A 53,327-nucleotide genomic window follows, 5' to 3' on the forward strand; every position below is an offset into this window, starting at 1 on the left:
TCTTGGCTAAGATACGGAGGGAGTCGGTTCCCCAAGGTGTCTCAAATGTGGTGGCCAATTACACCGCCTTGACAGAGCCTTGAGGGAAGGCTACACTGGCTTTTGGCGTCAAGGCCGACGCCGTGCACACCTTGGGCCGCTAGCTCAACCGGTAGAGCAACCGACTCTTAATCGGTGGGTTACAGGTTCGAGTCCTGTGCGGCCCACCACGGAACCCCGGGGAAGGCCCCGGGGGTTTTCCTTTACCATGGGGCCCATGAGGTTTCCCAAGACCCCCCTGGACCTCCTGGACCTGGACCTGCCCCGGGGTGAACCCTGGGGCTACGCCTTCGCCCAAAGCCTCCTCAAAGCCCCCTGGGCCTGGCGGGCTTTAAGGCCCACCCCGGGGCTTCTTCAGCTGATACGGCAGGACCTCGAGGTCCTCTCCCGGGAACTGGAGGGAAGGCGGAGGGAGTACCCTTTAGCCGACCTGGGGGAACGCCCCCCCCACCCCGCTGAGGAAGGGGCTTTGGCCGCCCTCCTCACCCGTGACCCCGAGGCCCTGGCCCAGGTGCTCCAAGCCCACGGGCCCTATCCCTTTGCCCTCTACCGGGCCTTCCGCTTCGCTGGCGAGGTCCACCCCCTGGAACGCTACCGCCTGCCCCGGGAGGACGAACTTCTGGGCTACGAGGAGCAGCTTAAGGCCCTTAGGGCCAATGCCCTCCGTTTCCTCTCGGGAAAACCCGCCCTCCACACCCTCCTCTACGGGGCCCGAGGCACGGGCAAAAGCACCGCCGCCAAGAGTCTTTTGCACCTTAGAGAAGCCCGCATGGTGGAGGTGGAGCCCAAGGCCCTAGCCCACCTGGAAAACCTACTGGAAAGGCTGGCCCTCCTTCCCCATCGCTTCTTCCTCTTCCTGGACGACCTCTCCCTGGACCCCGAGGAGGAAGCCTTCCACCACCTGAAGGCCCTCCTGGAAGGAAGCCTGGAAGACCCTCCGGAAAACGTTCTCTTGCTGGCCACCTCCAACCGTCGCCACCTGGTGCGTCAGACTGGGGAAAACCCCCTACCCGGGGCCGACCCCACCGCCTGGGATGAGCTTCAGGACACCCTGGCCCTCTCCGAGCGCTTCGGACTGGTCCTCACCTTCCCCCCCTTTGACAAGACCCTTTACCTGAAGGCGGTGGCCCACCACCTGGGCCGCTCCTTGACCCCGGAGGAGGAAAGGGAGGCCCTGCGTTTTGCCCTGCAAAAAGGCTTCTCCGGACGTGTGGCCCGGCAGTTCGCCCGAAGTCTGCTTTAAAGACCTGCGTGCTTTAACGCCGCTTCCACGAAGCCCGCGAAGGGAGGGGAGGGGCGCATGGGCCGGCTCTTGAACTCGGGGTGGCTTTGCAGACCCAGGAAGAAGGGATGGTCCTTAAGCTCTATGGCCTCCACCAACCCCGCCCCCCGGCCCCGCATGCCCGGGGTGGTGGCGGAGATCACCAGCCCAGCCTGCTCCAGCTGGTCCACATAGAGGGGATTCACCTCGTACCGGTGGCGGTGGCGCTCCAGCACCTCCTCCTTCCCGTAAAGGCGGTGTAGGAGGGTACCCGGGCGGATGCGCATGGGCCAGTCCCCCAGGCGCATGGTGCCCCCCAGGCCCTCCACCTCCAGCTGTTCGGGCATGAGGTCGATGACGGGGTGGGGGGTGTAGGGGTCAAACTCCGTGGAGTTGGCCCCCTTGAGCCCGGCCACGTTCCGGGCGAACTCGATCACCGCGATCTGCAGGCCCAGGCAGATGCCGAGGTAGGGGATCTTCCGCTCCCGGGCGTACTGGGCCGCCCGCACCTTGCCCTCGATGCCCCGCACCCCAAAACCCCCGGGCACCAGGATGCCCGCCACGTCGCGGAAGGCCTCGTCCAGGTCCGCGCCCTCCAGGGCCTCGGCGTCCACCCACTTCACCTCCACCCGGGCCCCGTGCCGGATGCCCGCATGCTTCAAGGCCTCCAGAAGGGAGAGATAGGCGTCCGGCATCTTCACGTACTTACCGGCAATGGCGATCCTCACGGTGCGTTCGGGGTGCTTCAAAACCCTCACCGCCTCCTGCCAGAAGGAAAGGTTGGGGAAGACGGCCTCGAGGCCCAGGGCCCTTTCCACCACCTGGCCCAGGCCCTGCTCCTCGAGGAGGAGGGGTATCTCGTAAATGTGCTCCACATTGGGGCTGCTGAACACATGCCCCGGGCGCACGTTGGTGAAGAGGGCCACCTTCTTGCGCACCTCCTCCGGCACCGGTTTCACGGAGCGGAGAACGATGGCATCGGGCTGGATGCCCACGCTCCTAAGGGTGGCCACGGAGTGTTGGGTGGGCTTGGTCTTGAACTCCCCACTGGTTTCCAGGTAGGGGACCAGGGTGAGGTGGATGTAGAAGGTGTTCTCCTCCCCCTCGTCAAAGCGAAACTGGCGGATGGCCTCCAGGAAGGGAAGGCTCTCGATATCCCCCACCGTGCCCCCCACCTCCACCACCACCACCTCGGCCCCCTGCTCCTCCGCCACCTTGCGGATGCGGTCCTTGATCTCGTCGGTGATGTGGGGAATCACCTGCACCGTCTGGGAAAGGTACTCCCCCCGGCGCTCCTTCTGGATGACGGAAAGGTAGACCTGGCCCGTGGTGAGGTTGTTGCCCCGGGAGAGGTCCAGGTCCAGGAAGCGCTCGTAATGGCCGATGTCCAGGTCGGTTTCCGCCCCGTCGGCGGTGACGAAGACCTCCCCGTGCTCATAGGGACGCATGGTCCCCGCATCCACGTTCACGTAGGGGTCGATCTTGATGGCGGTAACCCTATACCCCCGGGCCCGAAAGAGGGCTCCCAGGGAAGAGGTGAGGATGCCCTTGCCCAGGCTGGACACCACACCCCCGGTGACAAACACGTACTTCCTCGGCCTTTGCGTGCTCTCGGAAACCCCGTTCACGGGACTTCAGCCTACCACATCTGGCAAAAGACCCCGGGGTTATGGTACAGTTTCCTTTGGCGTTCTTGCGGGGTCCCCCGATCCCCCGGCAAGAACATGGTGCCTGGCGCACAGAGTTGAAGGAGGGCCCAAACGCATGCAGCCCAAGACGTACATACCCAAGGAGATCGAACCCCGGTGGGTTCTCATAGACGCCGAGGGCAAGACCTTGGGGCGGCTCGCCACCCAGATCGCCACGTTGCTCAGGGGCAAGCACCGCCCCGACTGGACCCCCAACCTCCCCATGGGCGACTTCGTGGTAGTGGTGAACGCCGACAAGGTCCGCCTCACCGGCAAGAAGCTGAAGCAGAAGATCTACACCCGGTATAGCGGCTACCAGGGGGGCCTCAAGGAGATCCCCGCGGAGAAGATGCTGGCCACCCACCCGGAGAGGGTGCTGGAGCACGCGGTGAAGGGCATGCTCCCCAAGGGGCCTCTGGGGCGGAGGCTCTTCAAGCGCCTCAAGGTCTACGCCGGCCCCACCCATCCCCACCAGGCCCAGAAACCCGTTAAGCTGGAGGTCAAGTGATGGAGCAGTACTACGGCACCGGTAGGCGCAAGGAGGCGGTGGCCAGGGTCTTTTTAAGGCCCGGAAGCGGCAAGGTCACCGTGAACGGCCAGGACTTCCAGGACTATTTCCAGGGCTTGGTAAGGGCGGTGGCGGCCCTCGAGCCCCTGAGGGCCGTGGATGCCCTGGGACGTTTTGACGCCTACATCACCGTGAAGGGGGGCGGCAAGAGCGGCCAGATCGACGCCATCAAGCTGGGAGTGGCCCGGGCCCTCCTCCGCTACAACCCCGACTACCGCGCCAAGCTGAAGCCCCTGGGCTTCCTCACCCGGGACGCGCGGGTGGTGGAGCGGAAGAAGTACGGCAAGCACAAGGCCCGCCGGGCACCCCAGTACTCCAAGCGCTAAGGGTCCGGCTCAAGCCCCCGGGAGAGGATCCCGGGGGCTTTTTCCAACTCCAGAAGGGCTTCCTGAAGCTCCTCTGGCGAGAAGACGTGAACCTTTTCGTGCCTTAAATAAACCAAACGGGCCTCGGCCTCCACCCCCCAGGCCCGCCGCACCGCCTCCCAGTAAAGGGCTAACTGCAAGCGGTAATGCCCCGGGGCCATCCTCTGGTCGGTCTTGTAGTCCTCCAGGTACCACCTGTCCCCCACCCGGTAAAGCCGGTCCAGAACCCCGTGCCAGACGGTGCCCGCAAGGGGCAGGACCAGGGGAAGCTCAGCGTGGTCCTCCTCCCGGTTTTCCAAAGCGGGAAGGACTTCCCCCAGCATGCGCCGGTGGTTCCAAAGGAGGAACCGCACCTCCGCAAGGAGGCGCTTTTGCTCCTCCTCGGAGAAGGGGAAGGCCACCTCCTGCAGGAGGAGGGCCCGCATGGCCCCCTCGTTCCCCGGGTGCAGGTTGCGGGCCAAGGCGTAGTGCACCAGGGTGCCTAGGGCCCGGGGGTACTCGGGGAGGGTTTCGGCCTCGAGGGCCTGGGAAAGGACCAGGGGCTCCCCCTCCCCCTTGCGGTAGGCGCTGGGGGAGTAGACCGGGGGAAGGCGCCTAGGGGGAATGCGGCGCTCCGCGTAAGGGGCAGGGGGCGGGGGTGCGGCCGGGGGGGGTGGTGGAGGCAAGGGGGGAAGGTCCGCCCAGGGGTGGCCGTGCACCAGGGGGTCCCGGTCCATGGGCCCCAGGCCCAGGTCCATGAGGGCCTTGGCCCAGGGTCCAGGCCGTTCGGAAAGGCTTCCCGTGAGGAGGAGGGCGTCCCGGGCGCGGGAGAGGGCCACGTAGAGGAGGCGCAGGGACTCCTCCTCCTGGGCCCGGTCCAGGGCCCGCTTCAGGTCTTGGTGGGCGTCCGTACCCTCCAAGGCCACCTCCCCGTCCAAGCCCACCAGGAGTGGCTCCGGCCTTCCCCCCTCCCCCCGGGCCAGGTCAAAGACCGCCACCACCGGCCACTCCAGGCCCTTGGCCGCGTGGACGGTGAGGAGGGCTACCCCTTCTCCCCCCTCGGGGAGCTCGGAGGTTTCCGGGTCCTCGGCCCGCACCTTGAGCCACTCCAGGAGGGCCTCGAGGTCGGGGAAGCGCTGGGAGGCGGCCAGGAGGAGGAGGGTGTCCAGGTTGGCCCGGGCCCTTCGGGAAAGCCGCCTGAGGAAGGCCTCGTCCCGGGCCAGGGCCTTCAAGGCCTCCAAAGGACGCAGGCCCGCAAGCGCCTTGAGCCCATCCAGCCGCGTCTGCACCTCTAAGGGAAGGAGGGGCACAGGGTCTTCCGCCTGCAGGGCCTCCTCCACCTGCCCCAGGTCCAGGCCCAGGAAAGGCCCCCGCAGGAAGGCCAGGAGGGAGAGGCGCTCCTCGGGGCTCGGGGGGCCTTCCAGGAGGGCCAGGCGGAGGGCGTGGTAGACGTCCCGCACCTCGGGGCGGCGGAAAAAGCTTTGCCCCCGCCTTAGGACGTAGGGCACCCCCAGGGCCCGGAAGGCCCTTTCCAGGAAGGGCAGGCTCCTGCGGCTCCGCACCAGGACCGCCATGTCGGAGAAGGCGTAGCCCTGGCCGGAAAGCGCCCGCAGGCGCTCCGCCAGGAGGGCCGCCTCCCCTTCCCGCTTCCGGTCCAAGGGCCCCTCCCCCACCACCCAGTGGACCTCCACCCGGCCCTCCTCCGCCCGCAGGGGCACCACCGGCACCCGCTCGGACTCGGGAAAGAAACGCCCCACAAAGCGGTTCAGGAAGTGGGCCACCGCCTGGGCGTGGCGCCTGGTTTCCTCCAGGCGGCGGACCTCTTCCGCCTCCCCCAGGGCCTGGCGGAAAACCTCCACCCGGGCGTTGCGGAAGAGGTAGATGGACTGCTTGGGGTCCCCCACCGCCACCACCTGGGCGCCCGCGGCCTCCAGGGCCTGGAAGAAGCGGCCCTGCAGGGGGTTCACGTCCTGGAACTCGTCCACCAGGAGGTGGGGAAAGCGCTCCACCACCCGCTCCAGCGCCCGAGGGGCTTCCAGCAGGCGCAGGGCCAGGGCCTCGAGGTCGGAAGGCCCTAGGGCTTCCCGGGTACGGCGGCGGTAGCCCTGAAGGGCCTCCTGGTAGAGGGCAAGGAGCCCTTCCGCCCCGGGCAGGGGCCGGTACGCCTCGGCCAGGGAGCGCTTTTTGTAAAGGGTGCGAAGGGGCTTCTCCAACGCTGGGTCCAAGTCCTTGAGGTAGAGGAGGCTTCGCGCCTCCTCCAAGAAGAGGGCCTCGGCCAAAAACTCGTCGAAAAGGGCGAAGTCCGGGTCCAGGAAGAGAAGGGGGGCGGCGTGGCGGAGCGCCTCCGCCATGAAGCCGTGGATGGTGGTGAAGACCGCCCCGTACGCCTCCCGCCTGGCCTCCTCCGCCCAGGGGCTTGGGGGGAGGTTGGCCACCTCCTCCTGGATGCGCCGCCTGAGCTCCTCCGCCGCCTTGCGGGTGAAGGTGACCGCGGCCATGCGCCTTAGGGGCACCCTCCCGCGCAGGAGGGCCAAAAGCTCCTGCACCAGGGCGTGGGTCTTCCCGGTGCCTGCGGAAGCCACGTAGAGCCTCATGCTTCCTCCTTGCGGCAGATGTCCTCCAGGCCGCAGGCCCAGCAGTGGGAGCCGGGCTTGGGAGAAAACACCCCCTCCCGCCAACGGGTAAGGGCCTTTTCCACCTGCCAGCGCACCTCCTCCAACTGAGGGGGTTTTTCGCCTTTGCGGTAAGGTGTCTTGCGGTAGGGACGGGGCTTCCCCAAAAAAGGCCAGGTCCAAAGGTGGACCTCTTCCACTTCCTTCCTCTGCAAGAAGGCGCCGAGAGCGTACCATTCGGTCCAACGCCGTTGGGGCCCCAGGTCGGGATCCTTCCCGGGAGGAAGGAGGCGGTAGAGGTGGACCACCCTTCCCCCTGCCTCCCGGCGCACCCCGTCCAGGCGCAGGGCAAAACGTCCCCCTGGCCAAAGGGCCCAAAAAACCATGTCTCGCAAGTGCTCCTGGTGGAGGATCAACCAAGGGCCCACCTCCGGGTGCTGGGCAAGCTCGCCCATTCGGTCCGGGAAAAGGTGCCAGCCCAAGGCACTGTCCTCTGCGCGGAGGGGGAAGCGCTCCAGATAGGTACGGAAGGGGCACTCCCCGTGGCGGCGGAGGACCTCCAGATGGGCCGGGGGGGCCTGCGAGGTGGGCAGGGGCGGGACGAAGGGATCCTCCGGCAGGGCCTCGAGGCGGCTTGCAGGGGGCAGGGGTGCGGGCCTCACCCCCCGCTCCAGGGGCTCGTAGGCCCCCGAGGGCCCGGCCTCCGGGTAAAGCAAATACACCTCTTCCCCCCGCGTGGCAAGCTCCTCCAGGAAAAGGGGGTCCAGGCCCCGCAGGCGCCGGGGGAGCCCTTGGAGAAGCCCCCTCTCCCTGAGCTCCTCCAGGAGGAAGTAATCCTCCCCCTCCCCCAGGGTGTAGCGCCCCGCCACCCAGTCCAGCACATAGGCCCGCTCCGCCCGCACCCCCGTGGCCCGCAAAGGGGGAAGGAGGGCCACCCCTCGAGGGGGCTCCGGGGGCAGGGTTTCGTCCAGCAGGAGGCTCCGCCACCAGGCCAGGGGATCCCCCGCATCCGCCCGCAGGGCCAGGCGCAGCCGGGAGAGAAAAGGCTCCTTGGCCGCCACCCCAAGCCGCTCCAGCACCGCCTCCCCCCAGGCCAGGAGGTCGGGCCCCGGGGTGCGCAGGGCCACAAACCCCTCCCACTCTGGAAGAAGCCCCTCCCTCTCTGCCAAAAGCCTCAGGGCCTCCTCCCCTGCAAGCCCCAGCCGCAAGGCCTTTCGCCCCAGGGCGGCAAACCCCAGGGCCAAAAGGTCGCGCCCCGTGGGGAAAGGGTTCAAAAGGGCCAGGACCCTCTCCCCCTCTTCGGTATCGGCCAAGGCCCTTTCCCGGCCGTCGTAGAGGGGCAGGCCGTACTCGTCCCCCAGGAGGAGAAGCCCAGGGATGCGGTCCTCCGGGGCCACCACCATCACCGCAAAGGGGTCCAGGCCCTCGCCACCCAAGGCCTTGGGGGCCAGGGCCCGCTTCAGGGCCCTTAGGAGGTGGCGGGCCTCCTCCACGGGGTTGGCCAGGGCCCAGACCTCCTTCTTCACCGGCCTGGGGGAAAGGGTCTGCCAGGGTTCCAGCCCCTCCGGAAGAAGCTCCAGGGTGAGGAGGACGGGCACCTCCCGGGCCAGGCGCTTAAGGAAGCGGAGGTCCAAAGGACCCACCTCCCTAAAGCCATCCACCACCACCAGGTCCGGCCTTGGGAAAAGACGAAGGGGCACGCGGCCCGCCCGGTGGCGGAAGTCGTCGTAGTCCAAGGCCTTCCCCTTCAGGCGCTCGTAGGCGAAGTAGACCCGCCTGAGCCTTCCCGCTTCCCCCTCCTTGGGCAGGGCGAAGGGGGAGAGGCCAAAGCGCTTGAGTTCCGCTATCGCCCGGGCGAAAAGCCGGGCCTCCCCGGGAGCGATCCCTTCCCCGTAGAAGCTTCTAAGGGCCTTCCCCACCAGGGCCACCCTTCCCGCCCCGGGAAGCAAGGGCCCAAGCCGGCCCACCTCCGCCAGCACCCGGTAGTAAAGGGCCTGGAAGGACATGAACTCCAGGCCCAGCAGCGCCCCTTCAACCCCGAAAAGGCGGTACACATAGGCCCTTTGGTGGGGCAGACCCACCCAGTAGACCCTCCCCCGCCGCTTCAGGACCTCCAGGGCCCATTCCCGGGCCAGGGTGGTCTTCCCCGAAGCGGGAGGGCCCAGGAGGGGATAGAGACCAGGCTTCATATGGGGGCATTTTAAAACCGGAAAGCCCGGGAACCCGTTGTACCCTTTCGTGCCGAACCCTACCCCTTACACCCTCCAAGAAAAAGGCTTGCGGAAGGGATCTCCCGGGGCCTCCAACCCGGCGAAAACCAGGTTGGAGCTATATCAGGGAATAGCTTCCGGGGAAAGGGGCAGGGGAGTGAGATCCAAGCCCAGACGCAACACCCCCACCACCCGCCCCCGGTGGAGGACGAAACAGCGGTACCCCTCCGGCAGGACCAGAACCCGCCGGGCCAGGGAGAGCTCCCGCAGGAAGAAAAAGGGGCGCATCCGCATGGGCTTTCCGCGGATGGGGCCCATGTAGGGCATGGGCCTGCCCCCCTCGAGGGCCAACAGAAGCAGGGGCCTCTCCCCCATTGCCTGGCCCAGGACCAGGACCAGGGTATCCCCTTCCCGGTAGAGGGCCTGGACCTCGAGGGTCCGCACCACCTTAAAGCACTGGGTCAGCACCTCTTCGGGCAAGGGGCCAAAGCCCTTGGGGCCCTCCTCCCCCAGGGCCCAGCCCCCGAGGGCCAGGAGGAGGAAGACCCCAAGCCACCGCATCCTTCCTTAGTTTGGCAGATCCAGCCTTAGAAGCCCCGCTCCGCCGAGATCAGGGCCAAGGCCGCCCGGGCCACCAGGAAGGCCCGGCCAGGCTCCTTGGAAAGCCTATTCTTGGCCTCGGCCACCAGATCCTTCACCAGGTTGTCCTGGGCCCGGTAGTAGGCCAGCTCCTTCTCCGCCCGGTCCACCACACTCGGCACCCGCTGGGTCAAGCGGGCATCCAGGCCCTCCCGCCCCTTACCCCACGGGGCAAAGGCATGAGCCCTGGGTCCAAAGGGATGGTGCATCCCCATCCCCATACGGGGGGCTGGCCTCGGCCCCCGGGCCCGCACCTGGGGTTCCCCTGAGGCTGCCCGGAAGAGGAGAAGGGCGGCCTGGGCCTCCCGCGCCGCCTTAAAGTATGCCTTGGCCTCGTAGCTCTTCTCCGCCCGGGCCTTCACCTCCTTGGCCCAGGCGAGAAGCTTTTCCTCCCCCGTGGCCCCCTGGGCCACCGCCTGGAGCCTGGCCAAGGCCGCCGAGGCTACCGCCGCCTGCCGGTAATCCGTGCCTTGGGCCAAGGAAAGGCCCGCCATCAGGAGAACCAAACCCATGAGCACCTGTTTCATTCCCTATCACCTCCGAACCGGAGGCTATCCCCTCTGGCTAAAGGGCGCATCGGGCGAAACCTTAAGGGAAGCCAAAGGCAGGTAGAGCCCCACCGCCGCCCCGCCCCGGTTCTCCACCCACGCCCTTCCCCCATGGGCCCGGGCCACCGCCGCCACCAAGGCCAGGCCTAGGCCCGTGCCCTTTCCCCCATGGACAAAGGGCTCCAAGGCCCGGGGCAAGAGGTCCTTGGGGAAGCCGGGCCCGGAGTCCACAAGCCAAAGCCAAACCCCCTCCTTGTCCCGCTGGATCCTGGCCTTAAGGGGCAGTTTCCCGTGGCGGCGGGCGTTATCCAACACGTTTTCCACCGCCAGGGCCAAAAGCTCGGGGTCCGCCAGGACCTGGCCTTCCCCTTCCACCTCCACACCCCACCTCTCCAAAAAAGCCCGCAGGTCCAGGGGGGCAAGCTGGGGAGAGGTGGCCTCGAGGCGGGATAGCCTGAGGAGCCCGGAGAGCAAGGCCTCCATCCTTTCCGCCTCCCGTAAGGCCCCGGTGAGGGCCCTGGGCTCGGGCTTGCGCAGGAGCACCTCCAAGTACCCCTTCAAGGCAGCCAGGGGATTGCGAAGTTCGTGGGAGGCATGGCGGGCAAACCGGCGGGCCGCCTCCTCCTTCTCGGAAAGCTCCCTAAGAAGCCCCTCCACCTGGACCAGGCGGCTGTTCAAGGCCCACACCAAGGGCCTCAGTTCCGCCAGGCCCGGGTCGGGAAGGGGGCTTAGGTCCTCAGGCCGCCGGGCCTCCAGGAGCTTGGCCAGTTGCCCTAGGGGGCGAAGGGCCCAGGCGAGCCCCAGGGCGGAGAGCAGAAAGATGGCCAAAAGTACCCCTCCACCCCAGGTGGCGTAAAGGAGGAGGAGCCTCCGCCCCAGGCCGGCGACTCCCTCCAAGGGGACCGCCAGGCCGAACCCTCCCTCCTCCCGGGGCAGGGCCACGTAAAGCACCCCCCGCCACACTCCCTGGTAGGTTCGTCCCTGGGCAAGGGCCTCGAGGAGACCAGGGGGGAGGTTGGGGGAGGGCACCTCGGTGAAGGCCACGCCCTCCTTCCCTATCACGAAGCCCGTGCCGCCCCCATAGACCTGGGCCAGGCGGAAAAGCTCGAGAAGGAGGGCCTCCTCTTCCCCAGGCCCCTCCTCCCCAAGGAGGTAAAGCCGAGTGTAAAGGGCCCGGCGCAGGTCCTCGCTGGCAGCCCTTTCCGCCTCCCTGGCGGAAAGAAAGGCCAGGGGCAGGGCCAGAAGCAAGAGGGCCAGGAAGAGAAGGGCAAAAAGCCTCCCCCTAAGGGAGGAAAAGGCGGTAGCCATAGCCGCGCACCGTCTGGATGGGGTTGGGCTCCCCCAGGGCCTTCCTTAAGAGGGAGAGGTGCACCTCCAAGGTGGCGGGATCCACCCCCTCCCCCCAGACCCTCAGCATCAAAGCCTCCTTGGAAAGCACCTCCTCCGGGGACTCCAGAAAGGCCTTCAGGAGGAGGAACGCCTTGGGGGGAAGGGAAAGCCTCCTCTCCCCCCGGAAGGCCTCCATGCGCCTGGGATAAAGCCTCAGGTCCTTGTAGGCCAAAACCTCCGGGGCCTCCTTCCCCCTATGGGCGCGGCGCCAGAGGGCCTCGAGGCGGGCCAGGAGCTCGGAGAGGCTATAGGGCTTCACCAGGTAGTCGTCCGCCCCCTCCTTGAGGCCCTTTACCCGCCACTCCACCGCATCCAAGGCGGTGAGCATCAGCACGGGCACCTCCGAGCGAGCCCGGATATCCCTAAGCAGGGAAAAGCCATCCCTTTCGGGCAGAAGCACGTCCAAAACCACCACCTCCGCCCAGGGAAGGAGGCTTAGGGCTTCCTGCGGGTTCTCCGTGGCCTTGACCTCGTGCCCCTCGAGGGAAAGCCCAAGCTCCAAGGCCTCCCGCACTCCTGGGTCGTCCTCCACCAGAAGCACCCTCATGCCGGGTTCCGCCAAAGGTCAAGGGCCCGCACGGGAGCGTAGACCTCCAAGGGCGGCAGGGCCTCCCCGGTCTTCAGGTCTATGCGATGGATGCGACTCGCCCCGCGCCTGGCCGCATAGAGGATGCCCCCAAAGGGCAGGAGCTCCACCAGGCTCATGCGGTCCTCCCCCTCCAACAGGGGCAGGGTGTAGGAGGCAAGAAGGGATCCCGCCAGATCCAGCACCCGCACCTTGGCCGCCTCCACATCGTAGAGGTAAAGCCTCTCCCCTTCTACCCCTACCCCTCCCAAAAGCCTTAGCTCCTCGCTTTCCTTGGAGCGGCGGAAGGCATAACGGGAGAGGTAGCGCCCATCCAGGGCCAGGCGCTGCACCTGGCGGTTGCCGTAGTCCAGGACGAAAAGGAACTCCGGCGTGGCCACCAGGGCCTTGGGATCCTGGAAGGTGCCCCGGCCCGGCCCCTGGCCGCCAAAGCGCTCCTGGTACTGCCCCTTCAAATCGAGCCGGCTCACCGTGGCGGTCTCCGAGTCCAAGACGAACAGGCTACCATTAGCCACCGCCAGGGCCGTGGGAAAGAGGAACTCCCCGGGCTTCATGCCGTAAGGTCCGGTGGAAAGGAGGAACTCCCCTTCCGGAGAGAAACGGTGAAGGAGCTTGGCCCCGTGCTCAAAAACCGAGATCCAGATGCCCCCCTCGGGATCGGCGGCCACCGCGAGGGGAGGGGCCGGAAACTGCCCAGGGCCGGAGCCAATGCCGGAAAGGAGCCGGGCAGCGGTACCGGAAAGGTCCAGAAGCCGCACCGTGCCCTTCTTGGCCTCCACCCCCAAGAGCAGGTAGAAGGGGTGGGGCAGGCCCCGCTCCTCCTCCCACGAGGCGGAAAGACCCTGGATCACCTCGTCCAAGGAGAGGCGCTTGGCCGGGTCCTTCTCCAGCATCTTCAAGACCAGGTCGGAAAGAACCTGGGGAATCTGGGGATTGAGCTGCTTAGGGGGGGTGGGCACCTGGAAGATCTGCTGGTGGATCACGGTCTCGTACCCCCCGGTGAAGGGGGGCTGGCCAGTGAGGGCCTCGTAGAGGACGATGCCCAAAGAGTAGATGTCCGATCGGTGGTCCAGCTTCTGCCCCTTGGCCTGTTCCGGGCTCATGTAGACCGGGGTGCCGATGCGGGCCCCGGTGATGGTAAGGCGGGTGAGCACCTTGCCGGCGGCGATGCCAAAGTCCATGAGCCGCACCCCCCTAGGGTCCACGCCATCCTCCTTGAGGGCCCCTTTGAGCACCATGATGTTTCCCGGCTTGATGTCCCGGTGGACGATGCCCTGGGCGTGGATGTGCTTAAGGGCATCGGCCACCCGGGCGAGGATGGCCGCCGCCTGCTTCAGGGAAAGGCGCCTTTCCTCTATGAGCTTGTCCAGGCCCTCCCCCTCCAGGTACTCCATGGCGATGAAGTGCACCCCATCCACCTGCCCATGGTCGTAGACCTTGACGATGTTGGGATGGTCCATCTTGGCCAGGACCTCCGCTTCCCGGTGGAAGCGGCGCACGAAGCGGGGGTCGCCCAGGAAGCGCTCCTGGGGCACCTTGAGGGCCACCAGGCGGCCGGTTTTCTTGTCCTTGGCCTTGTACACGGTGGCCATGCCCCCCACGCCCACCTTCTCCAGGATCTCGTACTGCTTTTCCAGAGCCCGGGCCTCCTCCGTGGTCTTGGAGCCGGAGGAAGCCCGTCCCTGGGTACGGGAGCGCCTTGGGATCCTCCGCCGGGGACCCAGGTAGACCCGGGGTGAGGCCAGCAACCCCAGGCCCATAAGCAGCCAGGGGAAAACCACCTCCGCCCGGGCCCCCGTGGCCCAGGCGGCTCCCGAAAGGAGGAGCAGAAGGAACCATAGGGGCCAAGGGGAAAGGCGAGAGGCCAGGGCTGCGGTGAGGAGAACCAGGAGGAAGGCCAGGAGCCCCTGCATCACTCCACCCTCAAGGCCACGGCAGTGACGTTGTCGTCCCCGCCCCGGCGCAAAGCCTCGGCCAGAAGGCCCTCGAGGCTCGCCTGCAGGTCCTTGCCCAAGACCCACTCCTCCTCGGGCACCAGGCCGTAAAGCCCATCCGTGACCAAAAGCACCCCTTCCCCCGGACTCAAGTGCACCTCCTTGAGGTCAAAGCGAGCTTCCGGCAGGCCCAAGGCCCGGGTGAGGACGTTGCGGTAGGGATGGCGCTCGGCCTCCGTGCGGGTCAGAACCCCTTCCCTCAAGCGCTCCGCCACCCAGGAGTGATCCTCGGTGAGCCGCTTAAGCCCCTTGGGGGTGAGGTGGTAGGCCCGGGAGTCCCCGATATGCCCCACCACCCCCTCCTTGAGCCAGTCCGCATAGAGGAAGGCGGTGAGGGTGGTGCCCATGCCCTTTTTCCCAAGCCTTTCCGCCTCCTTCTCCACCCGCTTGGCCGCCAGGGTGAAGGCCTTCTCCATCACCTTGGATAGGCCCACCGCTGGCCGGCCTCCCTTCAGGTGCTCCGCATAGGCCCGCACCGCCTCGGAAAGAGCCTCTATGGCCACCTTGCTGGCCCACTCCCCTGCTTCCATGCCTCCCATGCCGTCGGCCACCGCCAGGAGGAGGAGGTTGCCCTGGGGAACCTCGAGGCGCATCACCCGGTGGAAGTCTTCGTTGTTCTGGCGGCGGCCCACATGGGAGACCGCGGCCACGCTGTACCGGGGAGCAAGGCGCATCGGACCCATTATAGGATGAAGGGGTGGAGCACCTGGCCGACCTGGTGGACCTCTACGAGTACCGGGTGGAGGACCTGGCCGCAGGCCGCACTCCTAAGGGGGGGAAGAGGGCCCTTTTGCAACTGAGGGCCTTCCTCATCCAAACCCGCCTGCCAGGGTCTTTGGCCAAGCGCTTCCGCCAGGCCGATGCCCGCTTCCGGGCCCTGCGGCAAAGCCTTACCCCTTCCCCGCCCCCAGAGCCCCTTTCCCTGGACCTCCCCACCCCGGCCCTGGAGAACCTGGAGGAACCCACTCCCACCCAAAAGCCTTCCCCCTTGCGGGCCATCGCCTTAAAGGTATGGCGCCTCCTGGCAGAGCGGGAGGCCAAGGCCCGGGCCAAGGACCTCCTCGCCGGAAGGCGGGAGGAACTCAGGCTCATCCACGCCTTCTTGCAGAACTACCTGGAGTACCGGGAAAAGGAAACCTTCAAGCGGGACTTCAACCTCTTTCGCTTCCACCCCACCCACCCCATCCCCTCCCTCTCCGACAGCCTCATGGACCTCGAGGACCCCAAGGTGGCCGAGGCCCTGGTGATGGAGTTTTTGGAAACCGCCCTGCACCTACCTCAGGACCTCCCCCTGCCCCCTGAGGAAACCCGCACCTATATCCGCCGCTTCCTGAACCGCATCCTGGAGTGGGACGACGCCTACGGCCTTCCCCCCAAGCGGGACCTTATGCCCTTGAAAAAAGCCCTGGAGGAAGCCAAGCGTCTGGGGGCGAGCGCCCTGGAGATCGCCAGGCTGGAAGAACGCCTTAGGAAAGAGGCCCAGGAGGAAAGGCGGCGGGAGCTCCTCCTAGCGGAAGAAAGGCGCCGTTTCCACGTGGCCCTGGAAAAGGTACTGGCCCTCCTCCAGCTCCTTCCCACACCCCAGGGGGAAACCCCTTGGCCCAAGGTCCCCGAACCCGGCCAGGGGGGGGAAAGCCTCCTCACCGTCCCCTTGAAGCCCGGCCGCATCACCTTGGGTCCCCTCACCCTCACCCTAAGCCAGGTGGAGGGTAGCTGGCACCTAGGGATGGCAGGCGAGGACCACATCCTGGAGGACACCTTGGTGATCTCCTGGGAGGACCTCGAGGTCCTGGCGGTGCGGGAGGGGGATCTCCTCCACCTGAGGCTCGAGGCCCGAAGCGGGCTCAGGCTCTACGAGCTCCTGGCCGAGGGGCGGATGCTGGCCCTTCTCCTAAGCCCCAACCAGGACTACGTCTACCTGCGCCTCCTCAGGGCCTTCTCCGCCCGCTTGAAAGGCGAGTTCACCCCCCAGGCCTTTGGCCCCGAGCTGGCGGAGAAGTACCGCCAGGCCCCGTGGGAAGCCCTGCAGGACTTCGCCCGCAAGGTTTTGGAGCTCGCCCTGAAGCGCCTGGGTGGGGCGGATCCCACCCCCCTCCTCCAGGAAGTGGGCCAGGCCCTGGGGCAGGAGCAAGAAGCCCGGGTCCTGGCGGAGGCCTTGAGGGAGTATCTGGGCCGCCGCCCCCCCACCCGGGAAACCCTGGGGGGGGAAGTGCACCTGCTTTCCATCGGGGCCGAGCCCCTGGCCCTCAAGGTGGGGCAAACCGTCCTCTCCCTGCGTCCCAGGAACGCCCCTTCCGGAGACCCCCAGGAGGACGTCCTTTACGTGGGCCAGGCGGGCGAGATACCGCGAAGGCTCAAGGACCTCTTGGTCTACCGCCTTCCGGAGGGAACCGTGGTCCTGGCCCGGGGGGGAAGGCGGCTTGCGTACCTGGTGATGGAAAACCCTTGACTTAAAGCCATTCCTGGTATACTCCCGGGCAAGGGGGTAGTATGAAAGTTTTGCGGCACAAAGCCTTTGCCCGGTTGATCCTCTCCTACCTGGTTTCTCAGGCGGGGAGCAAGGTGCACCGGGTGGCCCTTCTGGTTCTGGTCTACCTGCTCACGGAAAAGGCCCTCTGGGTCTCCTTGGTCCTCGGGGTGCAGCTTCTGGGCACGGTTGTCTTCTCCCCCCTGCTTTCCGCCTGGGCCGATACCCAGGACCGCAAGCGCCTTCTCGTATGGTCCGACCTCCTGCGAGCTCCTTTGGTGGCCCTTATCCCCCTCCTTGGGGCCAAAAGCCTTCCCATCCTGCTCCTTCTGGTCTTTCTCATCGAGCTTTTGCGGGACCTTCACGATCCCATCCAAAACGCCGTGGTCCCCGACCTGGTGCCCAAGGAGGAGGTGGATGAGGCCAACAGCCTGGTGCTTCTTGCCGACCGTCTTTCCGAGGTGCTTTTCGTGGGGGTGGCGGGGGTGCTGGTGGCGGCGGTGGGGCCTGCCTTTGCCTTCTATTTGGATGCCGCCACCTACCTGGCCTCAGGGTTCATCCTGATGGGCCTTCCCTCCCTAAGGCCCCAGAGGCTTCCCAAGGCGGCCTTCTTCGCCCGGGTGAAGGAGGGAATCGGCCACCTTGCAGGCCATCCGGCCCTCCGCCGGGCGGTGGGCACCCTCTTCGCGGCCGCTGCCTTCGGTTCCGTGGAGACCGCCTTGGGGGTGGTGCTGGCCATCAAGTGGCTCGGGGTGGGTTCGGCGGGCTTCGGCTTCATGGAGGCGGCCATGGCCTTAGGGGCCATCCTGGGAGGGCTGGCCATCCCCTATCTCCTAAAGCGCCTTCCCCGGGAGAGGCTTTTCCTCTACGGCCTCTTGCTCTTCGGCGCCTTTGAGGCCTCGGTGGGCCTGTTCCCGGTCTACGCCTGGGTGCTGGCCGCCTTCTTCCTGGGGGGCTTCCTCAACATGGCCTTTATCGTCCCCGCCCGCTCCATCCTCCAGCTCAACACCCCCCAGGAGATGCGGGGACGCATCTTTGCCGCCTTCGGCGCGGTCATGAACGCCGCCGTCCTCATCGGCACCATGCTGGGCGGGGCGTTAGAGGGGCTCATGGGCGCCCCCAGGGTCTTCCTCTTGGCGGGGGCCATGGTGAGCCTGGCGGCAGGCTACACCCTCCTCACGGGGGGCATCCCCGCACCCCAGGAAGCCCGCCAAACCCAGGGCGCCTAAGTACCCCGTTGGGGCTTGTGCCCCAACGGGGACCCTAAAGAAGCGATAAGCAAGCCGTCTCGGCCTTTACCGATGGGACAACCACCGTGTACGGGCGCTTAGGCCTCTTTTAGCCAGCGGGCCACCTCCAGGGCGTAGTAGGTAAGGATCCCCTGGGCCCCGGCCCGCCTTAGGGCGTACAGGCTTTCCAGAACCGCCCTCCTTTCGTCCAGCCAGCCCCTTTGGCTTGCCGCCTTCAGCATGGCGTACTCCCCGGATACCTGGTAGGCGAAAAGGGGCTTGGAAAACCGCCCCTTAAGGGCGAAGAGCACGTCCAGGTAAGGGAGGGCAGGCTTGACCATGAGCATGTCGGCCCCCTCGAGGTCATCCAGGCTGGCCTCCCGCAAGGCATCCCAGAGGCCCGCCTTCGGATCCATCTGGTAGCCCGTGCGGTCCCCGAACTGGGGGGCGCTTCCTGCCGCCTCCCGGAAGGGGCCGTAGAAGGCGGAGGCGTACTTCACCGCATAGGAAAGGATGGGCACGTGGGCAAAGCCTCCCTGGTCCAAGGCCTCCCGGATGGCCTTGACCTGCCCGTCCATCATGGCGCTGGGAGCCACCACATCCGCTCCCGCCTGGGCCTGGGAAAGGGCGGTCTTGGCCAAAAGCTCCAGGGTGGCGTCGTTATCCACGTAAAACCCCAAGGGGCCTTCCCGCACCACCCCGCAGTGGCCGTGGTCCGTGTACTCGCAAAGGCAGGTGTCGGCCATGACGAGAAGCTCGGGAAACTCCCGCTTCAGAAGGCGGATGGCCCGCTGGACGATGCCCTCTTCCGCATAGGCTCCATGCCCCAGGGAATCCTTCTCCTCCTCGGGCAACACCCCAAAGAGAATCGCCCCGCCCAGGCCCGCCTTGAGCACCTCCTCCGCCAAGTGGGGCAGCTGGGCCAGGGGATGCCGGAAGACCCCGGGCATGGAGGAAACCTCCTCCGGCTCCCCTCCCTCCTTCACAAAGACCGGCAGGACCAGGTGCCTTGGGCTAAGCTCCACCTCCGCCACCAAGGACCTTAGAAGGGGCGAACGCAGCCTTCTTGGGCGCTCCATGCCTTCCACTATACTCAGGGAGGAGGGAGCATGAACCTGCAGAAGCTCTTGAAGGAAGCGCAGAAAGCCCAGAAGAAAGCCGCCGAGATCCAGGAGCGGCTGGAAACCATGACCGTGGTGGGCACGGCCCAGGGCCTGGTGGAGGTGGAGGCCAACGGCCACGGCAAGATCCTGGCGGTCCGGTTAAAGCCCGAGGTGCTCACGAACTTCCAGGAGGACCTCGAGGGCCTGGAGGACCTGCTGCTGGTGGCCATCCAGGACGCACAGAGGAAGGCCCACGAGCTTTCGGAGAAGGAGATGGCCCGGGAGCTGGGGGGCGTGGGGCAGATGCTGGGCAAGCTTTTCTGAAGCCCCGCCAGGGCTAGCGCCCTGGCGGGGGCCCCGGGAAAGAACCCATGAAGTACCCTGAAAGCCTCCTGAAGCTGGCCCGCGCCCTTTCCCGCCTGCCCGGGATCGGCCCCAAGACGGCCCAGAAGCTTTCCCTTCACCTGGCCTTCCACCGGGAGGAGGCCGAGGAGCTGGAAAGGGCCTTGACCGAGCTCAAGGCCTTGGGCATCTGCCGAATCTGCGGGAACCTAGCGGAAGGGGAACTCTGCCCCATCTGCCAGGACGAAGCCCGGGACCGGTCGGTAATCGCCGTGGTGGAAACCGTTTCTGACCTCTATGCCCTGGAAAGGAGCGGCGAGTTTCACGGGCTTTACCACGTGCTGGGCGGGGCCCTAAACCCCTTAGAAGGGGTTGGGCCACGGGAGCTCAACCTGGAAAGCCTCTGGACCAGGCTTCCTGGGGTGGAAGAGGTGGTCCTGGCCACCTCCATGACCGTGGAGGGAGAGGCCACCGCCCTTTTCCTGGCGGAGGAGCTCAAGCGCCGAGGGATCAGGGCCAGCCGCCTGGCCTACGGCCTCCCCGTGGGGGGAAGCCTGGAGTACGTGGACGAGGTAACCCTAGGCCGGGCCCTGGAGGGGAGGAAACCCCTTTAGGCCCTGGGGAAAGGGCATGGAGGAGCTTTTGCAACACCTCCTGGACCAGGTAGAGGGAGCCTTTGCCGCCGCCATCGGCACCCTGGATGGGCTCCTGGTGGAAGGAGCCAGGCGCAGGCGGGTGGACCTCGAGGCGGCCGTGGCGGAACACGCCGCCCTTTTGCGCCAGGCCAAGGCCGCCTACGCCGGAAGCCTGGGCACCCCCCGGGTGCACGAGCTTTTGGTGGGGGGCCACCCCGTGGTAGGCTATGTCCACGTGGTGCGTAGGGCAGGCCCACGACCCCAGGGACCCGTGCCTCGAGGCAAGGGACACGAGGAGCTCTTCCTCCTTCTCCTCCTGGGACCGGAAGCCAACCTGGGCCAGGCGCGTCTGCAGACAGCCAAGGCCGTGGAAAAGCTGGCGGAGGTGGCGGGATGGCTTACCTAGAGAGCCTGGCCCCCTTTGGCGTCAAGCGGGCGGTGCTCACGGGCCTGGACGGCCTGGTCATCGAGGCCCTGGGCCGGGGCCACCCCCCGGCCGAGGTCCTGGCGGCGGAGCTGGCCTCCCTGGTGCGGCACATGACCCCCTTGGCGGAAGCCCTCTCGGGGGAGGTGCGCCGCTTCACCCTGGCCACGGAAAACCACGAGATCCTGGCCCTCAGGGTGGGGGAGTACGTCCTGGGGGCAGTCATCGAGCGGGGCATGGACCGCAAGGCCGTGGGCCAGGAGTTAACCCGCATCGCCCTTAAGGTGCAGAACCTCTGACGGTTAAGGAGGCATGGTGGAGCAAGCTCTACAGGAACTCAAGGCCACCAAGGGGGTACGGGTGGCCGCCCTCCTCAGCGAGGACGGGTTCGTGGTGGAAGAGGCCCGGGAAGAGGATGCCCCGGAAGCCAGCCTTCTTTCTGCCCGGGCGGCCACGGTGCTGGGCACCGCCAAGGCCCTGGCCCAGACCCTGGGCCAGGAAGGGGTGGAGGAGGTCATGGTAGAGTACCCGGAGGGGGCCCTGCTTTTGGTGCCCCTTCCTGGCTATCACCTGCTCCTTCTTCTGGACGGCGTGAGAAGCCTGGGGCGGGTACGCCTAGCCTTGAAAAGGGCCGTACCCAAGTTGGAGGAGGCGCTTAGATGAGCGAGCTAAAGCTGGACATCCAAATCGACAAGGACGTGGCCCTGGGCCGGTACACCAACCTGGCCCTCATCGCCCACACCAAGAACGAGTTCATCCTGGACTTCGCCTTGTTGCAACCCCAGGGCGGGGCCATGGTGGTCAGCCGGGTGATCACGAGCCCCCAGCACGCCAAGGCCCTTCTCCGGAGCCTGGCGGAAAACGTAGCCCGGTACGAGGAAACCTTCGGCCCCATTCCCGAGCCGGTGGCGGAAAGCCAGGCCTAAAGGAATGCCAAGGGTCCCCGCCCCGGCCTCTGCCAGGGCGGGGTGACGTTATACCGGCACATCGAGCCCCAGGACATCAAGCAGGTAGGGATCTTCCGGGGCCCCCCCCCCCGNGGGCGATCCTGCGGTCTGGCCTGCCCGAGCGAGAAAGCTCGTGCCCCTCCTCGGGTACCCGGAAAAAGCGGGCCTTCACCCCCAGGTGGAGGAGGGCGGTGTACCAGGTTTCCCCCTGGTCTATAGGGCAACGGTGGTCCTGCTCGGAGTGAACCACCAGGGTAGGCGTCCGCACCTGGTGGACATAGCGTAAGGGGCTTTTCTCCCAAAGCACTTCCGCCCTCTCCCAGGGCCTAGCCATAAGTTCCATGAAGGTGAAGCGGGGGCCGATGTCGCTGGCCCCGAAGAAGCTGAACCAGTTGGCGATGCTCCGGTCAGTGACCGCCGCCTTGAAGCGCTCCGGGTGGCGGGCGGTGAGCCAGTTCACCATATAGCCCCCGTAGCTTCCCCCTGCCACCCCCACGCGGCCAGGATCCAGGGGGAAGCGGGCCAAGACGTGGTCCAAGAAGCCCAGGAGGTCCCGCTCGTCCCCCTCCCCCCATTCCCCTTGGAGCAGGGCAAAGTCCTGGCCGTAGCCGGTGGACCCCCTTGGATTAGCGAAGGCCACCGCATACCCCGCCTGGCGGAAGAGCTGGAGCTCCAGCATGGGTGCCCGCCCGAAGGCGGTGTGGGGTCCCCCGTGGATGTACAGGATGACCGGGTGGGGTCCTTGCCCCTCCGGAAGCAGGACCCACCCCGGCACCCGGTGCCCTTCCGGGCTTGGCCACTCGGTGTAGATGGGCTCGGCCAGGGGCAGGGAAACCCCCTCGTTGGGGTCGTAGACCCCCAGGGGACCCCAAAGCCGGGCCGGATGGGTAAAGTCCTCGGTGAGGAGGAAGAGGCCCCGCTCTGTGTAGGCAAAGGAGAGGACGCTCCCCTCCACGTCCAGGGCCTCGGCCTTTCCCTCGAGGCCCACCCGGTAAAGCCTTCCCACCCCCTCCTCCGTGCGCACGATATAAACCCCATTGCCAGCCCACCTGGGACCCTGGGTATGGGCTCCGTGGCGGAGATCGGAGTTGATGGAGTTGTGCAGGCTCCCCTCGAAGAGAACCCGAACCTCCCCGCCATGCAGGTGGTAAAGCCTCGCCTCCGTGCCCCCTCCCCGCTCAAAGGCGTGGCCCAGGAAGAAAAGCCCTTCCGGGCTCCACTCCAGGGCAAAGATGGGGCCGAAGCCACCGTAGACTTTTTGTAACCCTCCTTCCTTAAGCAGATACAGCGTATCCCGCCACTCCGCCTGGGCCTGTCCATCCTCGGCCATTACCAGGTAAAGCCCCTCGGGGGAGGGTACCATCTCCTTGGGAGCAGGGTAGCGGTCCAGAAGAAGCCTCTTTTGACCCCCCTCCAGGGCATAAAGGGCCACATTCCCCTCGGGGAGGAGGCCCCGCCCGTCAAACTTGAAGGGCCACCCCTCGTAAACCCGGGGACTACCCGGCTTGGGAGCCTCCTTCAGGGCCAGGAAGACCACCTCCCCTTCAGGGCCCAGGGCATAGTCCAAGACCCCCGGGGTTTCCGTAAGCCGCTCCGCCTCCCCACCCCTTAGGTCCAGGCGGAAAAGCTCCTGGACTTCGCCTACCTTCCGCAGGAAGTAGACGTAAGGAGGGGCATAGCGGGGCTTTTTGGCTTCCTCCTGGGTGAGAAGGCGCAAGGTGCCGTCAAAAAGGGCCAGCCTCGAGCGGTACCGGGGCGGGTCCCCCTCTTGGATATCGGTCAGCAGGAAAAGGGGGAAGCCATCGGGGCCAGGGGTGAGGTCCGACAGGAAGCGAAGCTTGAAAAGGATTTCCGGTCCCATGCCTCCATAATACTGACCGGTCATTCGCCTGCCCCCAGGTCCACCTTTCCGGTAAGCTGGGCGCCATGGACCGGGATGAGCTGGTGCACTACCTGGACACGTACCTGCGCCTGAAGGACTTCCCCCAGGACCTCTCCCTAAACGGCCTGCAGGTGGAGGGAAAGCGGGAGGTGCGCAAGGTGGGGGCGGCGGTGGACGCTGCCGAGGCCATCTTCCAGAAGGCCCTCGAGGAGGGGGTGGACTTCCTCTTGGTCCACCACGGGCTTTTCTGGGGTAAACCCTTTCCCATCGTGGGCCACCACAAGCGCCGCCTGGAACGCCTCTTCCAAGGGGGCATCAACCTCTATGCCGCCCACCTTCCCCTAGACGCCCACCCTGAGGTGGGCAACAACCACGAGCTGGCCAGGGCCCTGGGCCTGGTGGAGCTGGAGCCCTTCGACGTGGGGGTGAAAGGGCGGTTTCCCCTCCCCACTCCCTTGGTCCAGGTGGCGGACATGCTGGGCCAGCTCACCGGGATGCAGCCCTTGGTCCACCAAGGGGGCAAAGGCCTGGTGGAAACGGTGACCATCGTATCCGGCGGGGCAGCGAGCCTCATCGGCCAGGTGGACACGGACCTCTTCATCACCGGGGAACCCAAGCACGGCGTCTTCCACGAAACCTTTGAGCGGGGCTTAAACGTCATCTACGCCGGCCACTACGACACCGAGGTCTTCGGGGTCAAGGCCCTGGCCCGGCACCTGGAGGCCCGCTTTGGCCTGCCCTGGGTCTTCCTGGACCATCCCACGGGGCTATGAAGGGCTTCTTCCTCACCCTCGAGGGCCTGGACGGCTCGGGCAAAACCACCCAGGCCCGGCTCCTGGCCCAGTTCCTGGAGGAAAAGGGGATAAAAGTGCGCCTGACCCGGGAGCCCGGAGGGGGGCTTCCCGGGGTACGGGACCTCCTTTTAAAGGGAGATGCCCTGTCCCCGGAAGCCGAGTACCTCCTCTTCAGCGCCGACCGGGCGGAACACGTGCGCAGGGTGATCCTTCCCGCCCTGGAGGAGGGTTTTTGGGTCATCTCCGACCGCTACCTGGACTCCAGCCTGGCCTACCAGGGTTATGGCCAAGGCCTTCCCCTCCCCTGGCTTAAGGAGGTGGCCAAGGAGGCCACCCTGGGCTTGAAACCCCGCCTCACCTTCCTCCTGGACCTGCCCCCGGAGGAAGCCCTTAAGCGGGTACCGGCCCCGGACCGCTTGGAAAGGATGGGGCTACTCTTCTTCCAGCGGGTACGCCAAGGCTACCTAAAGCTGGCGGCGGCGGAGCCCGAGCGCTTCAGGGTGCTGGACGCCACCCATCCTGTGGAGGAAGTCCAGGCCGCCATCCGCTTTGGCATCCTTCCCCTTCTGCCATAATGACCCTATGCGCTTTTTCCCTCTGGCCCGGCGGCGTGGCCTCAGGATAGCCCTATGGCTTGTCCTGGGGCTTTGGGCCTTAGGCCAGGGCCTTTCCTTTCCCAAAAGCACCCTCTTCGTGGAGCAAGGAGGCAAGCGCTACCCCCTGAGGGTGGAGGTGGCGGACACCCCCGAGCGCCAGGCCCAGGGCCTCATGTTCCGCAAAAGCCTGGGGGAGGATGAGGGCATGGTCTTCCTCTTTCCTACCCCCACGGCCGGAGGCTTCTGGATGAAGAACACCCTCATCCCCCTTTCCATCGCCTTCTTTGACCGTCAGGGGCAGATCCTCCGCATTCTGGACATGGAGCCCTGCCGCAAAGATCCCTGCCCTGTGTACTACCCGGGGGTGGTGTACCAAGGAGCCCTCGAGGTGAACCAAAGTTGGTTCCAGAAACGGGGCCTCACTCCTGGGGCCCGGGTAGGGGGCGAGGCCCTGAAGTTCTGGCCCCGGTAGCGTGGAACGAAATCCCTTTCTTCCCATCGCCGCTTTCATGCTGTTGATCGCGCTTTCCGTGGTTTCCTTCCTGGGGTACATGCTGGCTGCCCGAAGGCTCCAGACCCCTCCTCCTCCCCAGAGGGTGGTGGTGGAAACCCAGGAAGGCACCCACACCCTGAAGGCCCGCCTGGCCCGCACCCCGGAGGCCTGGAACCGGGGCCTAGGGGTGCGGAAGGAGGAGCTCGAGGCCCTCCTTTACCTGTTCCCCGAGGCCACCGACGCCCCCTTTAGCGCCCAAGGCTACCGCTTCGCCGTCCTCCTGGCCTTCCTGGATGCCAAGGGCCGGGTGCTCAAGGTGGTGCGGCTTCAGCCCGGGGAAACCTACGCCCCCGGCCTCGCCTACCGGGGAGTACTGGAAGTGCGGGAAGGGCTTTTAGACCTCTCTCCCGGGGACCGGGTACGGTATTAGGACCCCTGGGCACCCCCAAACAACAAGGCCCCGGGCGCAGCCCGGGGCGGCGTCTCTAAGCCTCACTCCTTGTCCTTGGATTCCCCGCTTTCCGACTTGGAGCTCGAGTCCTTTTTGGCGTAGTCCTTCACATGCCAGCCCGAACCCTTGAAGATGATGGCGGGCGGGGTGATCACCCGCTTCAAGGGCTCCCCGGTTTCCGGGTGCGCCTTTAGAGGCTCGTCGTGGAAGCCCTGTTCGAACTCGTAGCAGTTGCCCGTCTCCAGGCCCTTGTAGACGTAGACCGGCATACCTACCCTCCTGTTCGGCCATTTTGACACTCAAGGTAGTTGAGTGTCAAGGGGGTGGAGTGATACCCTCCCCCCGTGGACAAGCCCGCCTTGCGCCGCCACTGCCTTCGCCTCTGGCGGACCCTGGACCGGGAAGGCCTTTCCCAGCAGGTGGCGGAGGCCCTGGTGCCCTGGCTGAAGAAGCGGGGCTTCCGGGACATCCTCCTTTACCATCCCCTGCCCCACGAACTGGACCTCCGGGAACTGCCACAACTCTACCCAGCCCGCTACTACCTACCCAAGGTGGCTGGCGAGGGGCTCACGGTTCACCCCTTAGGCCCCCTGGCCCCGGGCCCCTTTGGCCTCCTGGAGCCCACCACAGAGGCGGTGGACCCCGGGATCCTGGACCTGGTGGTGGTTCCCGGGTTGGCCTTCGACCAGGAGGGCTACCGCTTGGGACACGGCAAGGGGTATTATGACCGTTTCCTGGCCACGGTCCAAGCCGAGGAGCTTGGGGTCATCCCCGGGGCCCTTCTGTTTCCCCGCCTTCCCCGGGATCCTTGGGACGTGCCGGTAAGCTTCTTGGCCACCGAGGAAGGGGTGCACCCGGTCAAATGACCCGTGGGTCAGGCCTGTGGATGCTACACTTAGGCCCATGCGGGGAGCCCTTTTGGACCGGGATGGGGTTCTGCTCCTCATGGACGAGGAGGCCCTTTACAAGAAGGCCATGGAGCTTTCCATCCACGGGGCTGGCCTGGAAAAGACCCTGGCGGTTCTGGCCCGGGCGGTGCGGAAAGTCAACGAGGTGGTCCGCACCCTTCAGGTGCGCACCCTCGAGGAGGAAGCCGCTTTTTGGAACACCCTGGCCCAAAAGGTGGCCCAGGAGCTTGGGCTTTCCGGCCCCAGGAAAACCTCCTTAGCCAAGGAGCTCCACTCCTGGCGCTACTACCACTTCATGCGCAAAGCCCCCGGGGCGGAAGCCCTCCTTCGGAGCTTCAAGGAACAGGGGCTCAAGGTGGGTGTGCTCTCCAACACCTTGCCAAGCCTACGGGAAAGCCTGGCCTACCATGGACTAGACCGGTATGTGGATGGCTTTTTCGCCTCCTGCGCCCTGGGGGTGGCCAAGCCTGACCCCAGGGCGTTCCAGATGGCCCTCGAGGGGCTGGGCCTGGCCCCTGAGGAAACCCTCTACCTGGACGACGATCCGGAGAACGTGGAGGTAGCCTCGAGCCTGGGGCTCAAAGCCTCGGTATATCCCACTACAATTCCGGACTCTTCAAGATAAGCACATCCATGAAGAGCTCGCTACAGCACGGGAAGCTCAGCCACTGTCAGCACTTCCAAAGCAGGCGTACCCTGACGGAAGGCGGCGATCCGTCCCACCACCCGCCCACCAGCCCTAAGCACCACCCTCTCCATGGCCTTCATGGTTTCCCCGCTGGCAACCACGTCGGATATCAGGGTCACCTTCTGGTTGAGAAGCTTCTCGGCAAAACGACGGTCCAGCCAGAGCACCTCCCCCACCCCCAGGGTCAGGGTCTGGACCTCCTGGATGATGGGATCCTCCATGTAAGGCCGGCGGCGCCTTCTCGCCACCACGTAGGGTAGGCCCATCTCCTCCGCAAGGACGTGGGTGAGGGGAATCGGGCTCGTTTCCGTGGTGAAGAGTACCTCGGTACCCGCGGGCACCAAGGGCTTTAGGGCCTGGGCCGCCGCCCGCACCAACTCCGGATCCCCCAAAAATTCCACCAGGGGGATGCGCCGCCCCGGGAGGGGCTCGATGAGGGGTACGTGGCGGGTGATACCGCCGATGGTGATGGGATAGGTTTCCATAAAGCCTCCTATTCCGGCTTAAAGAGGGGCAGATGGCCTAAGGCGATGACATCCTGGCGGGGCGTGCCCTCGGTGAAGAGCGCCAGCACCGCCACCACCTGGCCCCCCACGCTCTCAATGAGCTCCCGGAGGCCCGAAAGGGTGGAACCCGTGGACACCACATCGTCCACGATGGCCACCTTGTGCCCCCGGATGAGGGGGATGTCCGCCCCATCCAGCACCAAAAGCTGGGGCTTGCCCGTGGTGATGGAGAGCACCTGACGGCTCACGGGGTTGATCATGTAGGGCTTCTCCGTCTTCCGGGCCACCACATAGGGCTTCTTGGCGATCCGGGAAAGGGCATGGGCCAAGGGTACCGCCTTGACCTCAGGGGTGACCAGGGTTTCCACCCCAGGGGGTAAGCGCTTGGCCAGCTCCTCGGCGGCGGCCTCGGTGAGCTCGGTGTCCCCCAGAAGGTTTAAAAGGGCCACGGCCACATCCGGCCCCACCTGGACGATGGGAAGCTCGCGCCGAACCCCAGCGATCTCCACAGGGTAAGTCCTCACGCCGCTAGTCTATACTCAAGGTATGCTGAACGCCAAGATCGAGACCCTGGGCGTGGACCCCCAGAACGGGAGCGTGGTGGTCCTGCTCAGGATGGAGAACGACAAGCTTTTACCCATCGTGATCGGGCCCCTCGAGGCCCACCACATCGTGGTGGCCTTGCAAGGCGAAAAACCCCCACGCCCCCTAACCCCCGACCTTCTCCTCTCCGTAATGGAGATGCTCCAAGGTAAACTCCTGCGGGTGGAAATCATCGACCTGCGGGAGGGTACCTTTTATGCTCGCCTTATCCTGGAACACCGGGGCATCGAGCTGGAGGTGGACGCAAGGCCCTCCGACGCCATGGCCTTGGCCCTTAGGGCCGGGGCCCCCATCCTGGTGGCCGAGGAGGTGGTGGAAAAAGCGGGGGTGGAGGAAGCCAGCCTAAAGCCCCACGGAGCCGCTGAGGCCTAGTGCGCAGGCTCCTTTTCCTCCTTCTTTCCCTTGGACTGGCCTTTGGCCAGCGGGTGGCGGTCATAGGGGATTGGGGCCAAGACACCCCGGGCCGCCTTCAGGTGGCCAGGCTCCTTCAGGCGGAGCATGCCCGCAAGCCCATCGCTGCCCTCCTTACCGTGGGGGACAACTTCTATCCCCGGGGGCAGGTGGTGGAACGCTTCCTCCGGGAGCTCCCCCCCGTGCCCCTCTACCCCGCCTTTGGCAATCACGATGCCCCCAACCTCGAGGGCCAGCTCAAGCGCTTCCAGCTGGAAAGACCCTATTACCAAGTGCGCCTGGGGGCAATGGAGTTCTTCATCCTCTACACGGAGGGAGACCTAAAGGCCCAGCGGGAATGGCTGGCCCAGGCCCTTAGCCGCCCGCAGGCATCCTGGCGGGTGGTGATCCTCCACCGCCCCCTTTACTCCTCGGGGCTGCACGGGGGAAGCCCGGGCCTAAGGAGTCTCCTCGAGCCCCTTCTACGCCAGCACCGGGTGCCCTTGGTCCTGGCGGGCCACGACCACCATTACGAGCGCCTACAGGTGGGCTTCACCACCCACCTGGTGGTGGGCGGAGGCGGGGCAGGCCTCTACCCCACCAAGCCTCCTTCCCCCTACACCCAGGCCCTAGCGGTGGCCCACCATGCCCTTTTCCTGGAGGCGGAAGGGGAAACCCTGGTGGGCTACGCCCTGGACCCTAGCAACCAGGTGCTGGACCGATTCGTCCTCAAGAAGGACTCCCCATGATGTGCACGTGCACGTGGAAGACCTCCTGCCCTCCCTTCTCCCCCACGTGCACCTGGACCTTATACCCCTCGAGGCCCAAGACCCGGGCCACCCGGTTTGCCGTGCTGAAGAGAGCCCCGAGCTTCCTCTCCCCCTCCTCCGTGTCGGGGTAGTCGGAAAGCTTCGCTATGTGTTCCTTGGGCACCACCAGCACGTGCACCGGGGCCTTGGGCCTTATGTCGTGGAAGGCCACGAAGCCCTCATCCTCGTAGACCCTCCGGGAAGGAAGCTCCCCGGCGATAATGCGGCAAAACACGCACTCCATGGGAAAAAGTCTACCCTACGGGAAGTTCCAAGGGAAGCGAAGCCTCCTGCTCCACCCTTTCCACCCGGCCCAAAAGGGTGTATCCCTCCGCTCCCTCCACCCGCGCCAAAACCGTATCCCCCGGCCGGGCAGCACCGGAAAGGCGGGCCTCGTAGTAGTCGGGGGTGTGGCCGAGGACAAGGTCCCCCTGGATCCTCTCCACCAAAACCTCCGCTTGGCTTCCCAGCTTGGGCCTGATGCGCTCCTCCGCAAGATGCTGGGCCAAAGCGATGATCTCCTTGGTGCGCCGCTTACGCACCCCCGGGGGCACCTGGGGCATGGAGGCCGCCCGGGTCTTGGGGCGGGGGGTGTAGGTGAAGGCGTGAACCCGGGTGGGCCTTAGCTCCTCCAGGAAGGCCAGGGTTTCCTGGTGCTCCTCCTCGGTTTCCGTGGGAAGCCCGGCGATCACGTCCGTGGTGAGGGCAAAGCCGGGGATGAGCGCGTAGGCCCTTTGCACCAGCTGGCGGTAGTAGGCCTTGTCGTAGCGGCGGCCCATGAGCCTCAGGAGGCGGTCCGAGCCCGTCTGCAGGGAAAGGTGCAGGTGGGGCCTGACCCCAGGGGCATACCGGGCGATGACCCGAAGGAGATCCTCCCCCGTGTCCTCGGGTTCGATGGAGGAAAGCCGCACCTTGGCCCCCAGGTGGCAGAGGTCCTCCACCAGACCCGCAAGGCCCCTGGGGTGGCCCCGGTAACTTCCAAGCCGCACCCCCGTGAGCACGATTTCCTTTATGCCCACTCGGAGAAGGGCCTCCGCCTCCGCCAAGGCATCCCGGTAATCCCGATGCCGTTCCTTGCCCCTTAGCCGGGGGATGATGCAGTAGGCGCAGCCCGCCTGGCAGCCATCCTGCACCTTCAAAAAAGCCCGGACCCGGCTATTGAGAAGCCCCCTCTCCCCCGCTCCCCAGAACTCGTTGGGGGGGGTGGTGATGGGATCCGAAGGAAGGCCGAAATGCTCCAGGATCACCTTGGGAAGTTCCGCCTTGCGGGAGTTGGGCACCACGGCGTCGGCACCCAGCTCCCGCACTTCCTCTGGGGAAAGCTCGGCGTAGCACCCCGTGACCACGATGAAGGCCCCTGGATTGGCCCGCCTGGCCCGGCGGATCTCCTTACGGGCATCCGCCTCGGCGGTGGTGGTTACCGCGCAGGTGTTGATGACCACCAAATCCGCCCCCGCCTCGAGGGGAACCACCTCCGGCTCCAGGACCTTGAGGAAGCCCAAGAGGGCCTCGGTTTCCACCTGGTTCACCTTGCACCCCAGGGTGCGGAAAGCCGCGCGCATCCTTTCCATTCTGGTAGGCTAAGGGGGCCAAGTCAACAACCGGGAGCAGAGTGTGATCCCCCCACTTGCAGTGAAAACCCCAGGAGTTGTAGCATCCCTTTCGTTAGCCCCAAGATATGGGGGAACGCCCTCGGGGCTGGCGGTTTTGTTTGCCCAGATGCGCTGGGAGGATTTATGGAGCATTTCTTTGACGAACACGCACAGGCCATCGCCAAACGCCAGTATTTGCAGGAAGGAGACGGGGACATCCTGGGCATGTTCCGCCGGGTGGCCCGGGAGATCGCCAAGGTGGAAAGGCCGGAGGACCGCGCCCTTTGGGAGGAGAAGTTCTACCATCTCATGGCCTCCAAGCGCTTCTCCCCTGGGGGGCGCATCCTGGCGGGGGCCGGCACCGCCCACGGCAACCTCCTGAACTGCTTCGTGCAAGGGGCCACGGAGAACCCACCGGAAAGCTTTGAAGGCATCATGGAGGTGGCCAAGAAACTGGCCTTGGTCACCAAGGTGGGCGGGGGGAACGGGGTCAACCTGGACCCCTACCGCTCCAAGGGGAACCGCCAGCGCCGGGCGGTGCGGGGCGTGGCCTATCTTTCCGCCCGCCACCCCGATGTAGCCGACTTCATCCGGGGCCTCATGCGCCCCCCCACCAATCCGGAAGGGGAAAAGGAGGAGATCGCTCTGAAGAACTTCGTGCGGGTGGTCTACGGAGAGGTTTCCCCCGAGCTCAGGGCCCTGGCGGAACGCTACGGGGTCCTGGTGGTCCAGGACCCCCCTCCCGGGGCCATCCAGGTACCCGACGACATGGGGGGCATTGTGGAGGCCGCCAAGGAGGCAGCCGCCTTGGCCCTGAAGGGCCTCGAGCCCCACGTGGACTTTTCCCTCCTTCGGCCTGAGGGAGCCCCCATCCGGGGCTCCGGGGGTACCAGCTCAGGCCCGGTGAGCTTCCTAATGGAGATCTTCGACAACTTCCTGGAGTGGGCCGCCCTGGGAGGGGAGGAAGCAGGGCCCGTGGCCACCTTGCGGTATGTGTACGCCCCGGTGCTCCGGGTGGTGCGCCAAGGCGGCTCGCGGCGTGGGGCGGGGATGGCTACCCTTTCCATAGAGCACCCTGACCTCCTGGACTTCCTCACCGCCAAGGACCTGGACCGGGAAAAGGCCGAGGGGGATATCTCCACCTTCAACATCTCCGTCCTGGTCACCGAAGCCTTCATGAAGGCCCTCGAGGCGGACGCCCTCTGGCCCGTGACGCCCATTGAGGTACCCGGGAAGTACTACCCCCACCCGGTGGAGGGCCCCTACACGGGTCAGATCCCCAACCTCCCCGAGCGGGAGGACGGGGCCAAGGCCGTGCCCCTCTACGGCGGCAAGGTGCCCGCCCGCTGGCTCTGGCACGAGATCGCCTGGCACGCCTGGGCCACGGGGGAGCCGGGGCTCATCTTCGTGGACCGCATCAACGAGCTTTCCGCCCTCAAGGGCCTCGGGCCCAGGTACCAGATCCGCTCCACCAACCCCTGCTTTGTGGGTAGCACCCGTATCCCCACGGAGTACGGCCTGGTGCCCATTGAAGAACTGGCCCAGAAGGGAAGCTTCTTCCTGGTCACCGATAACCGGGCTCCCTTCGGAGGCTCGGGCAGACCCAGGCCGGGAATGGGCACCACGGTGCGCCGGGCCGCTAAGGCCTTCTTCACCGGAGTGAAGCCCGTGGTGCGCCTCACCACCCGGGAGGGCCTCGAGGTCACCCTTACCCCAGACCACAAGGTCCTAACCCCTGAAGGGTACCGGGAAGCAGGTAGCCTCAAGCCCGGGGACCGCATCCTGATCCAAAGCGGGGAAGGCCTCTTCCCAAAGGAGGAACTCCTCCCTGCCGCTGTCCTGGCTGTGGCCCAAGCCCGGGTGGCTACCGCGGGAAGCCGAGGAAGCAGGGGACGCCAGGACGTGCAGGCCCAATACGCCAACCTTCCCACCCGGTGGAGCCGGGAGCTAGGGGTAGCCCTGGGATGGCTTTTGGGCAATGGTTACCTTCGGGAAGATGAGGTAGGCTTCTACTTCTCCCGGCAGGACTTTGAACACGTTTCATGGCTCCCCACCCTTCTAAGGGATTGGTTCGGTGGGGGAAGCCTCCAAGAAACAGCCTCTTCCACCTATCACCTCCATTTCAACCGGATCCCCTCCGAGTTCTTCCAGGCCCTAGGGGTAAAACCTGCCAAGGCCACGGAGAAGCGGGTCCCCGAAAGCCTCTTCCGGGCACCCCGCGAGGCCGTGGTGGGGTTTCTCCAAGGCCTTTTCAGCGCCGATGGCTCGGTGCAGATCAACCCCCACAAAAAGGACGCCACCGTCCGCCTAGCCTCCTCGAGCCTGGGTCTTTTAAAAGATGTTCAGCTCCTTCTCCTCAACCTGGGCATCTATGGGAAGATCTACAAGCGCCGCGAGGCTGGGCTCAAGGCCTTGCCTAACAGCCAGCGAAAGCCCACGCTCTACCCGGTGGCTGCCCAGTACGAGCTCATTCTCGGGGCGGAAAACCGGGACCATTTTGCCGAGGTGGTGAGTTTCCTGCAAAAGGAAAAGCAGGAAAAACTCATGGCTTTCCTGAAGGACCGTCCCCGGGGCAGCTACGCAAAACCCTTCTTGGCCACGGTGGAAAGGGTGGAGCCCGCCGGGGAGGCCCCTGTGTACGACCTCACCGAGCCGGTCACCCACAGCCTCATCGCCGGAGGCCTGGTCTGCCACAACTGCGGGGAGATCCCCCTCACCGTGGGCGAGCCCTGCGACCTGGGGGCGCTGAACCTCGCCGCCTACGTGAAGGACGGGGAGTTCCAGATGGCGGAGTTCCGAAAGGACGTCCACACCGCCATCCGCTTCCTGGACAACGTCCTGGACGTGAACAAGTTCGCCCTCAAGGACAACGAGGAGGCGGCCAAGAAGCTCAGGAGGCTTGGCCTCGGGGTCATGGGCCTGGCGGATGCCCTCATCAAGATGGGCCTCCCCTACTCCTCGGAGGCGGCCAGGGAGAAGGTCTACGAGATTATGTCCGCCCTGCGGGAGGAGGCCATACGGGCCTCGGAGGCCCTGGCGGAGGAGCGGGGGGTCTTCCCCCTCTACGAGGAACACCGGGAGTACTTTGAGGCCCTGGGGGTGCGGCCCCGGCGGAACGTGGCCCTCCTCACCGTGGCCCCCACGGGCACCACCAGCATGCTCATGGGGGTTAGCAGCGGCATCGAGCCCGTCTTCAGCCCCTTCGTGTGGCGCAGGATCGGCGGGGAGTACAAGCCCCTCCTCCACCCCCTCTTTGTGGAGCTCATGGAGGCCTACCCGCCCCACCCTGATTACGAGAAGGAAGGCGGCTGGGACTGGGAGAAGATCATCGCCGCCATCCAAGAGGACGGGCACGGCTCGGTGAAGAACCTCTCCTTCGTGCCCGAGCCCATCCGGCGGGTCTTCGAGTGCGCCCACGACATCAGCCCCCTGGACCACGTGCGCATGCAGGGGGCGGTGCAGCGGGCCTTCGATGCGGAGGGCCTTGCTGGGAACAGCCTCTCCAAAACCGTCAACCTGCCCAACCACGCCACCGTGGAGGACGTGGAGGCCGCCTACCTGGAGGCCTACCGCACGGGGTGCAAGGGCATCACCGTCTACCGGGATGGTTCCCGGGAGTTCCAGGTGCTCACGGTGAAGAAAGAGGAGGGGGTGGAGAAGAAAGCCGAGCCTGCGCCCGAGCCCAAAGAAGCCAAGACGCGGGTCTCGCCCGCGACCCAGGCGGCAAGCCCCGTTCCAGGGGGGGAGGCTTCCATGCCCTCCCGGCCCGGCCAGCCCCTCCACGAGCGCCCGGGGAGGCTTCTCGGCTTCACCGACATGGTCAAGCTCCTCTCCCCGGACGGAGGGAAGCGGAGCTTCCTGGTCACGGTGAACCTACTAGGGGACAAACCCATTGAGGTCATCCTCACCTCGGGCAAGGCGGGAGACGAGGCCAACGCCGACTCCGAGGCCCTGGGCCGGGTGGTGTCCATCGCCCTGCAGTACGGAGTACCCCCCGAAGCCATCATTCGCACCCTCCGGGGCATCAACGGCGGGCTCTACGGCACCTACCAGGGGAGGCTCGTGTCCAGCAAGGCGGACCTCATCGCCGTGGCCTTGGAGACCATCCCCAAGGACCTCAAGGGGGTCCCGGCGACCCCATCCCAAGAGGCGGCGGAGCCCCTCCTCAGCCTCTCCGGGGGAGGCATAGAGCTGGCGGGGGCGAGCCGTTGTCCCTCCTGCGGGGAAAAGACCCTGGTGCGGGAGGAGGGATGCTGGAAGTGCCAAGCTTGCGGATACTCCAAGTGCGGGTAAGGCGCTGAGCGCCAGGGGCCGGGCCTAAGGGTCTGGCCTTATACTTCCCCCATGAGGGTCCGGGTGAAGATCTGCGGCCTTACCCGCCGCGAGGACGCCCTCTTGGCGGAAGCCCTGGGGGCCTACGCCCTAGGCTTCGTCTTTGCCCCCGCCTCCCGGAGGTGGGTGTCCCCGGAGGCCGCCCGGAGGATCTCGGAGGCCCTGGGCCCCTTCGTGGTGCGGGTGGGAGTCTTCCAGGACCAGGAGCCCGAGGCGGTGCTAAGGCTCATGGAAAAGGCCCGGCTCCAGGTGGCCCAGCTCCACGGCCAGGAGCCCCCGGAGTGGGCGGAGGCCATCGGCAGGCACTTTCCCGTCATCAAGGCCTTCCCCCTAACCGGTCCTGCAGATCCCGGCTGGGCCCAGTACCCCGCAGGCGCCCTTCTGCTGGATAGCAAAGCTCCAGGGAGCGGCCAAACCTACCCCAGGGACTGGGCCAAGCCCCTTTTGCAAACGGGAAAGCGCATCATCCTGGCGGGGGGGATAACCCCCGAAAACCTCGAGGAGGTTCTGGCCCTGAGGCCCTACGCCATCGACCTGGCCAGCGGGGTGGAAAGGGCCCCGGGGATAAAGGACGAGGCCAAGCTAAAAGCCCTTTTCGCTAAGGGAAGGGCCTGGGATCCCGGCGTATGATGGGGAGGTGATTGGCAGGAAGCATCCCTACTTCCCCTACCTCGAGGCCATGCTGGAAGCCGCCCAACTGGCCAAGGGCATCCACGCCTACTACCTGGAAAAAGGCTTCACCCACGGAACCAAGTCCGGCCCCACCGACCTGGTCACTCAGGCGGACCGGGAGTCGGAGGAGGCCATCAAGGAGCTCCTCCTCTCCCGCTTCCCCGAGGCGGGCTTCTTGGGGGAAGAGGGGGGAAGCGAGGGGGGCAAGGCCCTCCGCTTCATCGTGGACCCCTTGGACGGCACGGTGAACTACGCCCATGGCTTTCCCTTCTATGGGGTTTCCCTCGCCCTCGAGGTGGAGGGGGAGATCCAAGTGAGCGTGGTCCTGGACACCAGCCGGGACGAGGCCTTTTACGCGGTGCGGGGGGAAGGCGCTTTCTTAAACGGCCGGCCCATCCGGGTCACGGAGCGGAAGGAGCTTTTGGGGAGCCTTCTCGCCACAGGATTTCCCTACGATGTGGCCAAGGACCCGGAAAACCTCACCTACTTTCACCGGGCCCTTTCCAAAGGGCTCCTGGTGCGCCGCCCCGGGGCGGCGGCCTTGGACCTGGTCTATGTGGCCGCCGGGAGGCTGGAAGGCTTCTGGGAGGTGAAGCTGAACCCCTGGGATGTGGCCGCGGGCTGGCTCATCGTGGAGGAGGCGGGGGGCAAGGTCACCAACCTGGAAGGCCGGCCCTACCGCCTCGGGCACCGCTACATCGTGGCCACCAACGGGCACATCCACGAGGCCCTCATCCAGACCCTCCTGGCCCAGGGCTAGAATGGAAACCGGTATGGACCTCGAGGCCAAAAAGAAAGTCCTGCGGAGCTTCACCTATGGCCTGTACATCCTGACGGCCCGGGAAGGGGAGGACTATGCCGCCGGCACCGTGAACTGGGTGACCCAGGCCTCCTTCACCCCACCCCTCATCGCCCTAGGGGTCAAGCGGGATAGCCGCCTGCATGAGCTGATCCAACGCACGGGCAAGCTGGCCCTCCTGACCTTGGCCCAGGACCAGAAACAGATCGCCCAGGACTTCTTCAAGCCCACGGTGCGGGAGGGAAGCACCCTGAACGGCCATCCCTTTGAACCCTCCCCCACCTTTGGCCTTCCCCTCCTCACCGAGCTTCCCTACTGGCTCGAGGCCGAGGTGCGCCACATCTACCAGGGCGGGGACCACAGCGTGGTGGTGGCCGAGGTGGTGGAGGCCGGGGTGAGGCAGGAGGCCAAGCCCCTCATCATGTGGGACACGGGCTGGTTCTACGGGGGCTAGGGCAGCAAGGCCACGGGTACCTCCAGCCCTTCCGGTAGAAGGAAAGCCCTGACCCCATCGGTGCCGAAGATGACGTAGGGCACCCGCCAGCGGGCCTCGCGGATATCGGTGGGGCTGGGGAAGGCAGGCCCCCTGGGATGGGAGTGGTAGATGGCCAGGAGGCTTAAGCCCTCCCTTTCCATCTCCTTTAGGGCCCGAAGCAGGGCCAAGGGCTCGGCCAGATACCCCACCAGAGGCTCTGGGTGGGCGTTGGGCAGGGGAATCACCCTTTCCACCTCCCGCCTCCCCGCCCAGAGCCCCACCCCTTCCCTGGGCGCCTCCTTTTGGAGGTGGGTGCGGGTTTCCGCAAGAAGCCTCCTGGGCACGTAGAGCACTTGGGACAATCGCCCCCTCCTTAGGCCTATACTATGGGCACCAAGAAGGAGGGAAGATGATCCCAGGAACCTCTCCCATCCGAACCGTGGCCCTGGTGGGCCATGCGGGAAGCGGCAAAACCACCTTGACCGAGGCCCTGCTTTTCCGAACCGGGGCCAAGGAACGCATGGGCCGCGTGGAGGACGGTACCACCACCACCGACTACACCCCCGAGGCCAAGCTCCACCGCACCACGGTGCGCACCGGGGTGGCCCCCCTGAAGTACAAGGACCACCGCATCTTTCTCCTGGACGCTCCCGGCTACGGGGACTTTGTGGGGGAGATCAGGGGGGCTTTGGAGGCCGCCGACGCCGCGCTGGTGGCCGTATCTGCGGAAAACGGGGTGCAGGTGGGCACGGAAAGGGCCTGGACCGTGGCCGAGCGGCTTGCTCTTCCCCGCATGGTGGTGGTTACCAAGCTGGACAAGGGTGGGGATTACTACGCCCTTTTGGAGGACCTCCGGGCCACCTTAGGCCACATCCTGCCCATCGACCTGCCCCTCTTGGAGGGCGGGCGCTGGGTGGGGCTCATTGACGTCTTCCACGGCAAGGCTTACCGGTACGAGAACGGGCAGGAGGTGGAGGTCCCCGTGCCCGAGGAGGAGCGGGAGCGGGCCGAGCGCTTCCGCCAGGAGGTCCTCGAGGCCATCGTGGAAACCGACGAAGCCCTTCTGGAAAAGTACCTGGAAGGGGAGGAGGTGACCGGGGAGGCCCTGGAAAAGGCCTTCCACGAGGCGGTGCGCCAGGGCCTCCTCTACCCGGTGGCCCTGGCCTCGGGTACGGAAGGCATCGGGGTCCTGCCCCTCTTGGACCTGATCCTGGAGGCCCTCCCTTCCCCGGAGGAACGCTTCGGGAACGGCCCCGCCCTGGGGAAGGTCTTCAAGGTGCAGGTGGACCCCTTCATGGGCCAGGTGGCCTACGTGCGCCTTTACCGGGGCAGGCTGAAGCCCGGGGATACCCTCCAGAGCGAGGCGGGCGCCATCCGCCTTCCCCATCTCTACGTGCCCCTGGGCAAGGACCTCCTGGAGGTGGAGGAGGCGGAAGGGGGCTACATCCTGGGCCTGCCCAAGGCGGAGGGGCTCCATAGGGGCATGGTGCTCTGGCAAGGGGAGAGGCCGGGAAGCGAGGCAGTACCCTTCGCCCGCCTGCCCGAGCCCAACGTGCCCGTGGCCATCAAGCCCAAGGGCAGAACCGACGAGGCCAAGCTGGGGGAAGCCCTAAGGAAGCTTTTGGAGGAGGACCCGAGCCTCAAGCTGGAGCGCCAGGAGGAGACGGGGGAGTTCCTGCTCTGGGGCCACGGGGAACTTCACCTCACCACCGCCAAGGAGCGCCTGGCCGACTACGGGGTGGAGGTGGAGTTCTCCGTACCCAAGGTCCCCTACCGGGAAACCATCCGCAAGGTGGCCGAGGGGCAAGGCAAGTACAAGAAGCAGACCGGGGGGCACGGCCAGTACGGGGATGTGTGGCTTAGGCTGGAGCCTGCCCCGGAGTACAGCTTTGAGTGGCGCATCACCGGCGGGGTGATCCCCAGCAAGTACCAGGAGGCCATAGAGGAGGGGATCCTCGAGGCGGCCAAGAAGGGGGTCCTGGCAAGCTATCCGGTGATGGGCTTCAAGGCCATCGTCTACAACGGCTCCTACCACGAGGTAGACTCCTCGGACCTTGCCTTCCAGATCGCCGCCAGCATGGCCTTCAAGAAGGTGATGGAGCTGGCAAGCCCGGTTCTTCTGGAACCCATCTACCAGATCAAGGTGATCGCCCCCCAGGAGCGGGTGGGGGATATCCTCTCCGACCTCCAGGCAAGGCGGGGGCGCATCCTGGGCATGGAGCAGGAGGGGGCCCTGGCGGCGGTGAGGGCCGAGGTGCCCCTGGCGGAGGTTTTGGAGTACTACAAGGCCCTGCCCAGCCTCACCGGGGGGGCAGGGGCCTACACCCTGGAGTTCAGCCACTACGCGGAGGTACCCCCCCACCTGGCGCAGAAGATCGTGCAGGAGCGCAAGAGCGCCGAGGAAACCTAAACCTTGGAGGCCATGGCGGAAACCCCTCTTCAAGCGCTTTCCCGGCTCCGGGAGGCCCTGCAGGAGGTCCTCTTCGGCCAGGAGGAGGCCATAGAGGCCCTTCTGGCCACCCTGCTGGCCCGGGGACACGCCCTTTTGGAAGGCGTTCCGGGCCTGGGAAAGACCCTCCTGGCGGAAAGCTTCGCCAAGGGAAGCGGCCTGAGCTACAAGCGCATCCAATTCACCCCTGACCTTCTCCCCCAGGACCTCACGGGAAGCGAGGTGTTCCGGGAAGGGCGCTTTGAGTTCGTGAAGGGCCCCCTCTTCGCCCAGGTGGTCCTGGCGGACGAGATCAACCGGGCCCCGCCCAAGGTGCAGTCGGCCCTCCTCGAGGCCATGCAGGAACGGGCGGTGACCGCAGGAGGGGTGCGCTACCCCTTACCCGAGCCCTTCTTCGTGGTGGCCACGCAAAACCCTTTAGAGCTGGAGGGCACCTACCCTCTCCCAGAGGCCCAGCTGGACCGCTTCACCGCCAAGATCCCCTTCCGCCCCCCCAGGCGGGAGGTGTGGCTCAGGATCCTCACGGAGGAACCCCGGATTCCCGAACCCCTGGGGGTGGACTTCCCCAAGGCCCAGGAGGAGGTGCGGGGGGTTAGGGTGGCCAGGGAGGCCCTCGAGGCCATCACCCACGTGGCCTTTCTCACCCAGGAGGACCGGCGCCTGCGCATGGGCCTCTCCCCCCGCGGGGCCAAGGCCTGGCTGGCCCTGGCCCGGGCCCTGGCCTACCTCAGGGCCAAGCCCCTGGTGGACTGGAGGGAGCTTAAGGATGCGGCCTTCCTGGCCCTTCCCCACCGGCTTTTCCTCACGGAGGAGGCCCTTTACGAGGGGGAAAGCGCCGAGGGAATCCTGAATGGGCTTCTCAAGAAGGGAGGCATCCCCTAGGAAGGAGGCAGGGTATGCGCTGGATCCGGTTTTTTCACGAGGTGGACCTGAAGGATGTGCCCTTGGTGGGAGGTAAGAACGCCTCCCTGGGGGAGATGATCCGGGAGCTAAGCCCCCTGGGGGTGAAGGTGCCCGGGGGGTTTGCCACCACCAGCGAGGCCTACTGGTATTTCCTCGAGGCCAACGGGCTCAAGGAGGCTATCGCCAAGGAGCTAAGGGACCTGGACCCCGACGACCCCGTGGCCTTGCAAAGGGCCAGCCGCCGCCTCAGGAACCAGATCCTGAAAGGGGCCTATCCGCTGGACCTGGAGGAGGAGATCCGCCTGGCCTACCGGCAGCTTTCTCAGGAAGCTGGGGAAGAGGCTCTCCCCGTGGCCGTCCGTTCCAGCGCTACCGCCGAGGACCTCCCCACCGCCAGCTTCGCCGGACAACAGGAAAGCTACCTCTACGTGCAAGGGGAAGAGGACCTCCTCCTCCACGTGAAGCGGGCCATGGCCAGCCTGTTCACCGCCCGGGCCATCAGTTACCGGGCCCACATGGGGTTTGACCACCTGAAGGTGGCCCTCTCCGTGGGGGTGCAGCGCATGGTCCGGGCGGACACCGCCACAAGCGGGGTCATCTTCACCCTGGACCCCGACACCGGCCACCGGGGCTTCGTCTACATCACCGCCATCTATGGCCTTGGGGAAAACATCGTCCAGGGGCGGGTGGGGCCCGACGCCTACTACGTGCACAAGGAAACCCTTAAAGCCGGCTACCGGGCCCTGATCCACAAGAAACTGGGCCCCAAGGAGCTTACCCTGGCCTTTGACCCCAGGGAGGGCCGGCTGAGAAACCGCCCCACCCCTCCCTACCTCCGGAACCGGTTCGCCCTTTCCGAGGATGAGGCCCTCCTCCTGGCCGACTGGTCCATCCGGATTGAGGCGCATTACAGCGGGAAGCGGGGGGCTCCCACCCCCATGGACATCGAGTGGGCCAAGGACGGGCCCACGGGGGAGCTTTTCATCCTGCAGGCCCGTCCCGAAACCGTCCACTCCCAAAAGGCCCCAGTGCTCCACATCCACCGCCTCTTGGGAAGGGGCGAGGTCCTGGCCGAGGGCCTGGCGGTGGGCGAGGCCATCGCCGCGGGTAGGGCCCGGGTGCTCAAAGACCCCAAGGAGATGGATCACTTTCAGGAAGGGGAGGTCCTGGTCACGGAAACCACCAACCCTGACTGGGAGCCCATCATGAAGCGGGCCTCGGCCATCGTCACCGAACGGGGTGGGCGTACCTCCCACGCCGCCATCGTGGCCCGGGAACTGGGGGTACCGGCGGTGGTGGGGGCCTTAGGGGCTACCCGCCTCATCCCCGAGGGGGAGACAGTCACGGTCTCCTGCGCCGAGGGGGAGGTGGGCCGGGTCTACCGGGGGGCCCTGCCCTTTGCGGTGGAGGAGGTCCGCCCCGAAACCCTCCCCAGAACCCGCACCCGGATCATGGTGAACGTGGGAACCCCGGAGGAGGCCCTAAGGGTAAGCCTCCTACCCACGGACGGGGTAGGGCTTTTGCGCATGGAGTTCGTCTTCGCCAGCCACGTGCGCATCCACCCCTTGGCCCTAACCCGCTTTGAGACCCTGCCTAAGGAGGTGCAACGCCAGGTGGAGGAGCTCACCGAGGCCTACCCCGACAAGAGGGCCTACTTCGTGGACACCCTGGCCCAGGGGATCGGCCTCATCGCCGCCGCCTTTTACCCCAGGCCCGTCCTCCTCCGCTTCTCCGACTTTAAGACCAACGAATACGCCCGCCTCATCGGGGGGCACCTCTTTGAGCCCAAGGAGGAAAACCCCATGCTGGGCTGGCGGGGGGCGAGCCGCTACTACCACCCTGATTACAAGGAGGGCTTCCTCCTCGAGGTGGCGGCGGTCAAGAAGGTGCGGGAGGAGATGGGCCTCAAGAACCTCATGGTGATGGTGCCCTTCTGCCGCACCCCCGAGGAGGGGAGGAGGGTCCTGGAGGTGATGGCGGAAGGGGGTTTGAGGCGGGGAGAGGAAGGCCTCGAGGTCTACGTGATGGCGGAGATCCCCTCCAATGTCCTCGAGGCCGAGGCCTTCGCCGAGGTCTTTGACGGGTTTTCCATCGGCTCCAACGACCTCACCCAGCTGGCTTTAGGCCTGGACCGGGATTCGGAACGGGTGGCCTGGCTCTTCGACGAAAGGCGGGAAACCGTCAAACTCCTCTCGGCCATGCTCATAGAAAAGGCCCACGCCAAAGGGAAAAAGGTGGGCATCTGCGGCCAGGCCCCTTCCGACTACCCCGAGTTCGCCGCCTTTTTGGTGGCCAAGGGCATCGACTCCCTAAGCCTCAACCCCGACGCCCTCCTGCGCACGGTGAAGAAGGTGGCGGAGATCGAAGCCGCCCTGGACTCTGGTGCCTGAAGCCTAGGCCAGGGTACGCTGGGGCATGGTCCGCGAACCCTTTAACGCCCTAAGCCATGCCCTGGGGGTGCCCCTAGCCCTTCTGGGAAGCGCCTTCCTCCTTCTCCTCGCCCCCAGGGAGGTTTGGCCCGCCCTCCTCATCTTCGGGCTCACCATGGCCTTCATGTTCGGTGCCAGCACCCTTTACCACGCCCTGCGGGTGGGGGATCGGGCCCTGGCCTGGCTCAGGCGGCTGGACCATGCGGCCATCTTCCTCTTCATCGCCGGAAGCTACACCCCCTTTCTGGTGGAGGGCCTTCAGGAAAACTGGAAACCCTTCGCCCTGGGCCTGGTGTGGGGCCTGGCCCTCCTGGGGGTGGGCTTCCGCCTCTTCTTCCTCCGGGCACCCCGGTGGCTCTACACCCTAGCCTACCTGGCCCTGGGTTGGCTTTCCGTCCTCTTTCTCCCGAAGCTCCACCTGCCCCTTCCCACCCTCGGCCTCATGGCCCTCTCCGGGGCCTTCTATACCCTGGGAGCCTGGGTGTATGGGAGAAAGAAGCCTGACCCCTGGCCGGGGAAAGTGGGGTTTCACGGCCTGTGGCATCTCCTGGTCCTCCTGGGAAGCCTTTTTATGTACCTGGCGGTTCTAAGCCTGTACACCTAGCTTTCTCATGAGAAAGTGAGTATCCTGGGGGGTATGGAACCTCCCCTCATCCTGATCGTGGAGGACGAAAAGGACATCGCCCGCTTCATCGAGCTGGAGCTACAGGCGGAGGGCTACCGCACCGAGGTGGCCCACGACGGCATCACCGGCCTTTCCCGCTTCCGGGAGGTGAACCCCAACCTGGTGATCCTGGACCTGATGCTTCCCGTCATGGACGGGATTGAGGTGGCGAAGCGCATAAGAAAGACCTCCAACGTGCCCATCCTGATCCTCACCGCCAAGGACCGGGTGGAGGACAAGGTGGAGGGCCTGGATGCCGGAGCCGACGACTACCTGGTGAAGCCCTTTTCCATAGAGGAGCTCCTGGCCCGGGTGCGAGCCCACCTGCGCCGGGTAAGCCCGGCCATCACCGGGGAGATCCGGGTGGCGGACCTCATCATCAACCTCGAGGGGCGGGAGGTTTTCCGTTCCGGGCGGCGCATCGAGCTTTCCAACAAGGAGTTTGAGCTCCTGGAGCTCCTGGCCAAGAACCCCGGCAAGGTCTTCAGCCGCTACGAGATAGAGGAGAAAGTCTGGCCGGGCTACCAGGGCGGGAGCAACGTGGTGGACGTCTACATCGGCTACCTGCGCAAGAAGCTGGAGGCCGGGGGGGAAAGGCGCCTGATCCACACGGTGCGGGGCGTGGGGTACGTGCTCCGTGAGGATTGACGCGTCCCTCCCATGCCCCACCTTGAAGCAGCCCTAAGGGCCTCCTCGCCGGGGTCCCAAAGCCAGGGTAGGGCGGCATGACCCTGCGCTCCCGCATCACCCTCCTCACCGCAGGCCTCCTCCTGGTAACCCTTTTGGTGCTGGGGCTGGCCCTGGAAGGCCTCTTTCGGGGCTTCCTCTACCGCTCCCTGCGCCAGGAGCTTCTGGAGGCCAGCAACCAGGTGGTCCGCCTCCTCAACCTGGGCGGCCAGGCCCTCCTGGAGGCCGGGCTTCCCGCAAGCCTCTACGCGGAGCTCCAGCTTCTTCCCGAGGAAAACCCCGCCCTTCTGGCCCGGGAAGGGGGGATCAGCCTGCAGAAAAGCCCCGCTCTGGGAAGCCAGCGCCTTCTCCTAAAGGAGGCGGACTACCGCACCCTTCTGGAGCGGGGCGAGGCCTGGGCCTACGCCGAGCTGCCGCGGGAAGGACCCCCCTTAAAGCTTCTGGTCTACGCCCGCCGGGTGGAGGTCAACCTGGGGGGAACCGTGTGGCGGGGAGCCCTTTTGGTGGGAAAGCCCGTGGAGAACCTGGAGAGCACCCTCTCCCAGTTCGCCCGCATCTATGCGGGGACGGCACTTCTCGTGCTCCTCCTCTCCATCCTCCTGGCCAGGAACCTGGTGGCCCGGGCCCTCGAGCCCCTGGAATGGGTGGCCCGGCGGGCGGAGGCCATCACCACCCGTCCCGAACCCCTGCCCGAACCCGAGGGGCGGGACGAGGTGGCCACCCTGGTGCGGGCCTTAAACGGCATGCTTTCCCGGATGCAGCAGGCCTTCCTGGCCCAGACCCGCTTCCTCCAGGATGCCTCCCACGAGCTCAGAACCCCCATCACCGCCATTCTGGGCCACGTGGGCTTCCTGCTGCGCCGCACCCCCCTCACCGAGGCCCAGCGGGAGAGCCTCGAGGTGGTGAAGCGGGAGGCAGAGCGCATGGGGAAGCTGGTGTCGGATCTTCTGGAACTCTCCCAAACCGGTTCCTGGCGCATGGAACCGGCCCCTGTCCGCATCCAAGACCTCCTGGAGGAGGTGAAGGAGGAGTTCGCCAAGAGCTTTGAGGGGGAGATTGAGGTGGAAGCCTCCCCGGAGCTTTGGGTGCAAGGCGACCCGGACCGGCTCCATCAGGTCCTGGCCAACCTCCTTTCCAACGCCATCAAGGCCAGGGCCCGGCACATCTGGCTCAGGGCCTTTGACCTGGGGGAGAAGGTGGTGGTGCGGGTGGAGGACGACGGGGAAGGCATCCCCAAGGAGCACCTCCCCCACCTCTTCGAGCGCTTCTACCGGGTGGACAAGGCCCGGGACCGGGAACGGGGGGGATCGGGGCTGGGCCTGGCCATCGTGAAGGCCATCCTCGAGGCCCACGGAGGGGAGATCTGGGTGGAAAGCGAGGTGGGCCAGGGCACGGCCTTCAGCTTCTCCCTTCCTTCAGCCGCGCCACCGCCTCCTCCAGACTGATCTCCCCCCGCCTCAGGGCCTCCAGCACCTCCAGGCGCTCCTCGCCCCGCTCCTCCTCTGCCTCGTAGCCCAGGGCCTTCAAAAGGGCGTCCAGCCGAGCCCGCACCGTGGGATAGGAGACCCCAAGGACGCGCTCCACCTCTTTCAGGTTGCCCCTGGCCTTCATGAAGAGCCTTAGGAAGTCCAGGTGCTCCCTGGGCAGGAGGGCGAACTCGTTCAGGGCGAACTGCCCGTGCACCTCGGTGCCGCACTGCGGGCAGAAAAGGGCCTTCACCGCCAGGAGGCCTTCGCAGGCCGGGCAACGCACGGGAACGGGCCGCATCACCATAGTCCCACCTTCACGTTCACCCCTTCGGCCACCACCTCCACCAGGGCTAAAGGGGGTAGCCCCCGGAGGACGAAGACCGCCTCCCAAGGCACCCCCCGGAGGGGCCTCTCCCGGAGGAGGGCCCGGGTTCTCAGCAGGAACAGCACGGCGAGGAGGGCCCACTCCAGGGCGAAGAGGGGAAGGAACAAGAGCCAGGGGAAAGGCCCCCGCACCACCAGGTAGAGAAACCTGGGGCGCAGGAGCCACCCACCCAACCTCACACCACCTCCACCAGCACCTGCACGGGGTGGCCCTCCTCTTTAGCCTCGATCTCCACTAGCTTGCCCTCGGGCACCCCCTCCCGCACCAGGCGCAGGAGGTCCTTGAGGTTCACCCCCCGGCCCTGCAGGGTGAGCTTGGCCTCCTCGGGCAGGAACTTCTCCAGAAGCTCCGCCAAGGCCAGGGGCAGGTTCACGTTCACCCGCACCGGCTTGTCCTTGTCCTGGGCGTGGATGCGCACGCGCAGGAGCTTCGCAGAAGCCTTCGCCAGGGGCTTGGGCCCCTCCACCGCTTCCAGGAGGGCTAACGCCTCCTCCACCCCGATCTCCCCCGCCTTAAGCATCTCCAGTATGCGCCGCTTCTCCTCCATCTCAAACCTCCAGCTCCGCGTTCTTCATCCTCACCTGGCCAGAAAACCTGGCCCAGCCGCCTTCCCACACCATCAACGGCATGCGCCGTCTACCCTCCATGCCGGGCCTCCTTGAGGTCCCACCGGGCCGGCTGGAGTTCCAGCCGCTCGGCCAGGAGGCAGAGCAGGCGGGCGAGGCGCCTGCGCCAAGGGGTTCTGAGGGGCCCAGGAAGCCGCTCCCGCTCCGCCTCCGAAAGAAGCTCCTGCCACCGCCTCTTCCCCGCCTCCGGGTCTTCCCCAAACCCCACCATACCTCACCTGCTTATTAAGGAGTGTATGTCTTGGCTTTATAATTTGTCAAGTCGCACTTGGCATATCTAAAAGCCGAGCCTCGAGGGGTGCCGGGAGCCCAGGAAGGGCGCCCCCAAGAAGGCGAAGAGAAGAAGGGCGTAGGCCAAGAAGAGCAACCCCATCCGGGGGTAGCCCCGAAGCCGCTCCTCCAAGAGGAAGTAAGCGCTAAGCAAGAGCCAAGCCAAAAGGACGGACACCTCCTTGGGGTCCAGGGTCAGGGGACTTCCGAAGTAGCCCCAGGCCCAGGCCATGCCGCTTCCCAAGCCCAAGGTGGTGGCCAGATATCCCACCCGCAAGTACCCTTGCTCCAGCCGCCTCAGGCTCCAAAGGGGGGCGGAAAGCAGGGCTTTTTCCGGCACCGACCGCAGGCGCAGGTCCTGCATGGCGCACATCACCCCTGCCCCTACCCCCACCGCCAGGGCCAGGTAGGCCACCAGGAAGGCCCCGGCGTGCACCAGGGTAAGGAGGAGGGGCAGGCTTCCCCCCGGATGGGGCAGGGCCTTGAGGGCAAAGAGGCCAAGGAGCATGGCCAGGAGAACCAAGTAGCGGCGGAGAGGGGTAAGCCTTGGCCGAAGCAACAAGCTCTCCCCCCGTAAGGCCAAAAGCCCCCCCAGGACCAAGGCGGGCTGGGCCGGACCCGAGAAAAACCCCTTGGCGAAGGCATCGGCCAAGGCGGCCCCCAGGTACAGAAAGGCCCCGAGGAAAAGCCCTCGAGGCCAGAACAACCCCACGGCCAGGAGGAGAACCCCCACCAGGGCCAGCAGGGAAACCGCGGTCATACCCGTGGGGGACGGAAGGCCAGAAGCGGGCACTCCCCAGGGCAGGAAGGACCCTGGAGGAACTCCTGGGTCCGGACCTTTACGGCCAGAATCCAGGGGTGGGCCCTGCGCCCCGCCTCCTTGTGCCAGGTAAGGGGATCGGCCTCCGGGTACTTCCGCACCACCTCCTTATAGGCCAGGCCCTTCAGGGCCCGTATGGCCTCCCGCACCCGGTGGCCCGCATACCACTCCAGGTAGTCCCCGATGGCTCCCTCTATGAGGGCCTCCACCTTGGGCACCTCCCCCTGGCGGGCCTTTAGGTTCTTCTCCACCACCCGCTTCAGGTCGTCCAGGTTGTACAGGTAGGCCTGGGGCAGGCGGCCCACCCGGGGGTCGATGTTCCGGGGCAAGGCGATGTCGATGAGGAAAAGGGGCTTGGACCTCCTGGGGAGGTCCTCCGGGCGCACCAGGTAATGGGGACTAGCGGCCGAAGCCACCACCAGATCTGCCTGGCGCAGAACCTGGGGCAGGGCCGAAAGGCCATAGGCTTCCCCTCCAAACCGCTCCGCCAGGGCCCTGGCCCTCTCCACCGTGCGGTTTACCACCAAAACCCGGTCCACTCCCTGGGCCTTCAGGTGGGTAAGAAAGAGCTCCGCCATCTCCCCCGCCCCCAAAACCGCCACGGCAAGGCCCGTGAGGTCCCCGTAGACCGCCAGGGCCAGGTCCAAGGCCGCGTAGGCCACACTCACCGCTCCCGCCCCAATGCCGGTTTCGCTCCGGGCCCGCTTGCCCAGGGCGATGGCGGACTGGAAGGCCTTCTCCAAAAGGCTTTCCGTGGCCCCATATTTCCTGGCCAGGAAGAGGGCCTCCCGCACCTGGCCCAGGATCTGCGCTTCCCCCATCACCAAGGAGTCCAGGCCCGCCGCCACCCGGAAGAGATGCCGCAGGGCCTCTATTCCCTCCTTCTGGTAAAGGTGGTGGGCCTCCACCCCCCGCGCAAGGAGGAGGGCTTTGGCCTCCTTAGGGCTTCCCACCCCGTAGATTTCCGTGCGGTTGCAGGTGGAAAGCACCACCGCCCTGCCCAGGGTGCCCAGGGCCGCCGGCAGGGCCACCGCTGGGTCCAGGGCCGCCCGCTCCCGCACCTCCACGGGGGCGGTCTTGTGGGAAAGGCCCACCAGGTAGAGGGGTAGGGCCATAGTCTTTCGACAGTATACGCCACCCGGGTAGGGACAAGAATCCCCCTTAGGGGTTAACCCTTAACCGAAGCCCTATGAGAGCGCCCGAAGTACGGCCTGGAAAAGCCCTTCCAGGCCCGGCTCCGGTGCCTCCCACACGGCAAAGCCCTGCCGCCTGGCCTCTTCCGCCGTGCTGGGGCCGATGCAGGCTGCCTTGGGCCTCCTAGGGGTCTTTAGGGCATAGGCCCTGGCGGCGCTTGGGCTGAAGAAGGCCACCACCTGGGCCCTTTCCAAAAGCGCCAGCTCCTCAGGGGAAAGCTCCCTCTCCCGAGTAGCGTACACCTCCAATCGCTCCACCGCCACCCCCCGGGCCCCGAGGCCTTCCTCCAACTCCTTCCCCGCCAGATCCCCCGCCACAAAGAGCACCCTTTGGGCCGAGGGAAAGGTTGCCGCTAGGTCCTTGGCTGTGGCCCGGGGAGGGACGAAGGCAGGGGATAGCCCCCCCTGGCGCAGCACTTCCCCCGTTCCTTCCCCCACCGCCGCCACCTTGAGAAGGGGCCTGCCCACCTTTTCCCAGGCCCAAAGGAGCCTCTTAGCTCCCTCTTTGGAAGTGACCGCCACCCAGTCCGCTTGGAGGAGCCTTCCAGGAAGGACCTCGAGGCCCGGCAGGTCCACCTGCTCCAAAAGGGCCACCTCCGCCGCCTCAATCCCCAAGGCGCGAAGCCGGTCCAATAGCCCCTTATCCTTCCCGCGGGTGAGCAGGACCACGGCCTTTAAGGACCTTGTGAAAGAGCTTCATGGCGGCCAAGGCCCGGGGGAAGCCCAGGAAAAGGGCAGACTGCAGGATGGTTTCCCGTACCTCCTCCTCGGTGGCGCCTACCCGTAAAGCCCCCTCCAAATGGGTGGCCAGCTCCTTGGGGCTACCCAGGGCGATCAGGGCGGTGATGGCCAGGAGTTCCCGGGTTTTGAGGTCCAGCCCCGGCCGGGCCAGGACCTCCTCGTAGGCGAAATCGCGAATGTAGCGGAAAAGATCCTCGTCCACCTCCTTCAGACTTGCCTCAATGGCCCCTTGCTTCTCCCCCCAGATGGCCTGCCGCACGCTCATGGCAGGTAGTCTAACACCCCCTCCAGCCGGTGGAGGGCCTGGGGATTCTCCCCCAGGGGGTCAAAGAGGAGGGGTTTAACCCCAGCCCCCTTGGCCCCAACCCAATCGGCCTCCGAATCCCCCACGTGCACCGCCTCCTCGGGAGCCACGCCCAGGGCCTCGAGGGCCTCCTGGAAAAGCCTGGGGTCAGGTTTGGCCACCCCGGAAAGGGCGCTCACCGAAAGGTGCTGGAAGTAGGGCCTTAAGCCCACCACCTCCAGGATCTCCGGCAGGGTGGCATCCCAGTTGGACACCACCGCCAGGGCATAGCCCCGCTCCTTCAGGGCCTGTAAGGTGGCCTCGGCCCCGGGCACCACGGGCCAGAACCGGGGGTTCCTCCAGTTTTCCACCAGCTCCCGGCTCAGGGCCTCGGCGTGCTCCTCGAGGCCCATTCCCGTAAAAAGCCTCCGGTGGAACTCCCGCCAAAGCCCAAGGGCGGTCTCCAGATCCCGGGCCTCTAGATGATGGTCCTCATAGAAGCGAAAAGCCGCCAAGGCCGCCACCTTGGGATCCCTCCTGGGCTTAAGGCCCCGCTCCTCCAAAAAAGGCAAGAGCCAAAACCGGGGGCTTGCCAGGATCAGGGTGTTACCCACGTCAAAGAGCACCGCCCGGGTCATGAACCCAGTCTATACCCTGGCTTGTCTAACGAGCGTCTAACCTCCACATGCTATGGTTTTCATAGCAAAGGGAGGTGACAAGGCATGCGGTGGCTTGTATGGACCCTGGTGTTGCTGATTCCCAGCCTGGCCCAAAGCTTTGAGGTAGCCTCGGGGGAGGCCCGCTACCGGGTGCGGGAGCAGCTGGTGCAGATCGGCTTCGCTGAGGCCGTAGGCACCACTCAGGCCATTAGGGGCCAGGTGTCCCTCCAGGGGGCAAGGGCCAGCGGGGAGTTTGCCGTAGACCTGAGGGAGCTCAAGAGCGACCAGGTCCGACGGGACAACTACCTCAGGCAAAACACCCTCCAAACCGACCGCTTCCCCACCGCCACCTTCCGCCCCAAGGCGGTGGAGGGGCTCCCCAACCCTCTGCCCGCAAGCGGCAAGTTTCCCGTACGGGTGGTGGGGGACCTCACCCTCCGGGACGTGACCGAGGAGGTGGTCTGGGAGGGGGAGGTGGAGTTTAAGGGCCAGGAGGCGCGGGTAGTCCTCAGGACCGAGTTTCCCTTTGAGAAGTTCAAGCTGGCCCAGCCCCGGGTGGCGGTGGTCCTCAGCGTGGAAAACCGCATCCGCCTGGAGGTGGACCTCATCCTGAGGCGAAAATGAAGCGGCGCACCCTTTTAGGGCTTTTCCTCCTGCCCCTGGCCCGGGCCCAGTGCCCCCTTACCCCCGCCCTGACCGAAGGCCCTTACTTCCTGCGGGACGTGCCCAGGCGGCAGGACCTGCGGGAAGGGCTTCCCGGGATTCCCCTGCGGCTGGCCCTGGCGGTTCAGGACCACACCTGCCGGCCCCTCGAGGGGGCCCGGGTAGACCTTTGGCACACGGACGCCCTGGGGCGCTACTCGGGGGTGAACGCCCCCGGGGTCTTCTGCCGGGGCTGGCAACCCACGGACGGCCGGGGAAGGGTGGAGTTCCTCACCCTCTTCCCCGGCTGGTACCCAAGCCGCACCCCCCACCTGCACCTCCGGGTGGAGGTGGGGGGCAGAAGCTTCGCCACCCAGCTCTTCTTCCCCGAGGAAGTCCAGCGCCAGGTCTATGCCCAACCCCCCTACGCGGAAAGGGGGATGCCCCGGATCGGCAACCGCCAGGACGGCATCTTCCGGGCCGACCTGCTCCTCAGCCTAAGGCCGGAAGGGGAAGGTTACCGGGCGGATTTCGCCCTCACCCTGCCCTTTTAGTACCCTTAAGGCATGGTCCCCCGTTACCAGACCCCCGAGATGGTGGAGCTATGGTCGGAGGAAAACCGCTACCGCATGTGGGCCCTGGTGGAGGCCTATGCCCTCGAGGCCTGGGAGGCCCTGGGCCAGGTGCCCAAAGGGCTTTCCCAAAGGCTTCTTGAGCACCTAAAGGAGCATCCCCTGGACGCCCGCTTCGCCCAGAGGGTGGCGGAGCTGGAGGAGGTCACCCGCCACGACCTGGTGGCCTTCACCCGGGCCCTGGTGGAGTGGACCGGGGACGAGGAGGTGGGGCGCTACCTGCACCTGGGCCTCACCAGCTCGGATATCGTGGACACCGCGCAAAACGCCCTTTTGGTGAGGGCCTTGGGCCTGATCCTTGAGGAGCTATCCGGGGTCCAGGAGGAGCTCAAGCGCCTGGCCCTCCGCTACAAGCACACCCCGGCCATCGCCCGCACCCACGGGGTCCACGCCGAGCCCACCAGTTTCGGCTTCCGCTTCCTGAGCTTTTACGCCGCCTTTCAGCGGGACAAGGAACGGCTTGAGCGCGCTCAGAAGACCATCGGGGTGGCCATGCTCTCGGGCTCGGTGGGGAACTACGCCCACATCCCACCGGAGGTGGAGGCCCACGTGGCCCGGCGGCTTGGCCTTAACCCAGAGCCCCTTTCCACCCAGGTGGTGCCCCGGGACCGGCACGCGGAGGTGCTGGCCGCCCTGGCCATCCTGGGGGGGAACCTGGAGCGGGTGGCGGTGGAGCTAAGGCACCTCCAGCGCACGGAGGTCCTCGAGGCCCAGGAGCCTTTCCGGGAAGGTCAGACGGGAAGTTCCAGCATGCCCCACAAGAAAAACCCCGTGGGTTTGGAAAACCTCACCGGGATGGCCAGGCTCCTTCGGGGATACCTGGGCCCATCCTTGGAAAACATCGCCCTGTGGCACGAACGGGACATCTCCCACTCCTCCGTGGAACGGGTGATCCTCCCCGACGCCACCACCGCCAGCCACTACGCCCTAAGGCGGCTAAGGGGCATCCTCGGGGGCCTGGTGGTCTTTGAGGAAAACCTGAGGCGCAACCTGGACCTCACCCGGGGCCTCGTTTACTCCCAGCAGGTGCTCAACGCCCTCATCGCCCACGGCCTTCCCCGGGACAGGGCCTACGCCATCGTGCAACGCAACGCTCTAAGAAGCTGGGAGGAGGGCCTTAGCTTCGCCCAGCTTTTGGAAGAGGACCCGGAAAACCCCCTCAAGGGGGAAAGGCTTAAGGCCCTTTTTGACCCTGCGCCTTTCCTAAAGCACGTGGACGCCATCTACGCCCGCTTTGGGCTTTGAGGGGAAAACCGTTACCACAAAGGGGCCAGCTGGGGGGCGAAGCCCGGGAGTTCCGGTTCCAGGGAAAGGGTGTCCACACCCTCAAAGCGCTCCGGCTCCTTTCCCGGCCTGTACACCTCCACGGTCCGGGTATAAGGGTCCACCAGCACCCCCAGGCGCGCCCCTTCCTTAACTCAAAACTTGCACCTCCCGAATACCCTGCATAAACACCCCCT

At 66.1% G+C, this 53,327-nt stretch carries 58 protein-coding genes, 1 tRNA gene and 1 pseudogene; 33 read left to right on the forward strand and 27 right to left on the reverse strand.

Features of this window, described 5'->3' with window-relative positions; all coding sequences use genetic code 11:
* Positions 1–133: 133 nt before the first annotated feature.
* Together C2847_RS02620 and C2847_RS02625 are read left to right on the forward strand one after the other, a co-directional pair.
* A tRNA-Lys gene (locus tag C2847_RS02620) sits at positions 134–209 on the forward strand.
* Between the two features lie 47 nt (positions 210–256).
* A complete protein-coding gene (locus C2847_RS02625) occupies positions 257–1,282 on the forward strand; it encodes a DUF815 domain-containing protein (protein ID WP_164835615.1) in 1,026 nt (341 codons plus the stop codon).
* Here C2847_RS02625 and C2847_RS02630 read toward each other — a convergent pair.
* Entirely contained in the window at positions 1,279–2,928 is a 1,650-nt protein-coding gene (locus tag C2847_RS02630; protein ID WP_105316941.1) for a CTP synthase, read from the reverse strand. The two genes, C2847_RS02625 and C2847_RS02630, sit on opposite strands and share 4 nt — an antisense overlap.
* Positions 2,929–3,064: 136 nt before the next feature.
* On the opposite strand from C2847_RS02630, the gene rplM reads away from it, so the two are divergent.
* Complete coding sequence (gene rplM / locus C2847_RS02635) at positions 3,065–3,496, forward strand: 50S ribosomal protein L13 (protein WP_105316942.1); 432 nt, start codon at positions 3,065–3,067, stop codon at positions 3,494–3,496.
* Complete coding sequence (rpsI, locus tag C2847_RS02640) at positions 3,496–3,882, forward strand: 30S ribosomal protein S9 (RefSeq protein ID WP_105316943.1); 387 nt, start codon at positions 3,496–3,498, stop codon at positions 3,880–3,882. Before rplM ends, rpsI begins: the two co-directional genes overlap by 1 nt.
* Here the strand turns inward: rpsI and C2847_RS02645 are convergent.
* The 8 genes from C2847_RS02645 to C2847_RS02680 all read right to left on the reverse strand — a co-directional run bounded on the left by C2847_RS02645 (position 3,879) and on the right by C2847_RS02680 (position 14,552).
* Positions 3,879–6,494: a UvrD-helicase domain-containing protein gene (locus tag C2847_RS02645; RefSeq protein ID WP_105316944.1), complete on the reverse strand. Its 2,616-nt coding sequence runs from the start codon at positions 6,492–6,494 to the stop codon at positions 3,879–3,881. The two genes, rpsI and C2847_RS02645, sit on opposite strands and share 4 nt — an antisense overlap.
* Complete coding sequence (locus C2847_RS02650) at positions 6,491–8,701, reverse strand: PD-(D/E)XK nuclease family protein (RefSeq protein ID WP_105316945.1); 2,211 nt, start codon at positions 8,699–8,701, stop codon at positions 6,491–6,493. The genes C2847_RS02645 and C2847_RS02650 overlap by 4 nt, the downstream gene beginning before the upstream one ends.
* Positions 8,702–8,845: 144 nt before the next feature.
* The gene (locus C2847_RS02655; RefSeq protein WP_105316946.1) at positions 8,846–9,283 is read right to left on the reverse strand and encodes a hypothetical protein; all 438 of its coding nucleotides are present in this window, start codon (positions 9,281–9,283) and stop codon (positions 8,846–8,848) included.
* 26 nt (positions 9,284–9,309) lie between these two features.
* Positions 9,310–9,888 (reverse strand): hypothetical protein, encoded by a 579-nt coding sequence (locus C2847_RS02660; protein ID WP_105316947.1) that lies wholly within the window; start codon positions 9,886–9,888, stop codon positions 9,310–9,312.
* A 24-nt stretch (positions 9,889–9,912) separates the two neighbouring features.
* The gene (locus C2847_RS02665; protein WP_105316948.1) at positions 9,913–11,217 is read right to left on the reverse strand and encodes a sensor histidine kinase; all 1,305 of its coding nucleotides are present in this window, start codon (positions 11,215–11,217) and stop codon (positions 9,913–9,915) included.
* The gene (locus C2847_RS02670; RefSeq protein WP_105316992.1) at positions 11,192–11,845 is read right to left on the reverse strand and encodes a response regulator transcription factor; all 654 of its coding nucleotides are present in this window, start codon (positions 11,843–11,845) and stop codon (positions 11,192–11,194) included. The genes C2847_RS02665 and C2847_RS02670 overlap by 26 nt, the downstream gene beginning before the upstream one ends.
* Positions 11,842–13,797: a protein kinase domain-containing protein gene (locus C2847_RS02675; RefSeq protein ID WP_105316949.1), complete on the reverse strand. Its 1,956-nt coding sequence runs from the start codon at positions 13,795–13,797 to the stop codon at positions 11,842–11,844. The genes C2847_RS02670 and C2847_RS02675 overlap by 4 nt, the downstream gene beginning before the upstream one ends.
* Entirely contained in the window at positions 13,797–14,552 is a 756-nt protein-coding gene (locus tag C2847_RS02680) for a PP2C family protein-serine/threonine phosphatase (RefSeq protein WP_164835616.1), read from the reverse strand. Before C2847_RS02680 ends, C2847_RS02675 begins: the two co-directional genes overlap by 1 nt.
* A gap of 23 nt (positions 14,553–14,575) precedes the next feature.
* Here C2847_RS02680 and C2847_RS02685 point away from each other — a divergent pair, with 23 nt between their 5' ends.
* Both C2847_RS02685 and C2847_RS02690 read left to right on the forward strand, forming a co-directional pair.
* Positions 14,576–16,327 carry a hypothetical protein gene (locus C2847_RS02685; protein WP_105316951.1) on the forward strand — a complete coding sequence of 584 codons (1,752 nt, stop codon included), beginning with the start codon at positions 14,576–14,578 and terminating at the stop codon, positions 16,325–16,327.
* A gap of 41 nt (positions 16,328–16,368) precedes the next feature.
* Complete coding sequence (locus C2847_RS02690) at positions 16,369–17,574, forward strand: MFS transporter (protein WP_105316952.1); 1,206 nt, start codon at positions 16,369–16,371, stop codon at positions 17,572–17,574.
* Between the two features lie 98 nt (positions 17,575–17,672).
* Here the strand turns inward: C2847_RS02690 and hemB are convergent, their stop codons facing one another.
* Entirely contained in the window at positions 17,673–18,653 is a 981-nt protein-coding gene (gene hemB / locus C2847_RS02695; protein WP_105316953.1) for a porphobilinogen synthase, read from the reverse strand.
* Between the two features lie 30 nt (positions 18,654–18,683).
* Here hemB and C2847_RS02700 point away from each other — a divergent pair, with 30 nt between their 5' ends.
* The 6 genes from C2847_RS02700 to C2847_RS02725 are packed head-to-tail and all read left to right on the forward strand — an operon-like array spanning position 18,684 to position 21,004.
* Positions 18,684–19,001, forward strand: coding sequence for a YbaB/EbfC family nucleoid-associated protein (locus C2847_RS02700; protein WP_105316954.1), 318 nt, complete (start codon positions 18,684–18,686; stop codon positions 18,999–19,001).
* A 47-nt stretch (positions 19,002–19,048) separates the two neighbouring features.
* Positions 19,049–19,633, forward strand: a complete 585-nt coding sequence (recR, locus tag C2847_RS02705; RefSeq protein ID WP_105316955.1) for a recombination mediator RecR — start codon at positions 19,049–19,051, stop codon at positions 19,631–19,633.
* 16 nt (positions 19,634–19,649) lie between these two features.
* Positions 19,650–20,060 (forward strand): roadblock/LC7 domain-containing protein, encoded by a 411-nt coding sequence (locus C2847_RS02710; RefSeq protein WP_105316956.1) that lies wholly within the window; start codon positions 19,650–19,652, stop codon positions 20,058–20,060.
* On the forward strand, positions 20,048–20,377 hold the full coding sequence (locus C2847_RS02715; protein WP_105316957.1) for a roadblock/LC7 domain-containing protein: 330 nt from the start codon (positions 20,048–20,050) through the stop codon (positions 20,375–20,377). The genes C2847_RS02710 and C2847_RS02715 overlap by 13 nt, the downstream gene beginning before the upstream one ends.
* 13 nt (positions 20,378–20,390) lie before the next feature.
* Positions 20,391–20,741, forward strand: coding sequence for a roadblock/LC7 domain-containing protein (locus tag C2847_RS02720; RefSeq protein WP_425275072.1), 351 nt, complete (start codon positions 20,391–20,393; stop codon positions 20,739–20,741).
* A complete protein-coding gene (locus C2847_RS02725) occupies positions 20,738–21,004 on the forward strand; it encodes a DUF3467 domain-containing protein (protein ID WP_015718004.1) in 267 nt (88 codons plus the stop codon). The genes C2847_RS02720 and C2847_RS02725 overlap by 4 nt, the downstream gene beginning before the upstream one ends.
* A 114-nt stretch (positions 21,005–21,118) precedes the next feature.
* Here C2847_RS02725 and C2847_RS02730 read toward each other — a convergent pair.
* Positions 21,119–22,886, reverse strand: a pseudogene (locus C2847_RS02730) (S9 family peptidase); the annotation flags it as partial.
* A gap of 65 nt (positions 22,887–22,951) precedes the next feature.
* On the opposite strand from C2847_RS02730, the gene C2847_RS02735 reads away from it, so the two are divergent.
* Genes C2847_RS02735 through C2847_RS02750 form a run of 4 tightly spaced genes read left to right on the forward strand, consistent with a single transcriptional unit; the run spans position 22,952 to position 25,220 of the window.
* A complete protein-coding gene (locus tag C2847_RS02735; protein ID WP_105316959.1) occupies positions 22,952–23,680 on the forward strand; it encodes a Nif3-like dinuclear metal center hexameric protein in 729 nt (242 codons plus the stop codon).
* Positions 23,677–24,276: a dTMP kinase gene (gene tmk / locus C2847_RS02740; protein ID WP_105316960.1), complete on the forward strand. Its 600-nt coding sequence runs from the start codon at positions 23,677–23,679 to the stop codon at positions 24,274–24,276. The genes C2847_RS02735 and tmk overlap by 4 nt, the downstream gene beginning before the upstream one ends.
* A 7-nt stretch (positions 24,277–24,283) precedes the next feature.
* Entirely contained in the window at positions 24,284–24,769 is a 486-nt protein-coding gene (locus C2847_RS02745) for a DUF192 domain-containing protein (RefSeq protein ID WP_105316961.1), read from the forward strand.
* Position 24,770: 1 nt separating this feature from the next.
* A complete protein-coding gene (locus tag C2847_RS02750) occupies positions 24,771–25,220 on the forward strand; it encodes a DUF192 domain-containing protein (protein ID WP_105316962.1) in 450 nt (149 codons plus the stop codon).
* A 62-nt stretch (positions 25,221–25,282) separates the two neighbouring features.
* Here the strand turns inward: C2847_RS02750 and C2847_RS02755 are convergent, their stop codons facing one another.
* On the reverse strand, positions 25,283–25,510 hold the full coding sequence (locus C2847_RS02755) for an FmdB family zinc ribbon protein (RefSeq protein WP_105316963.1): 228 nt from the start codon (positions 25,508–25,510) through the stop codon (positions 25,283–25,285).
* A gap of 75 nt (positions 25,511–25,585) precedes the next feature.
* Here C2847_RS02755 and C2847_RS02760 point away from each other — a divergent pair, with 75 nt between their 5' ends.
* The gene (locus C2847_RS02760) at positions 25,586–26,107 is read left to right on the forward strand and encodes a 5-formyltetrahydrofolate cyclo-ligase (RefSeq protein WP_105316964.1); all 522 of its coding nucleotides are present in this window, start codon (positions 25,586–25,588) and stop codon (positions 26,105–26,107) included.
* Between the two features lie 37 nt (positions 26,108–26,144).
* Positions 26,145–26,774: an HAD family hydrolase gene (locus C2847_RS02765; protein WP_105316965.1), complete on the forward strand. Its 630-nt coding sequence runs from the start codon at positions 26,145–26,147 to the stop codon at positions 26,772–26,774.
* Between the two features lie 20 nt (positions 26,775–26,794).
* On the opposite strand, the gene C2847_RS02770 is transcribed toward C2847_RS02765, so the two are convergent.
* On the reverse strand, positions 26,795–27,322 hold the full coding sequence (locus C2847_RS02770; protein ID WP_105316966.1) for a type I phosphoribosyltransferase: 528 nt from the start codon (positions 27,320–27,322) through the stop codon (positions 26,795–26,797).
* A gap of 8 nt (positions 27,323–27,330) precedes the next feature.
* A complete protein-coding gene (locus C2847_RS02775; RefSeq protein WP_105316967.1) occupies positions 27,331–27,867 on the reverse strand; it encodes a phosphoribosyltransferase family protein in 537 nt (178 codons plus the stop codon).
* A gap of 22 nt (positions 27,868–27,889) precedes the next feature.
* On the opposite strand from C2847_RS02775, the gene C2847_RS02780 reads away from it, so the two are divergent.
* Both C2847_RS02780 and C2847_RS02785 read left to right on the forward strand, forming a co-directional pair.
* Positions 27,890–28,318, forward strand: a complete 429-nt coding sequence (locus C2847_RS02780) for a bifunctional nuclease family protein (protein WP_105316968.1) — start codon at positions 27,890–27,892, stop codon at positions 28,316–28,318.
* Positions 28,318–29,085 (forward strand): metallophosphoesterase, encoded by a 768-nt coding sequence (locus C2847_RS02785; protein ID WP_105316969.1) that lies wholly within the window; start codon positions 28,318–28,320, stop codon positions 29,083–29,085. Before C2847_RS02780 ends, C2847_RS02785 begins: the two co-directional genes overlap by 1 nt.
* On the opposite strand, the gene C2847_RS02790 is transcribed toward C2847_RS02785, so the two are convergent.
* A complete protein-coding gene (locus C2847_RS02790; protein WP_105316970.1) occupies positions 29,066–29,389 on the reverse strand; it encodes a histidine triad nucleotide-binding protein in 324 nt (107 codons plus the stop codon). The two genes, C2847_RS02785 and C2847_RS02790, sit on opposite strands and share 20 nt — an antisense overlap.
* Positions 29,390–29,399: 10 nt before the next feature.
* Positions 29,400–30,707: a MiaB/RimO family radical SAM methylthiotransferase gene (locus C2847_RS02795; RefSeq protein ID WP_105316971.1), complete on the reverse strand. Its 1,308-nt coding sequence runs from the start codon at positions 30,705–30,707 to the stop codon at positions 29,400–29,402.
* 174 nt (positions 30,708–30,881) lie between these two features.
* Here C2847_RS02795 and C2847_RS02800 point away from each other — a divergent pair, with 174 nt between their 5' ends.
* From C2847_RS02800 to C2847_RS02815, 4 genes are read left to right on the forward strand one after another with little or no spacing between them, the layout of a single operon-like run.
* Positions 30,882–35,030, forward strand: coding sequence for an LAGLIDADG family homing endonuclease (locus C2847_RS02800; RefSeq protein WP_105316972.1), 4,149 nt, complete (start codon positions 30,882–30,884; stop codon positions 35,028–35,030).
* Between the two features lie 51 nt (positions 35,031–35,081).
* Positions 35,082–35,699 (forward strand): phosphoribosylanthranilate isomerase, encoded by a 618-nt coding sequence (locus C2847_RS02805; protein ID WP_105316973.1) that lies wholly within the window; start codon positions 35,082–35,084, stop codon positions 35,697–35,699.
* 7 nt (positions 35,700–35,706) lie between these two features.
* Positions 35,707–36,501 carry an inositol monophosphatase family protein gene (locus C2847_RS02810; RefSeq protein ID WP_105316974.1) on the forward strand — a complete coding sequence of 265 codons (795 nt, stop codon included), beginning with the start codon at positions 35,707–35,709 and terminating at the stop codon, positions 36,499–36,501.
* 13 nt (positions 36,502–36,514) lie between these two features.
* Complete coding sequence (locus tag C2847_RS02815) at positions 36,515–36,994, forward strand: flavin reductase family protein (RefSeq protein ID WP_105316994.1); 480 nt, start codon at positions 36,515–36,517, stop codon at positions 36,992–36,994.
* Here C2847_RS02815 and C2847_RS02820 read toward each other — a convergent pair.
* Positions 36,991–37,377 (reverse strand): M67 family metallopeptidase, encoded by a 387-nt coding sequence (locus C2847_RS02820; RefSeq protein ID WP_105316975.1) that lies wholly within the window; start codon positions 37,375–37,377, stop codon positions 36,991–36,993. The genes C2847_RS02815 and C2847_RS02820 overlap by 4 nt on opposite strands.
* Positions 37,378–37,424: 47 nt before the next feature.
* Between C2847_RS02820 and C2847_RS02825 the strand changes: the two genes are divergently transcribed.
* The 6 genes from C2847_RS02825 to C2847_RS02850 all read left to right on the forward strand — a co-directional run bounded on the left by C2847_RS02825 (position 37,425) and on the right by C2847_RS02850 (position 45,592).
* Positions 37,425–39,425: an elongation factor G gene (locus C2847_RS02825; protein ID WP_105316976.1), complete on the forward strand. Its 2,001-nt coding sequence runs from the start codon at positions 37,425–37,427 to the stop codon at positions 39,423–39,425.
* Between the two features lie 12 nt (positions 39,426–39,437).
* Positions 39,438–40,346, forward strand: a complete 909-nt coding sequence (locus tag C2847_RS02830) for an AAA family ATPase (protein ID WP_105316977.1) — start codon at positions 39,438–39,440, stop codon at positions 40,344–40,346.
* A gap of 14 nt (positions 40,347–40,360) precedes the next feature.
* Positions 40,361–42,757, forward strand: coding sequence for a phosphoenolpyruvate synthase (gene ppsA, locus C2847_RS02835; protein WP_105316978.1), 2,397 nt, complete (start codon positions 40,361–40,363; stop codon positions 42,755–42,757).
* A 25-nt stretch (positions 42,758–42,782) separates the two neighbouring features.
* Positions 42,783–43,400 (forward strand): PAQR family membrane homeostasis protein TrhA, encoded by a 618-nt coding sequence (trhA, locus tag C2847_RS02840; RefSeq protein WP_105316979.1) that lies wholly within the window; start codon positions 42,783–42,785, stop codon positions 43,398–43,400.
* A gap of 33 nt (positions 43,401–43,433) precedes the next feature.
* Positions 43,434–44,108 (forward strand): response regulator transcription factor, encoded by a 675-nt coding sequence (locus C2847_RS02845; RefSeq protein WP_014514950.1) that lies wholly within the window; start codon positions 43,434–43,436, stop codon positions 44,106–44,108.
* Positions 44,109–44,185: 77 nt separating this feature from the next.
* A complete protein-coding gene (locus tag C2847_RS02850; protein WP_105316980.1) occupies positions 44,186–45,592 on the forward strand; it encodes a sensor histidine kinase in 1,407 nt (468 codons plus the stop codon).
* On the opposite strand, the gene C2847_RS02855 is transcribed toward C2847_RS02850, so the two are convergent.
* From C2847_RS02855 to C2847_RS02895, 9 genes are all read right to left on the reverse strand, one after another.
* Positions 45,546–45,920 (reverse strand): DUF2089 domain-containing protein, encoded by a 375-nt coding sequence (locus tag C2847_RS02855; RefSeq protein ID WP_105316981.1) that lies wholly within the window; start codon positions 45,918–45,920, stop codon positions 45,546–45,548. The genes C2847_RS02850 and C2847_RS02855 overlap by 47 nt on opposite strands.
* Complete coding sequence (locus tag C2847_RS02860) at positions 45,914–46,180, reverse strand: hypothetical protein (RefSeq protein WP_105316982.1); 267 nt, start codon at positions 46,178–46,180, stop codon at positions 45,914–45,916. The genes C2847_RS02855 and C2847_RS02860 overlap by 7 nt, the downstream gene beginning before the upstream one ends.
* On the reverse strand, positions 46,177–46,548 hold the full coding sequence (locus C2847_RS02865) for an SHOCT-like domain-containing protein (RefSeq protein ID WP_105316983.1): 372 nt from the start codon (positions 46,546–46,548) through the stop codon (positions 46,177–46,179). The genes C2847_RS02860 and C2847_RS02865 overlap by 4 nt, the downstream gene beginning before the upstream one ends.
* 89 nt (positions 46,549–46,637) lie before the next feature.
* Positions 46,638–46,838 carry a hypothetical protein gene (locus tag C2847_RS02870; protein WP_105316984.1) on the reverse strand — a complete coding sequence of 67 codons (201 nt, stop codon included), beginning with the start codon at positions 46,836–46,838 and terminating at the stop codon, positions 46,638–46,640.
* A gap of 66 nt (positions 46,839–46,904) precedes the next feature.
* Positions 46,905–47,657, reverse strand: a complete 753-nt coding sequence (gene ccsA / locus C2847_RS02875) for a cytochrome c biogenesis protein CcsA (RefSeq protein WP_105316985.1) — start codon at positions 47,655–47,657, stop codon at positions 46,905–46,907.
* Positions 47,654–48,832: a glutamyl-tRNA reductase gene (gene hemA / locus C2847_RS02880; protein ID WP_105316986.1), complete on the reverse strand. Its 1,179-nt coding sequence runs from the start codon at positions 48,830–48,832 to the stop codon at positions 47,654–47,656. Before hemA ends, ccsA begins: the two co-directional genes overlap by 4 nt.
* Before the next feature lie 72 nt (positions 48,833–48,904).
* A complete protein-coding gene (locus tag C2847_RS02885) occupies positions 48,905–49,579 on the reverse strand; it encodes a uroporphyrinogen-III synthase (RefSeq protein ID WP_105316987.1) in 675 nt (224 codons plus the stop codon).
* Positions 49,551–49,916 carry a carboxymuconolactone decarboxylase family protein gene (locus C2847_RS02890; protein WP_028493502.1) on the reverse strand — a complete coding sequence of 122 codons (366 nt, stop codon included), beginning with the start codon at positions 49,914–49,916 and terminating at the stop codon, positions 49,551–49,553. The genes C2847_RS02885 and C2847_RS02890 overlap by 29 nt, the downstream gene beginning before the upstream one ends.
* Positions 49,913–50,572, reverse strand: a complete 660-nt coding sequence (locus C2847_RS02895; protein WP_105316988.1) for an HAD family hydrolase — start codon at positions 50,570–50,572, stop codon at positions 49,913–49,915. The genes C2847_RS02890 and C2847_RS02895 overlap by 4 nt, the downstream gene beginning before the upstream one ends.
* A gap of 84 nt (positions 50,573–50,656) precedes the next feature.
* Here C2847_RS02895 and C2847_RS02900 point away from each other — a divergent pair, with 84 nt between their 5' ends.
* The 3 genes from C2847_RS02900 to purB are packed head-to-tail and all read left to right on the forward strand — an operon-like array spanning position 50,657 to position 53,112.
* Complete coding sequence (locus C2847_RS02900; protein ID WP_105316989.1) at positions 50,657–51,217, forward strand: YceI family protein; 561 nt, start codon at positions 50,657–50,659, stop codon at positions 51,215–51,217.
* On the forward strand, positions 51,214–51,789 hold the full coding sequence (locus tag C2847_RS02905; RefSeq protein ID WP_105316990.1) for an intradiol ring-cleavage dioxygenase: 576 nt from the start codon (positions 51,214–51,216) through the stop codon (positions 51,787–51,789). The genes C2847_RS02900 and C2847_RS02905 overlap by 4 nt, the downstream gene beginning before the upstream one ends.
* A 12-nt stretch (positions 51,790–51,801) precedes the next feature.
* Entirely contained in the window at positions 51,802–53,112 is a 1,311-nt protein-coding gene (gene purB, locus C2847_RS02910) for an adenylosuccinate lyase (protein ID WP_105316991.1), read from the forward strand.
* Between the two features lie 11 nt (positions 53,113–53,123).
* Here the strand turns inward: purB and C2847_RS02915 are convergent, their stop codons facing one another.
* A complete protein-coding gene (locus C2847_RS02915) occupies positions 53,124–53,267 on the reverse strand; it encodes a Uma2 family endonuclease (RefSeq protein ID WP_279627862.1) in 144 nt (47 codons plus the stop codon).
* Between the last annotated feature and the right edge of the window lie 60 nt (positions 53,268–53,327).

Origin of the sequence: Thermus tenuipuniceus (genome assembly GCF_002964845.1) — a bacterium.
Lineage (GTDB): Bacteria > Deinococcota > Deinococci > Deinococcales > Thermaceae > Thermus > Thermus tenuipuniceus.

Bases quoted from the DNA above. Each gene is read 5' to 3' on its own strand.
- hemB (WP_105316953.1), bottom strand. From the start codon at position 18,653: ATGGAGCGCCCAAGAAGGCTGCGTTCGCCCCTTCTAAGGTCCTTGGTG.
- C2847_RS02735 (WP_105316959.1), top strand. From the start codon at position 22,952: ATGGACCGGGATGAGCTGGTGCACTACCTGGACACGTACCTGCGCCTG.
- C2847_RS02660 (WP_105316947.1), bottom strand. From the start codon at position 9,888: ATGAAACAGGTGCTCATGGGTTTGGTTCTCCTGATGGCGGGCCTTTCC.
- ccsA (WP_105316985.1), bottom strand. From the start codon at position 47,657: ATGACCGCGGTTTCCCTGCTGGCCCTGGTGGGGGTTCTCCTCCTGGCC.
- C2847_RS02755 (WP_105316963.1), bottom strand. From the start codon at position 25,510: ATGCCGGTCTACGTCTACAAGGGCCTGGAGACGGGCAACTGCTACGAG.
- C2847_RS02715 (WP_105316957.1), top strand. From the start codon at position 20,048: ATGGCTTACCTAGAGAGCCTGGCCCCCTTTGGCGTCAAGCGGGCGGTG.
- C2847_RS02765 (WP_105316965.1), top strand. From the start codon at position 26,145: ATGCGGGGAGCCCTTTTGGACCGGGATGGGGTTCTGCTCCTCATGGAC.
- C2847_RS02830 (WP_105316977.1), top strand. From the start codon at position 39,438: ATGGCGGAAACCCCTCTTCAAGCGCTTTCCCGGCTCCGGGAGGCCCTG.
- C2847_RS02770 (WP_105316966.1), bottom strand. From the start codon at position 27,322: ATGGAAACCTATCCCATCACCATCGGCGGTATCACCCGCCACGTACCC.
- C2847_RS02665 (WP_105316948.1), bottom strand. From the start codon at position 11,217: ATGGCTACCGCCTTTTCCTCCCTTAGGGGGAGGCTTTTTGCCCTTCTC.
- C2847_RS02645 (WP_105316944.1), bottom strand. From the start codon at position 6,494: ATGAGGCTCTACGTGGCTTCCGCAGGCACCGGGAAGACCCACGCCCTG.
- C2847_RS02805 (WP_105316973.1), top strand. From the start codon at position 35,082: ATGAGGGTCCGGGTGAAGATCTGCGGCCTTACCCGCCGCGAGGACGCC.
- C2847_RS02655 (WP_105316946.1), bottom strand. From the start codon at position 9,283: ATGCGGTGGCTTGGGGTCTTCCTCCTCCTGGCCCTCGGGGGCTGGGCC.
- C2847_RS02725 (WP_015718004.1), top strand. From the start codon at position 20,738: ATGAGCGAGCTAAAGCTGGACATCCAAATCGACAAGGACGTGGCCCTG.
- C2847_RS02675 (WP_105316949.1), bottom strand. From the start codon at position 13,797: ATGCAGGGGCTCCTGGCCTTCCTCCTGGTTCTCCTCACCGCAGCCCTG.
- C2847_RS02670 (WP_105316992.1), bottom strand. From the start codon at position 11,845: ATGAGGGTGCTTCTGGTGGAGGACGACCCAGGAGTGCGGGAGGCCTTG.
- tmk (WP_105316960.1), top strand. From the start codon at position 23,677: ATGAAGGGCTTCTTCCTCACCCTCGAGGGCCTGGACGGCTCGGGCAAA.
- C2847_RS02815 (WP_105316994.1), top strand. From the start codon at position 36,515: ATGGACCTCGAGGCCAAAAAGAAAGTCCTGCGGAGCTTCACCTATGGC.
- C2847_RS02895 (WP_105316988.1), bottom strand. From the start codon at position 50,572: ATGACCCGGGCGGTGCTCTTTGACGTGGGTAACACCCTGATCCTGGCA.
- C2847_RS02745 (WP_105316961.1), top strand. From the start codon at position 24,284: ATGCGCTTTTTCCCTCTGGCCCGGCGGCGTGGCCTCAGGATAGCCCTA.
- rpsI (WP_105316943.1), top strand. From the start codon at position 3,496: ATGGAGCAGTACTACGGCACCGGTAGGCGCAAGGAGGCGGTGGCCAGG.
- rplM (WP_105316942.1), top strand. From the start codon at position 3,065: ATGCAGCCCAAGACGTACATACCCAAGGAGATCGAACCCCGGTGGGTT.
- C2847_RS02690 (WP_105316952.1), top strand. From the start codon at position 16,369: ATGAAAGTTTTGCGGCACAAAGCCTTTGCCCGGTTGATCCTCTCCTAC.
- C2847_RS02800 (WP_105316972.1), top strand. From the start codon at position 30,882: ATGGAGCATTTCTTTGACGAACACGCACAGGCCATCGCCAAACGCCAG.
- C2847_RS02865 (WP_105316983.1), bottom strand. From the start codon at position 46,548: ATGGAGGAGAAGCGGCGCATACTGGAGATGCTTAAGGCGGGGGAGATC.
- C2847_RS02700 (WP_105316954.1), top strand. From the start codon at position 18,684: ATGAACCTGCAGAAGCTCTTGAAGGAAGCGCAGAAAGCCCAGAAGAAA.
- C2847_RS02795 (WP_105316971.1), bottom strand. From the start codon at position 30,707: ATGCGCGCGGCTTTCCGCACCCTGGGGTGCAAGGTGAACCAGGTGGAA.
- C2847_RS02720 (WP_425275072.1), top strand. From the start codon at position 20,391: ATGGTGGAGCAAGCTCTACAGGAACTCAAGGCCACCAAGGGGGTACGG.
- purB (WP_105316991.1), top strand. From the start codon at position 51,802: ATGGTCCCCCGTTACCAGACCCCCGAGATGGTGGAGCTATGGTCGGAG.
- trhA (WP_105316979.1), top strand. From the start codon at position 42,783: ATGGTCCGCGAACCCTTTAACGCCCTAAGCCATGCCCTGGGGGTGCCC.
- ppsA (WP_105316978.1), top strand. From the start codon at position 40,361: ATGCGCTGGATCCGGTTTTTTCACGAGGTGGACCTGAAGGATGTGCCC.
- C2847_RS02625 (WP_164835615.1), top strand. From the start codon at position 257: ATGAGGTTTCCCAAGACCCCCCTGGACCTCCTGGACCTGGACCTGCCC.
- C2847_RS02905 (WP_105316990.1), top strand. From the start codon at position 51,214: ATGAAGCGGCGCACCCTTTTAGGGCTTTTCCTCCTGCCCCTGGCCCGG.
- hemA (WP_105316986.1), bottom strand. From the start codon at position 48,832: ATGGCCCTACCCCTCTACCTGGTGGGCCTTTCCCACAAGACCGCCCCC.
- C2847_RS02790 (WP_105316970.1), bottom strand. From the start codon at position 29,389: ATGGAGTGCGTGTTTTGCCGCATTATCGCCGGGGAGCTTCCTTCCCGG.
- C2847_RS02780 (WP_105316968.1), top strand. From the start codon at position 27,890: ATGCTGAACGCCAAGATCGAGACCCTGGGCGTGGACCCCCAGAACGGG.
- C2847_RS02855 (WP_105316981.1), bottom strand. From the start codon at position 45,920: ATGGTGATGCGGCCCGTTCCCGTGCGTTGCCCGGCCTGCGAAGGCCTC.
- C2847_RS02890 (WP_028493502.1), bottom strand. From the start codon at position 49,916: ATGAGCGTGCGGCAGGCCATCTGGGGGGAGAAGCAAGGGGCCATTGAG.
- C2847_RS02825 (WP_105316976.1), top strand. From the start codon at position 37,425: ATGATCCCAGGAACCTCTCCCATCCGAACCGTGGCCCTGGTGGGCCAT.
- C2847_RS02680 (WP_164835616.1), bottom strand. From the start codon at position 14,552: ATGCGCCTTGCTCCCCGGTACAGCGTGGCCGCGGTCTCCCATGTGGGC.
- C2847_RS02845 (WP_014514950.1), top strand. From the start codon at position 43,434: ATGGAACCTCCCCTCATCCTGATCGTGGAGGACGAAAAGGACATCGCC.
- C2847_RS02870 (WP_105316984.1), bottom strand. From the start codon at position 46,838: ATGGTGGGGTTTGGGGAAGACCCGGAGGCGGGGAAGAGGCGGTGGCAG.
- recR (WP_105316955.1), top strand. From the start codon at position 19,049: ATGAAGTACCCTGAAAGCCTCCTGAAGCTGGCCCGCGCCCTTTCCCGC.
- C2847_RS02650 (WP_105316945.1), bottom strand. From the start codon at position 8,701: ATGAAGCCTGGTCTCTATCCCCTCCTGGGCCCTCCCGCTTCGGGGAAG.
- C2847_RS02900 (WP_105316989.1), top strand. From the start codon at position 50,657: ATGCGGTGGCTTGTATGGACCCTGGTGTTGCTGATTCCCAGCCTGGCC.
- C2847_RS02850 (WP_105316980.1), top strand. From the start codon at position 44,186: ATGACCCTGCGCTCCCGCATCACCCTCCTCACCGCAGGCCTCCTCCTG.
- C2847_RS02710 (WP_105316956.1), top strand. From the start codon at position 19,650: ATGGAGGAGCTTTTGCAACACCTCCTGGACCAGGTAGAGGGAGCCTTT.